We start from the raw sequence: 55,309 nt of genomic DNA, 5'->3' as shown, positions 1-55,309 counted from the left end.
TTTGCCGGAACCCTGGTGCTCGCCGACGACATCAGACCAGAATCCCGAGCGGTCATCGAATGGCTCAGCCAGAACGGCGTGGAGCGCATCGTCATGCTCACCGGCGACGTCACGAGCACGGCGGAGGGGATGGCCGCGCAGGCGGGCATCACCGAAGTGCACGCGGAACTTCTCCCGGCGCAGAAGGTCAGCCTCGCCGCCGGCCTCGCTCCGCGCCCCCTGCTCATGGTCGGTGATGGGGTGAATGATGCTCCCGTGCTCGCGGCAGCCGACATCGGTATCGCGATGGGGGCCCGCGGCGCAACCGCCGCAGGCGAGGCCGCCGACGCTGTCGCCCTCACCGATTCGCTCGTTGGTGTTGCCGACGTTGTAGCAATCGGGCGGCACACACTGCGTGTTGCGTATGCCGCCATCTGGATGGGCATCGCGCTGAGCGTTGGGCTGATGCTCGTTGCCACCACTGGCGTGATCCCCGCGGTCGCGGGGGCGCTGACACAGGAGCTTGTCGACCTGGCGACGATTCTCTATGCGCTCCGGGCGTTGACAGGGCCGCGGGCGGCGCTCGACACAGCGACCACCGCAACAGCCTCACAAGCCCTCAGCGGCGGTGCGCGGGGAACGTAATGAAACCCGGTCGCGACGGACACGGAACGGAAACCTCCGCTGCCTAGCCTCGTGAGTGGCCCGCGGTTCCGGCCGGCAACCACCCCTGCACCCCACGGAGCGTGTCCCATGTCGTATGTGAAACCCGCCGACCTCGTCACCTCGATGATCGACGCCGGCGAAGCCAAAGTCCTCATGTCCACTCGAGACACGCTCGTGCGTGCCACCATGGGCGGGGCACTCCTCGCTCTCGCCGCCGCCTTCGCCATCACCGTTTCGGTTACGACCGGGTCGACCCTGCTGGGGGCCCTCCTCTTCCCGGTCGGCTTCATCATGCTCTATCTCATGGGCTACGACCTCCTCACGGGTGTCTTCGTGCTCGCACCGTTGGCATGGCTCGACAAACGCCCCGGCGTGACGGTGCGGGGTGTGCTGCGCAACTGGGGGCTCGTGTTCGTCGGCAACTTCATCGGGGCTTTCACGGTGGCGGTGCTCATGGCCATCGTCGTCACCTACGGCTTCGACACGGCACCGAACGAGGTCGGTGAGGCCATCGGCCACATCGGCGAAGGTCGCACGGTGGGCTATGCCGACCACGGGGCCGCTGGCATGCTCACCCTCTTCGTGCGCGGGGTGCTCTGCAACTGGATGGTGTCGGTGGGCGTCGCAGGAGCCATGATCGCAAAGGATGTCCCGGGCAAAGCGCTCGCGATGTGGATGCCCATCATGCTCTTCTTCTACATGGGCTTCGAGCACTCGATCGTGAACATGTTCCTCTTCCCTTCTGGCCTGCTGCTCGGCGCCGACTTCACGATCATGGACTACCTCGTGTGGAACGAAATCCCGACCGTGCTCGGCAACCTCGTCGGCGGGCTGCTCTTCACCGCCCTCCCGCTCTACTTCACCCACGCCCGCACCAAGGCGCAGCGCGCCATCGTCGCGAGCACACCGCGCATCCCCGCCTGATCTGACCCCAGGCACCAAAGCTCAGTCTCGCGAAGCTGAGAGCGAAGGCCGCCCGCCCCGATACCGGGGTGGGCGGCCTTGTGCGGTGGCCTTGCGCTGCTTCGAGGCGATGCGTTAGCGTCCGAGACACGCGGACATCGTCCGCCATGGGGGATCCAATGAAACGCTCGGCATACCGGCATGCATTGACGGTGCTGCTTGTCGCGTTCGCCGCGATCCCGAGCGGATGCACCTCGCCTGCAGAGAGCCAAGTCGAGCTCACCCCGCGCGAACCGTGCGCGACTCTGGTACCTATCAAAGTCGAAGACTTAGCCGACGTTGCGAGCGAAGACTGCGACCACCAAGGCCGCATCCTTATCTTTCCCACCGGGCGCGAAATCGAGGCCCCCGCGCTCGGACACATTTACAACTTCACGTCGGGAGCACTCGACGAAACCAGTAGCTACACGATGTTTAACTACGGCGGTGGCGGCATCGTGGCGGTATGGGTCAAGTGCGTCGATGAAGCGCCACTCGAGCCCAAATACTATGGCGACCCAGACGTCATCGAACGTGACAAAGCATTCTTATCCGGACAGCTGCATCCCGAAGACTGCATACTGCCGAAGAAGGTCGACTAGGTGTTGACGCGGGCACATCCTCCAGTTGAAGGAGTGTGATGAATCGCTCGATGCTTCGGCAAGCGTTGGCGCTGCTGCTTGTCGCGTTCGCCGCGATCCCGAGCGGATGCACCTCTTCCCCCGAGAGCCAAGTCGAGATCACCATGCGGGAGCCGTGCGCAAATCTGGACCCTATTAGGGTCGAAGACCTCGCCGACGCTGCGAAAGAAGACTGCGACCACGAAGGGCGCATCCTCATCTTTCCAACCGGGCGCGAAATCGAGGCGCCCGGATCTGGCGAGATCCACAACAAGTCATCGGGCGCATCCGATGAAGATAGTTCGTACACGACGCTGAACTACGGTGGGGCAGGCATTGTGGCGGTGTGGGTCCAGTGCTCCGACGACGCACCGGTCGAGACCACCTTTTATGGCGATTCCGACATCATAAAACTCGACAAAGCGTTCCTGGAAGGGCAGCTGCACGACGACTCCTGTGTGCGACCGACGAAGGTCGACTAGGTGCCGAAGCGGGGTACGTCTCTAGGTGCGAGGGTGGTAATGATTCGTTCGGTGCACCGGCAAGCGTTGGCGGTGCTGCTTGTGGCGTTCGCCGCGATCCCGAGCGGGTGCACCGCTCCAGCTGAGGGCCAGGTCGAGCTCACCAGGCGCGAACCGTGCGCAAATCTGGACCCCATTAGGGTCGAAGACTTAGCCGCCGCGGCGAGCGAAAACTGCGACCACGAAGGCCGCATCCTCATCTTTCCAACCGGGCGCGAGATCGAGGCTCCTCCGCTCGGGAGCAACTACAATCTCGCGTCGGGAGCTCTCGACGAAACCAGCACCTACACGATGCTGAACTACGGCGGAGCCGGCATCGTGGCGGTGTGGGTCAAGTGCGTCGACGGAGCACCCCTCGAGCCCAAATACTACGGCGACCTCGACGTCATCGAACTAGACAAAGAGTTCATATCCCGGCAACTGCATACGGAGCGTTGCGTACCACCGACGAAGGTCGACTAGCCAGCTGCTACCCCTGCAACGGCTGCTGCGTGAACGGCAATACCCGGCGCAGCACATCGGCGACCGTCACCACACCGATGAAGCGGCCGCCGTCGTTCACCGCCGCCAGCTGTTCGCCGGCACCGCGGATGCGCGACAACGCTTCATAGACCGGCATGTCGGCCGGCAGCGTGAAGACGGGGCGTGCAACATCGGTGATGGGGCGATCGGCGTCTTCGAGCAGGGTGTCTCGCACATGGACCACACCCCACATCGAGCCGACGTCGTCGTGGACGAGGATGCGGAGATGGCCGGAGCGCGACGCCGCCCGCTGCACATCACCGATCGTGGCGTCGGCCGCCACGGAGGTCGGCGATGCATCGTCAGGGATGAGCGAGGCGACGGTGAGGCTTTCGAGTTCGAGCACACCGGAAAGCTGGCTGCGAAACGAATCATCGAGCGTGCCCGCCGTCGCAGAGTGCTCGACAAGAAAGCGGATGGTTTCGGCGTCTTGTCCGCGCACCGCCGCCCGTTCGACCGGGGTCACACCGCTCGCGGCGACAAGCCGGTTGGCGAGGTGGTTGACCCACGTCAGGAGGGGGCGAACCAGCCACACGAACCCGCGCGACGGGATGCCGATGAGCTTCGCCGAGACCTCCGGGTGCGCGATCGCCCACGACTTCGGGGCCATCTCGCCCACGACGAGGTGGAGGAAGGTGACGAAGAACAGCGACAGCACGAAGGCGGTGACATCGGAGATTTGCGTCGGGATTCCCCATGAGGCGAAGACGGGGCCGAGCCACGCATCGACGGCAGGTTTGGTGACGGCACCGAGCGCGAAGGTGCACGCCGTGATGCCGAGCTGCGCGCCGGCGAGCATCATGGTGAGTTCGTTGATGCCGCGAAGCGCCGCGCGGGCGGACCGGCTCGTGTGCGCCTCGGCCTCAAGCCGGTGCGAACGCGCGCTCATGAGCGCAAACTCGATGATGACGAAGAAGGCGCTGAGCACGATCAGCAGCGCGGTCACGAGGGTGACGACGAGGGGACTCATTCTTTGCTCCCCTCGGTCGAAGCATCCGCATCGGTGGCGGCATCCTCGTCGCTCGACTCAAGCAGACGCACAACGAGCTCGCTCGGCACGTGGCGCGACACCCGGAGCACGTCGATCTCGAGTTCGCGCCGCACGATGTTGTCGAATGCCATGTCGCGGGGGTTGTCTGGCAGCGCGATTGTCACGCGTTGGCCGACCGTCGGCAGGGCTCCGAGGTGCGCAATCACGAGACCTGCCACGGTCTCGTAGTCGCCCTCGGGCAGCGCATGCCCGAGCTCGCGCTCGACCTCGTCGATGTGCACGTCGCCGATCATGCGCCAGACACCATCCTCGGTCTCTTCGATGATCTCGCCGACGGCGCCGTCGTGCTCGTCGCTGAGCTCACCGACAAGCTCTTCGGCGAGGTCTTCGACCGTCACCACACCGGCGAAGCCGCCGTACTCGTCGACAACGCACGCGAGTTCGTTGCGCGACTCCGAGAGCCGGGCGAGTGCGTCAGGGAGCGACATGAGTGTGGGGATGACAAGCGGTGGCCGCATGATGCTCGAAGCGGGCACATCGTCGCCTGCCGTGTTGAGCAGCAGGTCGGTGAGCTGCACGAAGCCGACCGGTTCGTCGCTCGCGGAGATGACCGGGTAGCGGGTGTGAGCATGCGCCATGAGGGCACGAATCTCGCCGAGGGTTGTGTCGGGCGAGACGGTGCCGACCCGCGACCGCGGGATCATGGCGTGCTCGACGTCGCGATCAGGAAAATCGAGGATGCGGTCGATCAGCATCGAAAGCTCCTCCGGCAGGTCACCGGTTGCGCGTGAGTCGGCGACGATGCGCTCAAGGTCTTCTGGCGTTGCCGTCGTGTCGACGTCATGCACCGGCTCGATGCGGAAAAGTCGCAGCAGCGCGTTGGATGCGACGTCGAAGACCATGATGAGCCACCCGAAGGCGGCAAGGTAGATGGTGGTCGAACGTGCGAGCGCCCGAGCGAGCGGCTCCGGGTTCGCGATCGCCAAGTTCTTCGGGTAGAGCTCACCGAACACCATCTGCACGACCGTCGCGATGACGAGGGCGAGCACGGTGCCGACGGTGATGCTGACGGCCGCCGGAATGCCCGCATCCTCGAAGAGCACACCGAGCGATTCACCGACCAGCGGTTCGGCGACATACCCAACCAGCAGACCGGTGATGGTGATGCCGAGTTGTGCGCCCGAAAGCATGAACGAGGTGCGCTTCGTGACCTTGAGCGCGCGCTGCGCCGCCTTATCCCCAGCCTCCGCGCTGGCGCCGAGACGCACGCGGTCGACCGACATGTAGGCGAACTCTTGGGCGACAAAGTAGCCGTTCGCGACGATGATCGCCCCGATCACCACAAGCCCGAGAAGCAGGGTGAGAATTGCCTCGGTCACAGGGCACCAGCCACAGTATGGCGGCCCTCAAGGGTCAGGCAGCTGGGGTCGGGCGGAGTCGCCGGACTATGGCTGGGGTCGTCAGATGCGGGCACAACGAGTGCTCGGTGCATTGTGAGGCTTCACACACTCCAAAATAGGGACGCCCTCCAATCATGGACGATGAACGCCGCCAGCGCAATTCACCGATCAGCCGGTGTCGCCTGCCGCCCGGTCGAGACCGTCGAGCAGCCCATTCTTGCCCGGAAGGTGGTGGTAGAGCTACATCGCCTCGACCCGAGGGCGGCGCCGACCCGGCGCATGCTGACGGCGGGCAGGCCTTCGGCGTCGGCGATGTCCATCGCCGCGTCGAGCACGCGGTCGCGGCTCAGCGGGGTACGCACCGTCCTTGTCGCAACCCTACCCTCACGTGAGGGTAGGGTTGTCTGCGTGAATCGCACGGCGATCTGCCTTGCCCAAGCCCACGACGCTGGAGTGCCCCGTGACTGATGTTATCGACCGAGAAGAGACCGCTGAGCGCCTCCATCTGGCCGGTGTACTGCGGTCGCTCGAAGCCGCCCGTGAGCGCGTCGAGCGCGCCATCGACACCTCCGCGGCCGAGATTCAGGCGAACAAGGAGCTGATCTGGGCGAATCAGCGCGACATGGATCACGCCGAGAAGGCCAACATCCGCACGGTTGTTGATGTCTCGATCGGCGTCACCGAGCACGCGGCCGAGACAAAGCGACGCATCGAACGAATGGTGAAGTCGCCCTACTTTGGCCGAGTCGACTTCCGCGCCGACGGCACTCCAGCGCCGAAGCCGCACTACGTGGGCCTCCACAGCTTCCGCAACACCGACTCGATGGAGATGCTGGTCCACGACTGGCGCGCCCCGGTATCGAGCCTCTACTACGACTTCGAGTCCGGCGACGCCTTCTTCACCGCACCGGAGGGGACTGTCCACGGGGAGATCACCGGCAAGCGGCAGTACAAAATCGAGGATGGCCGACTCGAGTACATGCTTGAGAGCACGCTGAACATCGGTGACGACATCCTCAAGCAGGAGCTAAGCCGGTCTGCCGACGACAAGATGAAGAACATCGTGGCGACCATCCAGCGGGAGCAGAACGCGGTCATCCGAAACGAGACAGCCGATGTGCTGATCCTCCAGGGGGTGGCAGGCTCGGGCAAGACCTCGATCGCCCTTCACCGCGTCGCATTTCTGCTGTATCGGTTCAAAGACACCATCACCTCCGACGACGTGATGATCCTTTCGCCGAACAAGGTGTTTGGCGACTACATCAGCAGCGTCCTCCCCGAACTTGGCGAGGAGCAAGTCGCTGAGATCGACTTCGACGCGATCGCACACCGTTTCCTTCACAAAATCACTGACTTTGAAACCTTCAGTGAACAGGTCACGAAACTCCTGGAAGGCACTGACCAGGCTGCGTCGCAACGGATGTCCGCAAAGGCAACGCCCGAGTTCGTGCGCGAACTCACGGCATGGATCGACTCCCGCGCCGCCGCGGGCTTCGTGCCGGCACCGATAGTCCAACAGCATGAGCGCCTCTCCGCCGAATGGGTCGACACGACGTTCGACGCGCTCCGGATGCTGCCCATCTTCACAAGACTGGACCGACTCACCGAAACGGCCGTGCACCACCTCAGGCTGGAAGTAACCCGTCGGCGCAAGTGGACCGCCGCAGACACAACCTCGGTGCGTCGACAGGTCGCGGCAATGTTCAGCTACAAGGACGCCATCTCCATTTACCGTGCGTTCTACGACGAAAGCTCCGAACGCCGTGGGCTGTTCATGCCACTCGGCCGTAAACGAATCGAGTACGCCGATGTTTTCCCGCTCATCTATACAATGCTCTCGACGTCACGGCACGAGTCGAGTTTCAACGACATCCGCCATTTGCTCGTCGACGAAATGCAGGACTACACGCCGGTGCAGTATGCGGTGCTCCGGGCCCTCTTCTCGTGCAAGATGACCATCCTTGGCGATGCCAACCAATCGGTGAACCCGTTCAGCTCGTCGTCACTCGCGAGAATCCGCGAAATGTTCCCAGAGGCGGACACCCTCGAACTCACCAAAAGCTACCGATCCACGACGGAGATCACCGAGTTCGCTCAACGCATCTCGCGGAACGACAAGCTAGTGCCGATTGATCGTCATGGACTGCCACCACAGGTGGTGGAGTGCGCAGACACCACAATCGAGCGCGACCATATCGCCGCGCTGATCGACACGTTCACGGCAAGTGAACACCGAACACTCGGAATCATCTGCAAGACAGTGAAGCAGGCCGAATCGCTCTATGTGGGCCTCGCCGCAGCCGACATCGAACTCACCTTCCTCGACTACGGCAGCACGGCGTTCGCCGACGGTGTGGTCATCACCTCAGCCCACATCGCTAAGGGGCTGGAGTTTGACATGGTGGTCGTGCCGGGGGTGGACGAAGACAACTACTCGAACGCGATCGACCGGAGCATGCTCTACATCGCGTGCACCCGCGCAATGCACGAGCTTCACCTGACCTACCGAGGCGCTCTCTCACGGCTGCTGGACGCGTCGACGGCCTGAACAGGCCCGACGCGCTCCGCCCTACCGATGCGGACACCCGCGCGACATGACGAAGGCCCCGTCGTAACGACGGGGCCTTCACTCGGTGGACCCTAGGAGATTCGAACTCCTGACCTCCTCGATGCGAACGAGGCGCGCTACCAACTGCGCCAAGGGCCCGTGAGCGGTGTCTACGTTACCACCTCGCGCGAGGGTGTCAGACGGCGCGACGGCGGCGCAGAGCCTCGTTGATATCGGCCGGCGCCAGCTCCACATCATCGATGACACCCATGCTCGCAAAGCGGCTTGGCTGGGCTTCGACGGCGGGTGCCGACACCGCCGACTCGATGCGTGGGGTGGCCGCTTGGGCCTGCCGCAGGCTCTCTTCTGAACGATCGGATGCCTCGCGCAGTTCGGCGACGACGGTGGCCGCCGGGCGTGCCTGTGCTGCGGCAGGCTGCGCGGTCACGGATTGCGGCGCTGCGGTCGCGCGTGCGAGGCGAGCGGCGGCATCCGCGAAGCTCACATGCGGGGCCGCTGGGGCCTCGGTGCGCGAGAGGTAGAGCGGCTTGGGGATGGCATTCGGCGTCCAGCTGGTGGTCGTGCGGGGCGTAGCCTGCTCGCCCTGCCAGAGATCTTGGACGGGCGACGCGACGGGTGCGGTGTGCTGCACCTCGGCGGCGAGTTGGCGGCGGGCAGTCGAGACGGCAGCGAGCTGGCCGAGCAGCACGACGGCACCGGCCCCGATCACTGCGGAGGCGACGAGCAGCACGACCCCAATGCCGGCGACGGCCTGTGTGATTCCCGTCACGATGCCAACGATCGCAGCGATGAGCACGAGTGTGGTCACCAGTCGCGAGCGACGGAGGCGACGTGACGACGTGGAGCTGCGGGCGACATGGGCGGCAATGGCCGGCTGTGTCTCGGCAAGTTTGCGCACGGCGGCGCGCGCGTCGGCGGCCTGCTGGGCGCGTTCGATGGCGCGGGTCCGCTGCATTTCGCGGTGCATGACTTTCTCCTGTTCGGCAACGCTGCGGGCCGAATTCTCTACCCGGACCTGCTCCGGCATTTCGGCTGTCTCGGCGAGGATGCGGAGCGTCTGCTGCAGTCGCACGGTGTTGCGTTCGGTCGAAAGGTATTCCCGTCGACGAAACCAGGTCGGCACGAGGTAGGCGAGCCAGAGCACCGCGGCGAGCGCGATGACAATGCTCGAACTGAACCCCTCGAATCCCATGTCGTCAACGGTACGAGCGGGCGCTCGCATCGGCCCTCAAGCGGCGGGGTGTGTCTCGCCACGACCCCCGCCACCCCCACCTTGCGGGGGTGCCGCAGCGCAGCGCACAAACCTAGGCTGAAGTCGCCTCTGCGCACGGTGTTTCCCCCTCACCAGGGCGTTCCCCGCGTCACGCGTGGAGGTGAGTGCCGGCCCGTCGCCTCGATGATGGGTCGGCGCTGCGTTGCCTTATTCCGCAGCATCCGTTTCGTGCAGACCGAACTGCTGCAGGGCTAGGGGCGCTGCACTCCAGATGCCCGCCAGTCTGCCTCGGGGATTTCGGCGTTGAGCGCCGGCACACGGTCGTCTCGCCACCGGCGCAGCACACCCTGTCGCACCTCTTCGACCACGAGGGCAAAACAGAAGTGGTCGCGCCAATCACCGTCAATGTGGATGTAGCGGCGCCGGAGCCCCTCATAACGGAACCCGAGCTTTTCAACCACCCGCAGCGATGCGGTGTTCTCCGGCCTGATACAAATCTCCATACGGTGCAAACCGAGGGTGAAGAAGCAGTGGTCGGTGGCGAGCGCCACGGCGGCCGGCGTCACATTGCGACCCGCGAAGCGTTCCGACACCCAGTAGCCGAGCGTCGCCGAGGCGAGCGAGCCGTAGGTAATGCCTGACACGTTGAGCTGGCCCGCGAATTCCCCATCGACCTCGATCGCGAACGGCAGCCCCTGCCCAGTTCGCGCATGACTCAGCAGGTTGCGGATGCTGTACTTGACGTCGAACTCGGTCGGACCGTATGGGCTCGTCGCCTCCCAACGGTGCAGCCACGAACGGTTGTCGAGCAGTTCGCGCTCAAGTTGGCGTGCATCGCGCACCCGGATTGGTCGTATCGTCACCGCGCCCTCACTGAGCGTCGGCAGGGGGGCCGTCATGACTCAGTCCAGCGTCGCCACGAAATCCTTCAGCCAGGGCCGAAGCTCCTCGCCGAGGTCATCACGGTCCATCGCAAGCTGCACGATGGCTTTGATGTAGTCCGCCCGGTCACCCGTGTCGTAGCGGCGACCGCGGAACACCACGCCGTAAACGCCACCGGTGGCTTCCGGGGCTTCGGCCATCGTCTGGAGGGCATCCGTCAACTGAATTTCGCCGCCCTTGCCAGGCTTGGTGCGCTCCAGGATGCGGAACACCTCCGGCATGAGCACGTAGCGGCCGATGATGGCGTAGTTCGATGGTGCCTCGCCCGGCGCTGGCTTCTCCACCATGCCGGTGATGCGCACGACGTCGTCGGTGTCGGTCTTCTCGACCGTGGCGATGCCATACATGTGGGTCTGCGACGGGTCGACCTCGAGGAGGGCGACGACGGATGCTTGGCGCTTGCCCTGCTCCTCGATCATGCGAGTGAGCAGCACGTCACGGTCGTCGATGATGTCGTCACCGAGCAGCACCGCGAAAGGCTCATTGCCCACATGCATTTTGGCGCGGAGCACGGCGTGACCGAGGCCGAGGGGGTTGCCCTGCCGCACGTAGTGCATGTCGGCGAGTTCGGTCGAGAAGTTCACTTTGGCGAGACGCTCGCGGTCGCCCTTCTTCTCGAGTGTCGCTTCGAGCTCACTGTTGTGGTCGAAATGGTTCTCGAGGGCGTTCTTGTTGCGACCCGTGATCATGAGCACGTCAGTGAGGCCGGCACCAACCGCCTCCTCCACGACGTATTGAATCGCCGGCTTGTCCACAACCGGGAGCATCTCCTTCGGCATCGCTTTCGTTGCGGGGAGGAACCTCGTGCCCAGGCCCGCTGCTGGAATGACCGCTTTCGTGATGGTGAACGCCATACGGCATACAGTACCTTTCCCTAGGATGGCTTCTATGTCAGATGAGTTACCGAACCGCAAACGCGCACTTCGCGCCGAGCTTCGGGAACGGCGGCGAAACCTGACGAGCAGCGAGCTAGAGCACGCCACCGAGCAGTTCACGCTCCACCTCACGACGCTGACAGAGGGCCTCGGCGCCCGGTATGTGGCGGCGTATCTGCCGAACCCGGATGAGCCGAACATCCGCCCCTGGCTCAACTGGGCGCACGAGCAGGGCATCCGCGTGCTGCTGCCGATCTCCCGCATCGACGGACTCCTCGACTGGGTTGTCGGCGACGGGGAGAGCGAGCAGCCTGGAGAGTTCGGCGTGCCAGAGGCGATCGGCGAAGTGCTCGGCCCGATCGCGATCAACGAGGTCGACCTCATTGTGGTGCCAGCGGCATCCGTCGACCGCGCAGGTATGCGCATGGGCTGGGGTCGTGGCTATTACGACCGGATGCTCGGGTCAATGGAGCAGTGCCCGCCGGTTTATGCTGTGGTGTTCGACAATGAGCTCGTCGATGAGGTGCCAACCGAAGTGCACGACAAGCCGGTCAACGGTGTCGTCACCCCGACCGGCATCGTCGAGTTCGACTCGAACGCCTGACCATACGGCGCCTGCGCCATCACGACCGGAGCATCCGCATGCCCACCTACGCCTACCGCTGTGCCTCGTGCGAGCACAGCTTCGAGCAGTACCAGTCGTTCACCGACGACTCGCTCACCGAATGCCCGGCATGCGGCAAGGCCGAGCTGCGCAAAGTGTTCAACTCGATTGGCGTGACCTTCAACGGTTCGGGCTTCTACCGCACCGACTCGCGCAGCGCCTCCTCCACGTCTGAGGGCTCAGGCTCGAACCCTTCAGGCTCGAAGCCGGATGCCGCGGCCAAGCCAGCCGCGAAGTCCGAAGCCTCTGGCGCCACGACGTCGAATGCGGCAAGCTCAACCTCGTCAGGCACGGCCAAGTCGTCCCCCGCGGCCTCAGCGACAGCCTGACTGCCCCCGTTTCGTCGAGAGTAGGAGAGCGGCATGCTCACAGGTTTCAAAGAGTTCATCATGCGCGGCAACGTCATCGACCTTGCCGTTGCGGTGGTTATCGGCACGGCGTTCACGGCGATCGTCAACTCGCTCGTCGAGAACCTGTTTAACCCTCTCATCGGTGCGCTCTTCAACGCCGAGAGTCTGTCGACGGTCATGATCGTGACGATTCCCGGAATGAACGGCGATGCGAAGTTGATGTTCGGCGCCGTGCTCGCCGCCCTCATCCAGTTTCTGCTGGTGGCCGCGGTCGTGTACCTGGTGTTCGTGTTCCCGATGAACAAGTTCAGGGAGCGCGCCGAAGCCCGCAAGGCGGCCGGTGCCCCCGAGACGGCAGAGCCACCGACCGAAATCGAGCTGCTGCAGCAGATCCGCGACCTGCTCGCGAAGGATGCGGCGAACTCCACCTCCCCCAAGCCGGAGTAGCTTCCCTTTCCTCGCGAATGAGGGGTTGGCGAATGACGGGTCGGCGAATGAGGTGCTTTCGGCAGAATGACGGCGCCGCGGCACGCTCATCTTGCCGAAAACACGTCATTCGCGCGAGGGCTCGGGCGCGCGAGGGGTCGAGGGCGCGCGAGGGGTCGAGGGCTCGGGCGCGTTAGCCCCAGTGAGGCGGCTTGTCCCGCTTGAGCTGCTCGTCGTTCTCGCCGGAGGCGTGACGCGCTGGTTCCGGCAGCGGGGTCGGGTCAGAACCCGGCACCGGGGCGGTGGTCACCCGACGGCGCACCCGCGGGCGGCGCGGCGGCGTGACATCCGGCTCGACAGTATCCGGCTCGACAGCATCCGGCTCGACCACATCTGGCTGGGGGTCATCGTGCTCCCCCACGGTTACGCCGACTTGATGATGGGGATCGGCTCCGTGATGGGGCCGACACCCGCGCCGAGCAGGGCGATCACGCGGTCGGCGACGGCGTCTGGGTTGTTGAACAACTCGAACGAGTGCACGCGCATGTAGTGCCAGCCGAGGCGGCGCAGCAGTTCGGGGCGCAGGCGCAGCGACTCGCGCAGGCTCGCCCCCTGCAGCACAGCATCCGACTCGATCGTGAGGCACTTGCCCTGGTGCGAGGTCACCAGGCCGAGCTTGCCACGATGTCCGAGCGCCACCCGAAGGCCGCGCTTCTCGAGGCGCTTCGCGAGGTCGACGAGCATGGGGTCACTGTCGTCTGGCACGAACGACGCCGCGGTGCGTGCCGAAGCATCCGCGATGATTTCAGCGAGCGCGACGGCGCCCCGCTCCATGCGGGTGTCGTCGATGTCATCAGGCTTGAAGCAGGTCACGATCACCATGCCGCGACGCGCGCGGGTCATCGCCACCGCGAGCAACCGCTCGCCGCCGGGCCTGCCGAGCGAACCGAAGTCGCTCAACACTCGGCCGTGCGGGGTGCGGCCGTAGCCGATCGAGAAAATCACGCGGTCGCGGCTCTGCGCCACCGCCTGCTCGATCGTCGCCACCGTGAACGCCTCAGCGCGATCGCTCAAGACAAACTCGCTGAGCTCTGGGCGCCCCGGCAGCGCCCCGAGCACCGCCTGCTGCACCCGCACCGCATGCTTTTCGCTGGCCGAGATCACCATGAGTGACTCGTGCGGCCGCGTCTTTGCGTGGTCGATCACAAGCTCAACCACCCGGTCGACCTCGGCATCCACACTCTCGACGGCACCCGAATCTTCGTCTGGCAGCCCGCTGCCGTTCTTCACATGCTCCAGCTTGAGGCTGCCGTGACCGAGGAACGACCCCGCCCACGGGAGGGACTCGATCTTGCCGGCGTAGAAGCGACGGTTGACGAGCTCCGCGAGGTCTTCGCCGCCAGCCCGGTAGCTCCGCGTCAGCGCGAGTGTCGGCAGCAGGGTGCCGAGCCGCGCGAGCGTCGAATCCGCGTGCACCTCATCGAGATCCGTGTCAGTGTCATCGTGGGTCGTGTCGAGCGGCGACTCCCCCGTCAGCCCGATGCGGAACGGTGCCGGGGTCTGCGTGACCGGGTCGCCGAACGCGACCGTCTGCTTTGCCCGTCGGATCGCCCCGACCGTCTCGGCCAACGTGGTCGCGCCAGCATCGACGACGATCACCGTGTCGAATGGCATCGCATCCGTGATCAGGTCAACCTCATACGGCGACGCGATCCACACCGGCGCGATCGTGCGCGACAGGTGGGGCGCCGCCTGATGCAGCTGCTGCGAGGTGACCGAGTCACGTCGAAGGATGCGCTTCAGCTGCGCTGCCTCCTCCGGCCAGTCGACCAAACCGATGCTCCAGTTCTCGGCGAGCTGCCACGCGAGCAGCTGAGCGCTGCCGGCCGCGTGCGCCTCATCGACGAGACGGAAGTCCGCCTCCAGCCGATCGAGCACGCCCGTGTTCGCCCCGAGCAGGGCCCGATCCGCCTCGAGGAGGGATTCGAGCGCCGACTTCCACCACGCGAGTTCCAGCTCGGCGGCGACCTGCGAATCGGGAACATGCCGCTCCGAAAGGTCCACGAGCAGGGGGTCAAGCTGCAGGTCTTGCAGCAGGGTGCGCAACTCGGCGCGCTCCTGCAGGTTGGCGAGCGCATCCGACTCAGCAGCAAGGCCGGCGAGCTTCGCGAGAAGCTCCGCGATGGGCAGGTTCACGAGCTCTTGCGGTCCGCTTGGCGTGGCGAGAGGCCGGTCGAGCGACGCGAGGTCTTGCGAAATCTGCTGATGCAGCACCTGGGCCGAAGCGATGCCGGCCGGCACCTTCGGCGGAATGCCCGCCGGCACGAACCGCTGCCACAGCAGGCGCTGCTGCTGTATGCGCACGAGGCTCTCATGCATGTCGCCAACCGAGACGCCCGGGCGCACATATTCGCGCGCGAGCTTCTTGAGCCGGCGGCGGTTCGCCCCCGACATCTCTGGCGAATCTTTGCGCGACGCCGTCGCCGCGATGAGCTCGCTCAGCGACCGGTCGAAGACCACCGGCTGGAACTTGTCGAGCGTGTCGCGGATGTCGGTGAGGAGCCGCAGATAGGTGCCGAGCTCGGTGATCGACTCGAACGGGCGCATGTGCGTCGCGCTGATCAGGTCGGTCGCACGCTCAAGCAGCCGCGGAACCTCATCCTCCGAAAGCCGCTTCGCCAACATGTGCGCCGCGGTTGCCTGCTCACTCGTCGCAAAGTTCGCGCCATACCAGGGCGAATCGCCAGGGCCGTAGCGGAACTCGCCCAGCTTCGCCGCCTGCACCATCGCCTGTGCAGCCGACTGGCGATTGTCCATGAGGCGCTCGATCGACGCGCGCGACAGGCGCGCCGTCGTCGATGGCGGGGTCGGCAGGAGCGCGAGACGCGAAAGCTCTGTGAGGCAGTCGAGCACCGAAATGCCCACCACCGAGTCACGTCGCGCGATGGCGACGCGGTAGTCGAGCAGCACCTTGCGCAGGCGAACCAGCGCGTCATCCACCTCGCCGAGCATGGGCGAGCGGGCCTTCTCGTTGCGGGAGATCGCGCGAATGAGATCGCGGCGCAGTGTGGCGGGGGCAACGGCGACGCCGCCGAGACCGATCTCAGAGAGGCGCTGCGTGATGCCGGTGAGGCTCGAGCGCCGGGGGCTCACGACGAGCACCCGCTTGTTTTGGTGCACGAGCGCGCCGATCGAATTCACGATCGTCTGTGTGCTGCCGGTGCCCGGCAGGGTCTTGACCACGATCGAGTTGCCGGCCGCGACCTGCGCGATTACCGCCTCCTGCTCGCCGTCTGCGTCGAGGAGGAGCGTGTCGGTTTCTGGGGCGCGATCATCCGGATGCTGCGGCTCAACAGCCACGATGCTTTCGCCGACACTCCACTTGGCGCCGGGGTTGCCGGCAAGCGCGTCGAGGATGGGATGCTCCAGCTGCGCGGCATCCGCCACCAGACGCTCGCCGACCGACGCGAACGCCGACACGACGAGGCGCGGCTGCACGGTGAACTGCACATGCGAGGTGAGTCCGCGCAGGCGGTCGATCACGGTGTTGGGCTTGAAGGCACCGTCGTGTTCGGCGAGCGCGACGAACGCGTCGGCGTCGAGCGTGACACCGTGCTGTTCTTCAAGCGCGCGGGCGAGCTCGGGGTTGAGGAACGGCGCACCGAGCAGCTTCATTTCGAAGTCGCGGCCGTAGCGGCGGATCGCAAGCGGACGCAGCAGCACTGGCGCGCGGAACTCGACCCCCTCGTGGCTCCACTCGGCGATGCCGATGCCGAGGTGCACGGCGTCGATGCCGCGGGATGTCGCGAGCTCAAGCGACTTCGAGGCGATCTCGCCGGCGGCGACCCGGGCCGAACGAAGTGCCAGGTCGTCACGGATGAGGCTGGAGAGCAGCGTCTTCTGGCCCGTAATGAACTGGGCGAGGCCCCCAGGGTGGGTGGTGCTCAGCTCGATGCGGCTGCGCGGGGTGTCAACGAAGTGGAGGAGCGGTGACGGGCCGCCGACGGTGGCGAGCTGTTCGCGCCAGTCTTGCCAGGTCGGCTCAGCGATGTTTGCCGCCGTGTAGCGCGGGTCGCCGAGGCTCAGCGCGTGCGGGGCGGTCACCTGCTTCTGCGCGCGGGCAGCATTGTTGGCGATCTCGTCCACGAGATCGTCGTCTTCTGGTTGTCTGTTGGCGGGCCACACAGCGCCCACCTTAAGCGCGGAACCCCCGATATCCCGGTAAGCAGGGCCGGTTTCTGCGGCTTCGGCATCGGCATCTCCACAGGGTCGAGCATCCTCACCCCTTTACAGTGGAGCCATGAATCTGGCGTGGACAGTCCTCCTCACCCTCGCCGGCATCTTCGCGGTCGGACTGGTGGCGGGGTTCGCCGTGTTGTTCCGACGCGGCAGTGTGGCGGGGCCCGCACTCCACGCCTCACGCTCTGGCGCTCCCATCGCGAGCGCCGACCCGGTCGGGGCGGCGACGCAGCGTGCGAACATCCTTCTGGTGCGTGCCGACGATGCCGTGCGTGATGCGGCCGACGAGTTCGACTTTGCGACAGCCCAGTTCGGCACAGACCGCACCCGCGCGCTCGCCGACGCGATTGAATCGGCACGGCGGGATGTCATGACGGCGTTCGCCCTGCAGCAACGACTCGACGACCACATTGCCGACACCGAGGCGCAGCGCCGCGACTGGACGGCCAAGATCGTGCACCTGTGCGAGACGGCACAGGCGGCGCTCGCAACCCAACTCCGCCACATCGATTCGCTCCGCGAAGTGGAACGCAACGCCCCCGACACGCTCGCCGGCCTGCGCCGGCTCGTCACCGAGACGGCGGCGCGAGAGGCCGCCACCGCCACCCTGTTGACCGAACTGCAGCGCGCCTACAGCGCACCGGCGACCGCGAGCATCGCCGACAGCGTCGACCGCGCCGCCGCTGAGCTCGACGCCGCCCGCGAGGCCATCGACACCGCCGCGCTCGCGGTCGACCACACGGATGCTCCTGCCGGGCCGCGCGCCGCGATCGACGCAATCGACGCCCTCCGCGAGGGCGAAGAGCACGCACGCCGCGCCGGCCATCTGCTCGACGCGGTCGAAACGCTCAGGGACCAGCTCGCCGCCGCCGACACGGCCCTCGCGGCCGGCATCGAGTCGACCGAGGCCGGCCTGCGCGAGGCCCGCGCGGTGCGCGACGATGCGACGGATGCCGCAGCCAGCGTCGGCGTGCTCGACGCGATCGTCGCCGTGGAGTCCACCCTCACCTCGCTCGACCGCCGCCACCCGGTCGAGGCCCTCGACCGCCTGCGGGAGGCGAACCAACAACTCGACGCGGCAATGTCGAGCGTGCGAAATCAGGAACGACGTCTCGCGCAAGCGCGCGAAGCGCTTGTCGGTGCCCTTGTCGCCGCGCAAAGCCAGGTGTCATCGACCCGTGACTTTATCGACGGTCGCCGAGGCGGCATCGGTCGCGAAGCGCGCACCAGGCTCGCCGAAGCCGAGCGGCTGCTCACGGTGGCCGAGGCAGAAGCCGACCCTGTACTTGCGCTCGACACGGCACGCAGCGCAGCCACCTATGCGCGCGACGCCGACGCGCTCGCCCGGTACGACATCCAGCACTGAAGTACCCCTCCAATCGGGTATGGCTAAACCGGCCAGTATGGGCTTGGATTGGGTGGGGGAACGCGGGGCGGGCAGTCAACGGCGACAATCGATGTCCCCCAAAGCGGGGACTCGGTGCGCTAGGCTTTGGCGACCCGACACCTCCCTCACGAGGACTGCACACGCTGCATCGCCTCGGCAGGATGGATCGCAACGCGGGAGCTCATTACATGACGGATTCGCTGAACAACGCTGCACCCGCAGGGTGGTACGTCGACCCGATGACGCGCCAGCACCTGCGCTGGTGGAACGGCCAGGCGTGGACGGAGAGCGTCGCACCCCTGCCCGGAGCGCCAACGCCGCCCGTCGCCCCCGCACCGGCACCCCGCGTGCAGCAGCGCTTCGCCCTCGGTGCCGTCGACGAGCAGACGCAGGCGGCCGCAACACAGACGCAGGCCGCCGCTGAGCGTTTCGCCCCCGCGCAGGCTGCGCAGACGACGGCGAACCAGCACGCTGCGGCTGAAGCATCCGCCCAGCCGCAGGCGTTTGTCACCCAGGTGCCCGCCTACGCCGCCCGCACCGAACCCGCTCCACAACCTGCCGGCCACTACATGCCCCAATATGGCGACGCGCTCGACCTGCTCAAGGGCACGGACCTCGTCAGCGGTTCTGGCGGGCCCGACGCCGCCCCCGCCTACCGTCGCAGCGCGACGACAGGGCCGACCGCCACCGGGGCCGATGCTTACGCGGCAATGGGGGCCGACCCCTACGCTGCGACGGATGCCACGGCCGCCCACCAGCAGCGACAGAACCCTCCGCGCGGTGAGGTGCACGCCGATCTGGCATTCGCGAGCCCCCAGCAGCAGGAGGAGGCAGCGCGTGCGGCCGAAGAGTCGCACCGCGCAGAGCTCGCCCGCCAGGAGGCGGCACGGCTCGAGTGGGATCGCCAGTTCCAGGCGCAGCAGGCGATGGCGGAGGAGCTGCGGTTGCAACAGCTTGCCCAGGCTCAGGCCGCGCAGGGCGCCCAGGGTGTGGGAGCGTCGCGGTCCGAGTTCCACGGTGACGCCGCCGCGACGGCATCCGCCGCTGACGAGCTCGAGTCAACCCTCATGTCGCGGCGTCAGCGTCGCGCGCAGGCCGAGACGCACGCAAGCCCGAGCCCCGCACCGGCCGCCGCAGCGTTCGCCCCGCAGGACGACGACAAAGACATCTGGGCCGGATCCGACGACCGTCGCAGCGGAGGCGCCAATCCCGCCTGGTCGACGGTCGGGAGCGCTCGGGCGGCCGAACGTGAACGCTTCAGCCCACGCCGCTGGGGCACCATCTCGGTGTGGCTGCTCACCATCACCCCGTGGCTTGGGGGCCTCGCCGCCTTCGTCGCCCTCGCTCTGTTTTCCGCCTGGTCGCTTCCCGCCCTCGGCGTGCTCGCGCTCCCCTGGCTCATCGGAGTGCTGTGGGCGCAGCAGGATGCCACCAAACTCAGCGACTCCGGCCACCAGCGTCCGGCTCGGGCCGCATGGGCCATGCTCACCGCGCCCGTATACCTCATCGTTCGCACCGTGCGCGTTCGCCGGGAGGTCGGCGCCGGTTGGCCCCCGCTGTTCGTGTGGTGCATCAATGCGGCCGTAGTCGCCGGGGTGATTGCTGCCGTCGGGCTGATGCCGGGAGCGCTTCCGGCCTATGTGGTGGAGGCGCTCGACCCTCTCCGCGAGACCGCCGCAGCGTGGCTGGGTCGCTGACCTTCGGGCTGAAGCTTCGCTGAGTATTCAGGCACCGCCGAGGACTTCGTGCCTATCGTGGGCGGCATGAGCAACACAGAGCAATATCGCCGCAATCGGGCAGACGACGCGCACGGCGCCCTCTCGCCGGGCTCGACTGCGACCGGCGACCCGAGCGGCAGTGAGCATCAACATCTCGCCGAATACGGCAAGGTGCGACCGCCGAAAGTGCCCCGCTCGCCCGCCCACCCTGACGCGCTCATCAACGGCCAGCGCGTCACAACGGCGCGCGACATGGAGCCCGGCCCACTCGACCACGGCAGTGTAGGAGGAGGAGACATGATGGATCGCACGGAGCACCCAGAAGAGCCCGCCGAGGGCACCGATTCGCCGGAGTTCACTGAAGAGTCGGATGCCGACGGGTCGGATGCTGACGAGTCGGTCGCCGATGACCTCCTCGCCGCGGCGCCCGGTCGCCTGAACCAAGACCTCGACGACCCGTCGAAGTCCGATCAGGATCTCAGCCCCGACGCCCCCGTCGGATCTGCCTGAGGCGCACGGATATGGCGAGGGAATACGAACCTAACCTCGACGACGAGCGTGAGGAACAGCTCACCGACGAACCCGAGCTGGCGCCGCCGCCGACACTCGACCCCGATGAGCGTATCGAGGTTGAGGACGATGAGAGCCCGCTCGACGAGGATCGCCCGGCCTGAGCGGCTGGCGCGAGTCGGGGTGCGCTGATCAGGCGGCCGCGCGACGCGCCCGCTTGCGCTGGGCGGCGACGAACATCGCGAGGAAGAGCGCTGCCGCAGTCCCGGTCGCGGCAAAGAACACGAGCGCGACCGTATCGCTCGGGGGCTGGACACCGGAGGCGAGTACGAGCGCGATCGCAGTGATCGCGTGCACTGGGATCGTCACCGCAAGCCGCTGCCCCACCGAACCGTTGCCGAGATAGCCGAGGAGCAGTGCCAGTGCGATCGTGGCGCACACCATCGCGCCTATTGCGACCGGCGAATCATCGATAGGGAACAGCTGCACAACCCACAACCCCCACACCACCCCGACGATGAGCGACGCGAGCAGCCGACTTCCGCTGAGTTCGAGGATGGGCTGCGCCAGGCCGCGGATGCCGACCTCCTGCAGCACGACGGCAACAACGATGCCGGCCAAGGTGATTGCGACAGGCACCCCGGAGGCGTCAGACGGGAGCGGTGACAGCGCGCCGGCGAGCCCGAGCACGCCGAACAACACGGATGCAACGGCCACCCCGGCGGCGAGGCCGAGAATGAGATGCGCGGTCGCCTGTCGACGGGAGACCGGAGCGGGAAGGATCTCGCGCAATGTCGGACGAAAGAACACCCACGCTGCCACAGCGCCCACGAACGGGCCAAGCGCGCCCAGCGGGAACACACCGACCCCAAAGCCGCTGAGATCCTGCATGATGTCGAATCCGATGCCGACGACCCCGGCAACAATCGCGAACACGATGAGTGGCATGAAGCCGCGCTCGAGTGGCGACGGCGGACCGAGCGGGATCACGACCCGATGCTCGTCAGAATGCACGCTCGTCATGGCGCATCACCCGAGGTCTTCGAGCATCCGGCGACAGCTTGTCTCGCACTTTCGACACGCTTCGGCGCACGCACGACAGTGCTCATGCATCTCGGCGTGCGAGTCGCACTCGCTCGCGCACGCACCGCACGCGACAACGCAGGCGGAGAGCACGGCGGCGAGGAGGGTCGTGTCGGTGCTGCCCTGGCGGCTCAGCACGCGCAGGGCAGCGGTGCAGACATCCGCACAGTCCTGATTGGTGCGGATGCAGCGGCGCAGGTGGTCGACACCCTCCTCGTGCAGGCAGGCGTCGGCGCAGCTGGTGCAGGCCTGCACGCAGGCGGCGAGCGCGTCGAGCACGGCGGCCAGGTTGGCGGTGTCGAACCCCGCCCTCGGGTGGCTCTTCAAGAGTGTTTCGGTGGTCATGTGTACTCCGTTCCGGCCTGACGACAGTGGCTTGCCCTGATCGGTGTCTCGGTATTTACCGTATCCCGGGGCGCTCCTCCCCAACACCGGTGTGAGGGCATTTGCCAGCAAGCCCACGCGCTGAAGGGAGTCGAGTTCTGCTCCCGATTCGGCCTCAGCCCCTTGAATCTCCAGCGAGAAGGGCGTAAACCCTGAATCAACCGAGCACAACAACGGGAACCCGAGGAGGGCGAACAATGACCACGCCGGAAGAACGAAACGATGCCGCAGCCCGAGAGGCTGCCGCCCGCGATGCCGCAGCCCGCGATTCTGCAGCCCATGACACTGCAGCCCATGACACTGCAGCCCGTGACGCTCACGCCCAGAACGCTCCCACCGCTTCGCACGCGGGCGCCCCAGCTGCGGTGCCCGTCGAGAGCCGCGGCACACTCCGTCAAGAGGTTTTCTCTCGCGAAGAAGAAGAATTCGGCGGAATCAAAGTCGGTTCAGCCTTCTTTGGCTGGCTCGCTGCCGTTGGTCTCGGTGTGCTCCTCACCGGCCTCGCCGCAGGCATCCTCACCCTCATCGGCCTTGAGGTCGGATTCGGCGAAGTGGCCGACACCGCCGCCGAGAACGCCGACACGGTCGCGCTTGTGAGCGCGATCGTGCTTGTCGTCGTGATGTTCATCGCCTACTACGCTGGCGGCTACGTTGCCGGGCGCATGGCCCGCTTCGACGGCGCCAAGCAGGGGTTCATGGTGTGGCTCTGGGGCATCATCATCGCGATCGTGGTTGCCATCATCGCCGCCATCACCGGGGATGCATTCAACCTGCTTTCGAGCGTGCAGTCGCTGCCAACAATTCCGCTCGGCGTTGAGGATGTCACGGTCGCCAGCATTGTCAGCGCCATTGTGATGGTGCTCGCCATGCTCGCCGGCGCGGTGCTCGGAGGTCTGGGCGGCATGCGCTTCCATCGCCGTGTCGACCGGGCGGGGCTCGGCCGATGATCGAAAACATCAGCCTCGGCAGCATCATGGGCGCGCCAGCGGTGGGCCCGGATGAGGAGAAGATCGGCACCGTCGGTCAAGTCTTTGTCGACCCGGCGACGGGTGCCCCCAACTGGGCAACCGTGCACACCGGCCTCTTTGGGCGTCACGAGAACTTCGTGCCGCTCGACGCGGCGACGTGGGATCGCGAAAAGCTGCACCTTCCCTACGACAAAGAGAGGGTGAAAGACGCCCCGCGCATTGCCGCCGACGAAGCCCTCACGCCAGAATCTGAGGCCGAGCTGTACCGGTACTACGGCATCGGCTCGGCTTCCGATTCCGCTGGTGATGCTGAGTGGCTGCACGCGGAGACGCAGGCGAGCCCTGAAGGGGAGCGCCACCACGATGCTGAGGCAGAAGAGGCCGGCGCCGAATATTCTCAGCAGTCACGCATGCAGCGGTATGCGGCATCCGACGGCGACGCCAACCCTGATGCTGCGCCCCCCGTTTCGGCGGCGGCCGCGAGCACTGCGGAGCACCCCGCTGCGCACGATGCATCACACGACGCATCCTCCGACGGGGTGATGACCGCCGACCCGTCGTTCACGGAGCCTGCCCACACCGACTCGGCACCACACGAAGGCCAGCCGAAGGGCCCGCGTCACCGCGCCTGAGCTGGGTCGGGCCGGTTGAGTAGGCGCGGATCGCTCGTTGGCAATCGCGCCAGCGATTGCGCGAGCCGCGCTGACCGAGCCTGCGAGGGAAGATTAGGGCCGTATCGAAACCCCCGCCGCGCCTACTCTCCGTCCGCGTCGACCGCCCAGTCGCTCGCGCTCGGTGTCGGCTCCACCGTCTCAGCCACGAACTCGGCCGCTGAACCGCCGAGCGACCCTCCCTCGGGCATCCGCCGATACAGCTCACCCGCGGCCACCTCCCCCGCAACGTCGCCGCCGGCGGCAGGCTGCGTTTCGCGGGTCATCCGCTGATCCCGAACAGCCCGATGATGAGCGCCATCACGATGAATGTGACGAGCTCGTGGGCGATGTTCAGCAGGGTGAGCGCTTTGGGTCGATTCTCAAAGGCGTCATGGGTGATGAAGCGCGCCGCAGTGAACCCGCCCCACAGGATGATCGCCGTGACGAGAGTGTTGACGAGAAAGCTACCGCCGTAAAAGTCTTGGGCGATAGCGGATGCCCCGGCCAACACCCAGGCGCTGATGAAACTCACCACGATCGTGATGCCGATCGCGTAGACGCTGTTCGCCGGGTTGTCGACGCGGGCGGCCTTCAACCACCAGTTGCCGAACACCTTCGGGGTGTACCAAATCGTGCCGATCACCAGGGTGGACAGGGTGGCGATGATGACGGCCAGCCAGTTGATTTCGGGGACCATATCGGGCTCCACTTCGTTGAGGGTGCCCGAATTCTATGCCTGCGGCGGCAGCCGCGAATAGAAGATCTCGGTCGGTGAGACGACTGCGGCGCATCCACCCTCTGATGCAAGCCCCGCTCGACACGGCGGACGCGTACTCGGCGTGGGTTCCCGGGCACACCGGTGGCGAGTCGGAGACGATCATCGCCAGCTGGATGGCACAGCGTGGCAACCGTGACAGTGTGACGATCGCGACGAAAGTCGATGCCCTCGTGGCGGGAGCGCGACTCGAGCTCAGCGGCGAGCAAGTGGCGCGACTGGACGGCGTTTCTGCCGCCTGAATCGCCCGCGCTGACCACTTCTCGCGTCGCCGCGAAATCTTGGATTGGCAAGAACGGCGATTTCGTCGTTTACTTGTGGCATGTCAACCCAGATTTTTGTGAACCTGCCGGTCGCCAGTCTGGAGCGCGCCCGGGAGTTTTTCAACAACCTCGGGTACCTGTTCAACCCCCAGCTCAGCGACGATCACGCCGCCTGCCTCATCATCGACGAAGACCACATCTACGTCATGCTGGTCGAGCACGAGTACTACGGGGTCATCACTGGTCGAGAGATCGCCGACACTGCCACTGCTTCCGAAGTGATGATCACCCTCACGGTCGAAAGTCGCGACGAAGTCGAAACGCTCATCCAGCGTGCAATCGATGCGGGCGGTGCCAGGGCACAGGAAGCCGAAGACTTCGGGTACCTCTACCGTCGCGGCTTCTACGACACCGACGGTCACCACTGGGAAGTCATGTGGATGGACCCGAAAGAGGAGCCCATCGACCAGCTCATCGCGGTTGCCGACGAAGCGAGCGCCATCGCCGATGCTGAAGAGGCCACGGCCGACGCCGCGCACAGCGGCAAGCACGACGCCGTGCGCACCGGCGAACACGACGCCGTCCACAGCTGACCGGACCGCGCCGCCTCAGCGCCCCGCGAAAAACTCCCGCACCGTGCGGGCGAGGGCCCACAGGTCATCCACGTGGGCAAGCTCGCGTGCCGAATGCATCGACAGCAACGGGACCCCCACATCGACCGTGCGGATGCCGAGCCGCGTCGCCGTGAGCGGCCCGATCGTCGACCCACACGGCACCGTGTTGTTCGACACGAACGGCTGCACGGTTGCGCCAGCAGCATCCGACAGCCGTGACCACAGGGCGGCGCCGTGGGCGTCAGAGGCGTAGCGCTGATTGGCATTGAGCTTGAGTAGGGTGCCGCCACCGGCGACGGGGCGGGTCACGGGGTCGTGCCGCTCCGGATAGTTCGGATGCACCGAATGGCCAGCGTCTGCCGAAACACACCACGACTCGGCGAGCGCGCGGCGGCGCTCATCCTCGCCACCCTTCAGGCTGACACCGATGCGGGTGAGGATGTCGCTCAGCAGGGGCCCGGCCGCGCCCGAGCGCGACTCCGAACCCAACTCCTCATGGTCGAACGCGGCGAGCACGCTGATGTGGCCGCGCGCCGGTTTCGCCGCGAGCAGCGCGTGCAGGCCGGCAAACACCGAGCTGAGATTGTCGAGCCTGCCCGCCGCAAACAGCCGCTCCCCCGCACCGAAGCGTGCCGGGGCTTGCGTGTCGGCGGTGAGGATGTCGAACCCCGCCACATCGCGGAACTTCACGCCCGCGGCATCCGCCAGCGTCTGCACGATGTCGCCGCCGCCCGACTCCACCCCAAACACCGGCTGCACATGCTGCTGCTTGTCGAGCTTGAGCCCATCGTTGACGGCGCGGTCGAGGTGGATCGCGAGCTGCGGGATGCGCGCGAACGGGCCGGTGCGGGCGAGATACTCGCGGCCATCCCTCGTGACGAGGCGACCGGCGAACTCGAGCTCGCGGTCGAGCCACGAATTCAGCAGCGGGCCGCCATACACCTCGACGGATGCCTGCAACCAGCCGTGCGCAGACGTGCCGCCGTTCGGCTTCAGCTTGAACCCCGGCGAATCAGTGTGCGCCCCCAGGATGCGGAACGGTGTCGTCGCCGTCGCACCCGCCGACTGCACCCACGCCACAATGGCACCGTCGCGGATGACGAAACGCTTGCCCGCCTTCGCCGGCCACGCCGCCGACTCGTCGAGCCGGGTGAACCCGGCCGCCTCAAGCTGCCGCCCCACCTCCGCCGCCGCGTGATAGCTCGACGGCGACGCCCGGATGAACTGTGCGAAGTCGTCGATGTAGGTGTCGATGGCGGTCATCCGTCTATCCAAGCAGGTCGCGCCGGGTGGGGGCCCGCCGTCGCTCGTTCCGGGTTTCGATACACTCGCTGGCGCTCGCTACTCAACCGGCGTCGAAGGGGGCACTACAGTTTCTTGCCCGGGTTGAGCAGCCCCGCCGGATCGAATGCCCGCTTCACCTCGAGTTGCAGCGCCCGCAGGGTCGGCCCAAGCTCCGCATCGAGGTGCGCCCGCTTCAGCGTGCCGATGCCGTGCTCGCCAGAACTGGTGCCGCCGAGCGACACTGCGAGGGCGATGACCTGCTGATACGTCACGTTGGCGAGGGCGACGGATGCAGCATCCGCCGGGTCGAACGCGACGATGGGGTGCAGGTTGCCGTCGCCGATGTGCCCGGCAGTCGCGATGGGCATACCCATGCGGTCTGCGATTTCGTCGATACCGTCGAGCAGTTCACCGAGCCGGGAGCGCGGCACCGAGACGTCTTCGTTGAGGCTCGCGCCGGCAACCGCGCGCATCGCCCCGTGGAGTGCACGCCGCGCCGCCATGAGGGCATCAACCGCGGCCTTGTCGCGGCCAATCTCGACCGTCGTCGCACCGCAGAATGTGGCGATCGCGGCATACTCGTTCGCGTCCCCGTCGGTGCGGCCCGGCTCGTCGGACTGGATGAGCAGCACCGCCTCGGCAGCACCAGGCAGCGTGGAGAGGGGTTCGAAGGCGGCGATCGCGGCGATGCTGCCGCGGTCGAGCAGTTCGAGGATGCTGGGGCGCCGCTCCGAGGCCATGATCACGTCGGCCGCGTCGAGGGCTGCCCGCCGCGAGCCGAACGCCGCGAGCACGCCGACCGGATCTGCCGGGCGAGGGCGGAGTGCCACCGTCACTTCGGTGACGATCGCAAGGGTGCCCTCCGAGCCGACGATGAGCGAGGTGAGGTCGAGGCCGGTCACGCCCTTCACTGTGCGTCGGCCCGTGCGCACCACGTCGCCGCTCGCGAGCACAACCGTGAGCCCGCGCACGAAGTCGCCGGTCACGCCGTACTTGACGCAGCGCATGCCGCCAGCATTCGTCGCCACGTTGCCCCCGATAGTCGACGTCAACCACGAGCCGGGATCTGGCGGGTAGAACAACCCGGCACCCTCCACCGCGGTCGCAAGATCGAACGTGAGCACGCCAGCCTGCGCCGTCGCAACCTGATCGGCGACATCGATTGCGAGGATCTGGTTCATGCGCTCGAGGCTGAGGATGAGGCATCCGTCGACCGCGTTCGCCCCGCCCGCGAGGCCGGTGCGGGCACCCTGCGGCACGATTGGCACGCCGTGGCGGGCGGCCGCGCGGACAACGGCGGAGGTCTGCTCGGTCGATACGGGAAACACCGCCGCGAGTGGCACCCCCTGGCCTGTTCCATCGGAGAGGTCGCGATCGAAGGCCCGGGCATCCTCGCCGACGAACACCTGCTCAGTCTCAAGGAGCGCGGCAAGGTCATTGAGAATCGGATGCACGGCCATGAGTCCATCCTTGCGCACTCGGTCGCCCGTCCCGCACGAGCGGCTCGGGCCTCAGCCCACGAGGCTCGGCTCGGTAGGGTCGGCAACGGCGACGACGTAACGGTTGCGCCCCGCCGCCTTAGCCTCATACATGGCTGCATCGGCGCGCGCGATCATCGACTCGGCCCCTTCGCCTGCTGTGCGCACCGCAAGGCCGACGCTGGTGCCAACCTGCACCCAGGTGCCGTCGAGGTCGAGGGGCTCAGAGAGCGCACTGACGATGCGCTGCGCGATAGCTTCGGCCTCGGAGAGTTGGTCAATCTCCGGCAGCAACACGACGAACTCGTCACCCCCCTGACGGGCAACCGTGTCGCCCTTGCGCACGGAGGCGTTCAAGCGCGCGGCGACGGCGCGCAGCAATTGGTCGCCAGCGTCGTGGCCATTCTTGTCGTTGACCTGCTTGAAACGATCAAGGTCGAGGAACAGCACGGCAACGGGCCCCTGATGACGTGCGGAGACATCGATGGCGTGCGCGAGTCGATCGAAGAATACCCGGCGGTTGGGCAGCCCGGTGAGGCTATCGACATCAGCCAGCTCGCGCACCCTTCGCTGCAGCATCCGTCGCACCGCCGTCGCATGCGCCACAGTCGCAGCGATGACCGCCAAGACGAGGAGACCGCCAATATAGATTGCGCCGTCGCGAACTGGGTACTCGGTCGGCAGGCCAGTTGGCTCGAATTTGGAGACGATCTTCCACTGGCTCGAAGAGACTTCAAGCGACTCTTCTCCGAACGTTCCGGTCTCGAGCCGCTCACTCACCGCCTCGGTTTCGACGGTTGCGTAGGTGATATTTGCGTTGCTCACGCTGACCTGACCCTGTGTCTCCGCCGCGATTGCGGCCCATGCCGTCGGGTCGTCGTCGGCGAACGAACGTCCTTCGTCGAAGAACGCCCCCCACCGCTCGTCTCCCGAGGCACCGACCAGCACGTTCCCTTCGCCGTCGAGCAACAGTGATTCGAATGCTGGGTTCAGGCTGCGCAAAAAGCCCTCAGCGAGGCCGACTGCTTCGAGATCGATGACCATGTATGACCGGGCGTCGCCTGCCTCGCCGGTGACGGGTGTGGCGAGGCGCACCACGGGTTGTGCCGCTGTGTCTGACGAGGTGTAGTCCGCAAGATCGAGCACCGAAACCGAAATCTCCCCGAACACGAGCTCGTTCGTCTGCTCGAAGCTCTCCCCCACCCAGTCGACGCGGTCGGAGCCAGTGACGGGGGCGGTGGCCTCGGCCGCCACCACCAGGTCACGGCCCGCATCGTCGACAAGACTGATGCGCTGAATGCCCGGCTTGTTCTCCACTGCCGATTCGAACTGTGCCGCCAAGGCTGAGCGCTCCGGCCCAGCGCTCGCATCGGCCGCCAACGTTGCCAGCGCGGGGTCGACCGCAAACACGAGGAGGTCAGACGCAGCGAAGTCGATGAGCGACTCGACGGAGCGCTGTGCCTGCTCGGTGGCAAAGGTCTGGCTCGCGTCGAGTTCCACCGCAGCCCGAGATCCGGAGATGACGAGCGCGCCACCAAAGACGATCGTGAAACCGAGGACGAGGCCGAGCCACACCATGAAGAACGGCCGCACATGCTCCCGCAGAGCCGGATGGTTGGAATCCGCGATCGCTGCGTCTGATGTGATGGCCATGGGTACAGGTTAGTCCTCCAAAAGGAGGACAGACTCATTTGTCTCCCCTATTGGGGGTGTGGCCTGAGCCCTACACGCTGCCGCTGGTCACGGCGGGCTCGGCAGTCTTCGCATCCGAGACGATGTATTGGTTGCGGCCCTTCGCCTTCGCCTCATACATGGCAGCGTCGGCACGCGTGATGATCGACTCGGCGCCCTCGTCGGCGGCGCGTACCGCGAGCCCAACACTTGCACTCACCTCAACCCGGGCACCCTCAAGGTCGAGCGGCGCGGCAAGCGCTGCGACGATGCGCTGCGCGATGGCTTCGGCCTCGGCGAGCTGGTCAACCTCAGGCAGGAGCACGATGAACTCATCACCACCCTGACGGGCGACCGTGTCGCCCTTGCGCACCGAGGCGGTCAAGCGCGCGGCGACGGCGCACAGCAGCTTGTCACCAACATCGTGCCCATAGCTGTCGTTGACTTCCTTGAACCGATCGAGATCGAGAAAGAGCACGGCAACGAGTCCCGTGTGCCGTGCAGCACCAACGACGGCTTGTTCGAGCCGATCTGAAAACACGCGGCGGTTGGGCAGCCCCGTGAGGCTGTCGTTGTCCGCCAGCTCGCGGATAGTTCGCTGCAGGAGCCTGCGCACCGCCGTCGCGTGCGCCACCATCGCCGCGATCAGGGCCAGCGCGAGAACGCCCCCGATATAGATCGCCACGTCGCGCACAACGAAGGTTGCGACTTCCTCCGGCGAAACGATGGCGACGGATTTCCAGCCCTCCGACGCATTCTCGGATTCGTGCGTGCCGAACAGCTCTCCCGACGCGGAGGGAACGACCGTCGTGTAGGTGAAGAACGCGCCTCCCCTCTCTTCACGACCCTCGACAGTCGCAGAGATCACGTCCCACACTTGTGAATTCTCATCAGCAAACGACTGTTCATCGCTGAAGAACACGCCCCAGCGCTGCTCGCCGACTGCGCCGACCAGCACTCTGCCGTTGACATCGAGCAGGAGTGCCTCGCGGTCCTGGTTCATGCTGCGCAAGAAGTCTTCAGCAATCTTCGCCGACTCCAAGTCGATCACGACGTAGGCCAGGCTTTCTCCAGTCGCGCTCACGACGGGCGTCGCGAGCCGGAGGACCGGTTGCGACGCGGTGCCGCTCGGAGCGAACTGTGCAAGATCGAGCACCGAAATCGAAACCCCGTCGGGGACAAGTCCCTCCACATCTCGGAATGACTCATCTTGCGCCCAGTCGATTCGATCGGACCCCGTCACAGGCGCCGCCTCTGCCGACGCAGCCAGCAGTTCACCACCAGCGAGATCGACGAGGCTTATGCGCTGCACCCCTGGCTTCGCAGCGGCGAGGAGGGCGAAGTTGGCCTCGAGAGATGAGCGAACGGACTCCGTGTCATCGACCGCAACCGCGCCCAGCAGAGGATCCCGGGCAAGCCCCACGAGATCGGTGGCCGCGGCACCGAGAGCCAATTCGATCGAGTACGCCGACTGCTCAACTGCGGTCTTCAGGCTCGCATTGAGTTCCGTAGTGGAGCGGTTCGCACCGACACTGAGTGCCCCGACATAGACAATCGTGAACCCCACAACAAGCCCGAGCCACATGCCAAGGAATGGCCGGATATGCTCGCGCAGGCTCGGACGAGTTGAACCCGCGATATCGGTGCGAGAGATACGGAACATAGCCACAGGGTAGTCCTCCAAAATGGGGACAGACGCTCTTGTCCTCGCTATTGGGGGTCTACGGCGTTGTCGGGCGCACCTGGCAGGCTGGGGACATGACCGACGACACCAGAGCATCCGCCATCACCGTGCTAAGAACGCTTGTCGGTCGGCCCGACGCCGAGTTCCACGACGGCCAGTTCGCGGCGATCGAAACGCTCGTCGATGGGCGACGTCGGGCGCTCGTCGTGCAGCGAACCGGGTGGGGCAAATCGGCCGTCTACTTTGTCGCAACCCTGCTGTTGCGCCAGCGCGGAACTGGGCCAACGGTGCTCGTGTCGCCCCTCCTCGCCCTCATGCGCGACCAGATTGCCGCCGCCGAACGCGCCGGGGTGCGGGCGGTCGCCATCAACTCGACCAACGCCCATGAGTGGGGCGACGTGGTGCAGCGCCTCGAGCGCGACGAGGTCGATGTGCTGCTCGTCTCGCCCGAGCGCCTCAACAATCCGGCGTTCCGCGAACAGCAACTCCCGGCGCTCGTGCAGCGACTCGGCATGCTCGTCGTTGACGAAGCGCATTGCATCAGCGACTGGGGCCACGACTTCAGGCCCGACTACCGGCGTCTGCGCGACCTCATCGCTGCCATGCCCACGGGTGTTCCGGTGCTCGCGACGACCGCGACCGCAAACAGCCGAGTGGTGGCGGATGTCGCGGAGCAACTCTCATCGAACGCCGACGTCGTCACGATCCGCGGGCCGCTCGCCCGAGCCTCCCTTCGCCTCGGCGTGCTGCGGCTGCCAGACTCACGCGCCCGGCTCGGCTGGCTGCTGAGCCACCTCGCGGAGCTGCCGGGTTCTGGCATCATCTACTCGCTCACCGTGTCCGCCGCCGAAGACACCGCACGGCTGCTGCGCGAGGCTGGCCACGACGTGCGCGCATACACCGGGCAGACCGACCCGAGCGAACGCGAAGAGCTTGAGCGACGACTCAAGAGCAACGACGTGAAGGCGCTCGTTGCTACGAGCGCCCTCGGCATGGGTTTCGACAAGCCCGACCTCGGCTTCGTGCTGCACCTCGGCGCGCCCTCCTCCCCCGTCGCCTACTACCAGCAGGTGGGCCGCGCCGGTCGCGCGACCGACAACGCCGACGTGCTGCTGCTGCCGGGCCGCGAAGACCCCGACATTTGGCGCTACTTTGCCACCGCATCGATGCCCTCGCAGGAGCGTGCGGAGACCGTCATCGCCGCCCTTGCCCAGGATGCGCCCACCTCGACGCCGGCGCTCGAAGCGCGCGTCAACATCCGTCGCACGCCCCTCGAACTGCTGCTCAAGGTGCTCGACGTCGACGGTGCCGTGCGGCGCGTGCAGGGCGGATGGGTTGCGACGGGCACCCCGTGGACCTACGACGCGGAACGCTACGAGCACATCGCCGCCGAACGCATCGCCGAACAACAACACATGATCGAATATGAACAGACTGACGGATGCCGCATGGAATACCTGCAGCGCTCCCTCGACGACGACACGGCCACCCCGTGCGGACGCTGCGACAACTGTGCCGGCGCCTGGTACCCCACCGACGTTGCCGCGTCTGCCGCGGCGACCGCCGCGACCTCGCTTGATCGCGTCGGGGTTCCGCTCGAACCGCGTGCCCAGTGGCCGACCGGCGCCGACCGCCTCGGGCTGCCGGTAAAGGGCAAAATCGCACAAGACGAACGGATGCTCGAAGGCCGCGCCCTCGCGAGGCTCACCGACCTCGGCTGGGGCAACACCCTCCGCGAGCTCTTCGCCGCCGGCGCCCCCGACGCACCCGCCACCCCCGCGCTCATCCAGGCGTGCGTGCGGGTGCTCGCCGACTGGGGGTGGGAGGAGCGGCCAGCCGCCGTCATCGCGATGCCGTCACGGTCGCGACCGCAGCTGGTGGCATCCGTCGCCGCCGGCATCTCTGAGGTGGGCCGCCTGCCACACCTCGGCACGCTGGCGCTCGCGAATGGCGGGCCGAGCGGCGAGCCCGGCGGCAACAGTGCCTACCGGCTCTCCGGGGTGTGGGACCGCTTCGAGGTGCCGCCGGCACTGGCCGAAGATCTTGTCGGCCTCGCGCAGCTGAAGCCGGGTGCTCCCGTGCTGCTCATCGACGATCTCGTCGACAGTCGCTGGACGCTCACGGTCGCCGCGCGCGCACTGCGGCGAGCCGGAGCATCCGGGGTGCTGCCGTTCGTGCTGGCGCTGCGAGGGTAGCGAGCGCTGCACGAATGGCCGCGCGGGACGGGCTGGCGCGCACGAATGACGCATTTTCGGCGAGATGCTGCCGCCGCGGCGCGGTCATTGCGCCGAAACCCCGTCATTCGTCGAGCAGGGCGGATGCTGCGCGCTACGCCTTTTCGATGATGAGCGAGGTTCCCTGGCCAACGCCGACGCACATGGTTGCGAGCCCGTTCGTGACGCCCTCGCGCTCCATGCGGCCGAGGAGGGTGACGACGAGGCGCGAGCCACTCGAGCCGAGCGGGTGGCCGAGGGCGATCGCGCCGCCGTCAGCGTTGACGATCGACTGGTCGAGGCCGAGGCCGCGCACGACCGCGAGCGACTGGGTGGCGAACGCCTCGTTGAGCTCGACGGCGCCGATCTGGTCGATGCTCATGCCGGCCCGGTCGAGCACCTTCTGGGTCGACGGGATCGGCCCGATGCCCATCACGGACGGCTCGACGCCCGCGGAACCGCCCTGGATGATGCGGGCACGCGGCGTGAGGCCGTACTTCTTCACGGCCGCTTCGGATGCGACGATGATCGCCGAGGCGCCGTCATTGAGCGAGCTGGAATTGCCTGCGGTGACCACGCCGCCCGGCTTCACGACGGGCCGTAGGCCTGCGAGCACCTCGGCGGTGGTTCCGGCGCGCGGACCCTCGTCGGTGTCGACGACCGTGTCACCCTTGCGACCCTTGACGGTGACGGGCACGATCTCGTCGGCAAACTTGCCAGCCTCAATCGCGGCGAGCGCATTCGCGTGCGAGCGCACGGCGAACGCGTCAGCATCCTCGCGGCTGATGCCGTAGACCTCGGCGACCTCTTCACCCGTCTCCGGCATCGAGTAGGTCATTTTGCCGCCACGCGACAGGTCGCCCGTCGCGAAGCGGTCGTTGACGAAACGCCAGCCGATCGACGTGTCGAACGCATCACCGGGCTTCGCGAAGGCGGTAGTCGGCTTTGCCATGACCCAGGGTGCACGACTCATCGATTCCACGCCCCCGGCGACGACAATGTCGGCCGAGCCGGACTTGATCATCTGCGAGGCGATAATGATGGCGCTGAGCCCGGAGGCGCACAGGCGGTTGACCGTGAGGCCGGGCACATGGTCGGGGAACCCCGCGAGCAACCACGCCATGCGCGCCACGTTGCGGTTCTCCTCGCCGGCGCCGTTGGCGTTGCCGAGCACGATCTCATCGACATCCGCCGGGTCGAGGCCCGCCCGCAGCACCGCCTCTTTCACAACAATCGCGGCCAGGTCGTCCGGGCGCACCGCCGAGAGGGCTCCGCCGTAGCGGCCAACAGGGGTACGCGCTCCACCGATGAGAAAGGCTTCAGTCATGCCCCTATGGTATTCCTGTCGGCTGCATGACCGTTTTGAGTTCTCATTGAACGAAGAAGCCGGATGCCGCGGTCTGGCGCCTGCGATTCGGCATTCTCGCGGCATCCGCCTCTAGGCTCAGCGCATGACCGCCACACGTACCCTCGCCGAGATTCCCCTCACCCGCATCGATGGCACCACCGAGACGTTCGGCGACTATGCCGACAAGGTTGTGCTGGTCGTCAACGTGGCATCCCGCTGCGGGCTCGCGCCCCAGTATGAGCAGCTCGAGCTGCTGCAGAAGACCTATGGTGCGAGCGGGTTCACGGTGCTGGGGTTCCCAAGCAACCAGTTCGCGCAGGAGCTGAAGAAGAGCGAAGACATTGAGGAGTACTGCTCGACGACGTGGGGCGTGACGTTCCCGATGTTCGAGAAGACGAAGGTGAATGGCAAGAACAAGCACCCGCTCTATGCCCAGTTGCACGAGGCAAAAGACTCGGCGGGACTTGCCGGGCCCATCGTGTGGAACTTCGAGAAGTTTCTGGTGCTGCCGAACGGTGAGATGCACCGCTTCCGCCCGACAACGAAGCCGGACGACCCCGCGATCATTGCGATGATCGAGGCGAACCTTCCCGCCGAGGAGACCGTATGAGCGACCCGAACGAGGAGTTCGTGCACGAGCCGGAATCGAACCGCTACGTGCTCCGCATCGACGGCGAAATCGTGAGCGTGCTCGACTACGCGACCAACGGAGACCGAGTCTCGTTCACGCGCACGTACACGAACCCGGCTCGGCGCGGCCAGGGTTTCGCTGCGCGGGTCACCGAATTCGCGGTCGATGATGTCGAGGCAAGCGGCGGCCGTCGCATCGTGCCGATGTGCTGGTTTGTCGCGCAATGGTTTGACGAGCATCCGGAGCGCGCAGGGCTGCTCGCCTCCTGAACGGTTGAGTTGCGCGGCACTGCTAGCGCAGCTTTAGTTGAAGCGTCAACCATTCGCTAGAATGGTCCGTGTGAACACCACCCCGTGGCTCGATGAACGCCAGCTCCATGCCTGGCGAAACTTCGTCGCCGTCGTCGAGCTTCTCCCCGGTGTGCTCGATTCGCAGCTCCAGCGCGACGCCGACCTCAGCCACTTCGAGTACTACGTGCTCGCGGCCCTCTCCGAGACACCGTCACGCACCCTCCGGATGTCACAGCTCGCCGACTCGTCGAATGCGACCCCGCCGCGGCTCTCCCATGTCGTGGCACGGCTTGAGAGGCGCGGTTTCGTCGAACGAACCCCGTGTCCAGGCGACCGGCGCGCCACGAACGCAACGCTGACGGATGCCGGCTGGCAGAAGGTTGTCGCCACGGCACCCGGCCACGTGCAGAACGTGCACGACAATGTCATCGCGAAACTCACGCCGGAACAGCTCGACCAGCTCGGCGAAATCTCGGCCGCGCTGCTCCGCCGAGACTGAGCCGAGGTTTGCCGTTACTCAACCAGCCTTTTGTATGGTGGTGGAATGACCGAGGGCTCCGAGCGACACCCGCACCCGGAGCGTGCACGCCCAGAACGGATGCCACGCGGTCGCGCCAGCCTCGAGGTGCTCCGCACGGAAGCCCACCAGGAGCTCGACACCGTGATCGAGGAGCGACTTCTCGCCGGTGAAGACCCGTGGGAGTTCATGCAGGAGCTGCCGACGATCGACGAACTCGTCGTGTATCTGCTCCGCGCCGACGCCATCAACGCAAACGACGGCCACATGCCCTCAGCAACCCGCGAATATCGGGTCATGCGACAGATCGCGCTCGAGCATCCGGCGCTCACCGGCACGGTGTGGCGCATGCTCGACGCCGACGGCACCCTGAAGGCGCGCGGGGCGGCCTGACATGCGCCTGCATCTCATTCGGCACGGCCAGACCCCCTCGAACGTGCTCGGTCTCCTCGACACGGCACACCCGGGGCCGGGGCTCACCGAGCTGGGGCACGAGCAGGCGGAGGGGGTTCCTGCGGCGCTTGGTGCAGCATCCGTTGATGCGGTCTTCGCCTCCACACTCGTGCGCACGCAGCTCACGGCGGCACCGCTCGCACGGACGCACGGGCTTGAGATTGGCATTCTCGACGGCGTGCACGAGATCGAGGCCGGCTCACTTGAGGGCCGCAGCGACCGGGCCGCCGTCATCAGCTATCTCGAAACGACCTTCGCGTGGGGCCTCGGCGAGCTCGACGCGCGCATGCCGGGCGGGCCGAGCGGCCACGACTTCTTCGGCCGGTTCGACAGTGACATCGAGTCGATCCTGGCGACGGATGCCACGGCCGCCGCCCTCGTGAGCCACGGCGCCGCCATCCGCGTGTGGGTGGCCCGGCATGCCCGCGATGTGGGCCCGCGATTCGCGGCGGAACACGTGCTTGGGAACGCGGGTGTTGTGGTGCTGGAGGGGTCGTTCCGCGACGGGTGGACACTGCAGACGTGGGCCGGCAGGGAAGTGCCCAAGCCCACAGGGCTACCCTTGAGGAATGACCACCACGCCTGACACCGCCTCATCCAGTTACGTGCCCGCCGAGGGCGTCACCATGTTCAGCACCACCTGGTGCGGCTACTGCCGCAACCTCAAAGGGCAGCTGGACCGCGAAGGCATCCCCTACACCGAGGTGAACATTGAAGAGGTTGCGGGCACGGCTGAGCTCGTGGCATCCGTCAATGGGGGCAACCAGACGGTGCCGACACTGATCTTTCCGGACGGCAGCACCGCGACGAACCCGTCGCTCGCCGACGTCAAAGCGCGCCTGGGCTAAGCGCACAGGCCGCCGCAGGCCGCGCGGGGTAGCGTCGAAGCATGAGCGATGACCTCTCCCCCAGCTATGTGATGCCCGGCCAGGACTTCGACCGCGACACCAACTACATCGAGGACCGCATCACGCGCGACGGCCGTGACGGGTGGCCGGTCGAGGCGGGGCGCTACCGGCTCGTTGCCGCGCGCGCCTGCCCGTGGGCGAACCGCACCACCATTGTGCGTCGACTGCTCGGGCTCGAGGACGCCATCTCGCTCGGGCTGCCCGGCCCGACGCACGACAAGAATTCGTGGACGTTCGACCTCGACCCCGACGGGCGCGACCCGGTGCTCGGCATCGAGCGGTTGCAGGAGGCCTACTTCACCCGGTTCACCGACTACCCACGCGGCATCACGGTGCCCGCGATCGTGGATGTGCCGAGCGGCATGGTCGTCACCAACAACTACCCGCAGATCACGCTCGACTTCTCGCTCGAGTGGGCCGAATTCCACCGGCCCGGCGCTCCCGAGCTCTACCCGTCGGCGCTGCGCGCGGAGATCGACGAGGTCGCCGAGCTGATCTTCCACGACGTGAACAACGGCGTGTACAAGTGCGGGTTCGCCGGAAGCCAGAAGTCGTATGAGCGCGCCTACGACGCCCTGTTCTCCCGGCTCGACTGGCTTGAGGATCGCCTCTCCCGGCAGCGCTACCTTGTGGGCGACACGATCACGGAGGCAGACATCCGCCTGTTCACGACCCTCGCCAGGTTCGACGCCGTCTACCACGGGCACTTCAAGTGCAACCGCAACAAGCTCAGCGAGATGCCGGTGCTGTGGGGGTATGCGCGCGACCTCTTCCAGACGTCTGGCTTCGGCGACACGATCGACTTCAACCAGATCAAAGCGCACTACTACGTGACGCACGTCGACATCAATCCGACCCAGATCATTCCAACGGGGCCGGATGCTTCGGGCTGGCGCACCCCGCACGGTCGCGAGTCACTCGGGGGTCGCCCCTTCGGCGACGGCACCCCGCCGGGCCCGCCCCACCCGAACGAGCGCGTGCCGGGCTTCTAGCCTCGCGCCGGATCGCTGAGTGGACTCAAATACGTCTTCGCACGCCCGGAATCGCTGCCGGGAAGGTGTATTTGCGTCCACTCAGCGATGGGTGGGAACCCAGCACGGAGGCGCAGTGGTGCGATAGTTGTCGGGTGACTTTTGCAGAGACCAGCCCCGCAGCATCCGTTTCGCCCGCTCCGCCTGTTGCCGCCAAGCGGCCGACCGAGCGCACCCACCACGGTGACACCGTCATCGACCACTACGAGTGGTTGCGCGAGAAGGAGAACCCCGAGGTCGTCGCGCACCTCGAGGCCGAGAACGCCCACACGGATGCCGCGACCGACCACCTCGCTGGCCTGCGCCAGACGCTCTTTGAGGAGATCAAGGGTCGTGTGAAGGAGACGGATCTCGGGGTACCGGTGCGCGAGGGCTCGTTCTGGTATTACAGCCGCACGATCGAGGGGCAGCAGTACGCCCTGCACTGCCGCGCCCCCATCGCGTCGACCGACGAATGGACCACCCCCGCCCTGCCTGACGACGGTTCCGGGTTGCCGGGCGAGCAGATCCTGCTCGATGACAACGCCGAGGCCGAAGGGCACGACTTCTACTCGCTCGGCAGCTTCGACGTCTCCGCTGACGGCACGCTCCTGCTCTGGGCGGTCGACACGGTCGGCGACGAGCGCTACACCGTGCGCGTCCGCCGGGTCGACGCCCCGCAAGAGGTCGAGAATGGCGCCAACGAGGGTGCGGGAAGCGCCGAAAGCGACCACTCGGGCGATGCCGAGGCGGTCGACGAGATCCCCGGTACCGCGCCCGGCGCCTTCTTCGACGTCACCGGCCGCTACCTCTTCTACACGACGGTCGATGACGCGTGGCGGCCAGACACCGTGTGGCGGCACGAGGTCGGCACTCCGGCGAGCGCCGACGTGAAGGTGTTCCACGAGGCCGACGACCGCTACTGGGTGGGCGCGGGCCTCACCCGCAGCCGCAAGTACCTCATGATCGAGCTCGGCTCGAAGATCACGAGCGAGGTGCTCCTGCTCGACGCCGCCAACCCGACCGGCGCGTTCTCGGTCGTGTGGCCTCGCCGCGAGGGCGTTGAGTACTCGGTCGAGCACGCGGAGTTCCAGGGCGAGGACCGCCTGCTCATCATTCACAACGACGACGCCCTCGATTTCGAGCTGGTGGATGTCGCGGCATCCGACCCGCTCGGTGAACGCCGCGTGCTCGTGCCGCACCGCTCGGGCACGCGCCTCGAAGACGTCGATGCCTTCGCGACGCACCTTGTGCTCGAGTATCGGCGCGACGCCCTGCCGCGCCTCGCGATCGCGACGCTCGGCGGCGAGAGCGGCGACGCTCCCGAGTTCATGGAGCTCACCTTCGACGAGGCACTCGTCGCGGCGGGCGCCCGCGGCAACCCCGAGTGGGCGCAGCCGACCGTGCGCTTCGGCTACACGAGCTTCATCACCCCCAGCACGGTCGCCGAGTACACGGTCGCGACGGGCGAACGGCGCGTGCTCAAGCAGCAGCCGGTGCTCGGCGGCTACAACCCCGCCGACTACGTGCAGCGCCGCGTGTGGGCGACCGCCGACGACGGCACCCGCATCCCGATCTCGCTCGTGCACCGTAACGACGTGCCGAACGACATGCCGGCCCCGACGTTGCTCTACGGCTACGGCTCCTACGAGCACAGCATCGACCCCGGCTTCTCGATCGCCAGGGTGAGCCTGCTCGACCGCGGCGTCGTCTTCGCCGTCGCGCACGTGCGCGGCGGCGGCGAGATGGGCCGCGCCTGGTATGAGCAGGGCAAGACGCTCACGAAGCGCAACACCTTCACCGACTTCGTGGCGTGCGCGCGATTCCTCGCCAAGTCGGGTGTCACCACCCCCGCGCAGCTCATCGCCGAGGGTGGCAGCGCGGGCGGGCTGCTCATGGGGGCCGTCGCAAACCTCGCACCCGAACTCTTCACCGGCATCGTCGCGGCGGTTCCGTTCGTCGACCCGCTCACGAGCATCCTCGACCCCGACCTGCCACTCACCGTCGTCGAATGGGACGAGTGGGGCAACCCGCTCGCCGACCCCGAGGTCTACGCCTACATGAAGTCGTACTCGCCGTACGAGAACGTGGCGGATGTCGAATACCCGCGCATCCTCGCCGTGACAAGTTTCAATGACACCCGAGTGCTCTATGTCGAGCCTGCGAAGTGGGTCGCGCGCCTCCGTGAGGCCGGCGCACCCGTGCTGCTGAAGACGGAGATGGGTGCGGGCCATGGTGGTGTGAGCGGCCGCTACAAGGCCTGGGAGGAGCGCGCGTGGGAGCTCGCGTGGATGCTCGACACGTGGGGCCTGAGTGACTGAAGACTGGCGGTCGCGGGAGGCTGCGCACGCGGAGCGCGCCGACGCGCTCACGGCAGGCTGGCGTGCCCGGCAGACGGCCGGCACGAAGCATCCGATCGATGACTTCTTGTTCACCTACTACCCGGTGCGGCCGTCCGCCCTGCGGCGCTGGCACCCTGGCGCCGGGGTCACGCTTGAGGGCGCAGCCGGCGACGAGCGTGCCGCCTGGAGGTGGTACCGCTCCGACGGCGCCGACCTGCGCGTCGATGCCGAGGCGATGCTCGAGGCGCGCGGGGCGGGCATCCGCTCCATCGTGTCGCTGCTGTCGCGCACGGTGGCGCGGGCCGCGAACTTCGGATGCTTCGGCCTGCACGAGTGGGCGATGGTCTATCGCGCGGGCACGGAGGAGCAGGGCGGCGAGACCCGGCACGAGGTGCCGCTGCGGCTCGGAAGCGCCGGCACCGATGCGGTCGTCGAGGGGCACAGCATCGCGTGCAGCCACTTCGATGCGTTCCGGTTTTTCACTCCGCCCGCCGTGAGCCGGAATCGTCTCGCCCCGACGCGCGAGAACCAGCCGGCGCTCGAACAGCCCGGCTGCCTGCACGCCGGCATGGACGTCTACAAGTGGGCGATCAAGCTGGGCCCGCTCGTGCCGGGCGAACTGCTGCTCGACGCGTTCGAGTTGGCGCGCGACATCCGCCAGCTCGACATGCGAGCGTCACCGTATGACCTGCGCGAGTGGGGTGCCGAGCCGATCACGATCGAAACGCCCGACGGCAAAGCCGAGTACGTGCGCCGTCAGCGCGACTTCACGGAGCGTTCGAACGCGCTCCGGCACCGCGTGGTCGACGTCGTCGAACCGGTGCTGTCGGCCGTGATGCCGCTCACTCCCGCGTGAACCAGGGCGGGTAGACGGCCACCCGAATGCCGAGCCCGGCGTCGTGCAGAATCTCTTTCACTTCGTCGCGCGCCTTCGAGTTGGCGACCCCGATGAGGGTGATCGCCTCGACCGGCACTGGGCCGACCGCGAGCAGTTCGATGTGCCGGAGCGGGTGATCGTCACCCTCCGGAACATCGACCGCGACGAGGCGGCGCAGTTCGCGGCGCATCGCATCCCGGTCGCCCGTCATGGGCGCGGCGGGGGCGGATGCCTCGTCGAGGGCGAGCACGATGGCGGCGCTCCGCTCGACCTCGCCGACCGTTGTGGCGAGGATCACGTAGTCGGCGGCGGCACTCGCGCGAGCGGCGGCGCTGAGCCGCGGGTCGGGGGTGCCGGTGCGCACGTCAGCCCACAGGCGTGACTCCGGGGTGGCGAAGAATGGAACGCAGTGCGCGACCGTGCGGGGCTCGGTGGCGTCGTCGGCCGTGTCGGCGTCGGCGGGTTCTGCGGCGTCGGCCGTGGCATCCGGAGTGATCTCGGGCAGGGCAGCTGCCCGTCGTTCGTCGCGGTGCCCTGGCGCGCTGAGGTCGAACACTGGGTTCGCTCCGGCGGCGTCAGGCAGCAGGGCCCCACGCTCGGCGATGCCCGCGAGGTTCTTCAGGTGAGTGAGGTGAAAGATGCGGTGCACGTCGACGTTGATCGGCTTGTCGACTGATGCGCCTGCCGCACGGACGGGCGTTGCCGGTCGCGAGGATCGCGGCACCTTGGTGGCCCGAGGCGCGCGAGCCTTGATCTCCTTCGGCGGGATGATGGGTGCCGGTTTCGGTGAGCAGACGTCGCAGAGTACTTCGTCGAGTCCGTGGATGCATTCGCTCACGTGTGGAGCCTTTCGTCGCGGTGCCGCAGAAACGTCGGCACCACCCTCAAGGCTATGCCCGTTCGACACCCTCGCCGCACGAAAGCACCGTGCTCAGGCGCGCGCGAGCGGATGTCAGAGCTCCTCAAGCACGTAGTGCGGGTGCTCCCGGTGCAGCGCGCGCATGCGCCAGTCGTTGGAGAACAGGGCAACGAGCACCCCGTCGGAGCGGGTCATGACCTCGGCGGAACGCTCCTTGCCGAGTTCGAGCGCGGTCGCCTCATCCGTTGACCGCACGAGGGTGTGCGGCAGCGCCTCGAGATTGATGGGGGCGCCGAAGTCGTTCGCCATGCGGTCGGCGGCGACCTCGAACTGCATCGGCCCGACGGCCGCAAGCACCGGCGCCTGGTCGCCGCGAAGCTCGGACGTGTAGACCTGCACGATGCCCTCATGGTCGAGCTGTTCGATGCCCCGACGGAACTGTTTGTGCTTGCTCGAATCGGCAGACCTGGCGACCCGGAAGTGCTCGGGCACAAAGCGCGGCATGCGCGGAAACTGGACTGGGGTGTCGACGTAGAGGGTGTCGCCCGGGCGGAGCGCCGTCGCGTTGACGAGGCCGACGATGTCGCCGGGCCACGCGACATCCACCGTCTCACGATCGCGACCGAAGACCTGCTGGGCGTACTTGGTGGCGAACGGGCGCCCGCTGGGTTCGTGAATGAGGTGCATGCCACGCTCGAACACGCCCGAGCACACCCGAATGAAGGCGAGCCGGTCGCGATGCGACTTGTCCATGCCCGACTGCACCTTGAAGACGAAGCCCGAGAAGCTGCTGTCGACCGCGCGGTGGCCACCGCCCGTGTCGACGCGGGCCTCGACGGGCGGAGCGAAATCGACGATCGCATCGAGCAGCTGCTGCACACCGATGTTCGCGACGGCTGCACCGAAGAGTACGGGGCTCGTGATGCCATCGCGGAACGTGGCGCTCTCGTGCACCTGCCCCTCGGCCTGCAACAGTTCAGCCTCTTCGCGAGCGACGGCCCATGGAGCACCACCAGCTTCATCGGCGTCTGGCCCCGCGCTATAGCGCGTCGTCGTAGCGATCGTGGCTCCGCCCGGCGTGCGCTCAAACTGCAGCAGGTCGCCCGTCGCGCACTCCAGCAACCCGGCGAACTCGCCGGACAACCCGACAGGCCACGTGATGGGGGTCGGCACAAGGCCAGTCTTTTCGGTGATCTCGTCCATGAGATCGAGCGCGTCTCGTCCGGGTCGATCCCACTTGTTGATCATCGTGATGACCGGGATGCCACGGCGGCGACACACATCGAAGAGCTTCATGGTCTGCGCCTCGAGCCCTTTGGCGGCATCGACAAGCATGATAGCGGCGTCGACGGCGGAGAGCACACGGTAGGTGTCTTCAGAGAAGTCGGCGTGGCCGGGAGTATCGACGAGATTGATGACGACCCCCCGGTGCTCGAACTGCAGCGCCGCCGAGCTGATCGAAATCCCTCGCGCCTGCTCCATCGCCATCCAGTCGGAAACGGTCGCTTTGCGAGAGGACTTGCCATGCACGGCGCCAGCGACGGCGATCGTGTGCGAGTGCAGCAGGAGTGCTTCGGTGAGGGTCGACTTGCCGGCATCCGGATGCGAGATGACGGCGATCGATCGGCGGCGAAGTGCCTCGCGGAGCACGGTGGACTCGCCGGTGGTGACGGCGGTGGCGGTCGCAGAAGTGATTCCCATACAACGGCCCATCGTACCCTCCCCTCGCGGGAGATTTGCTGAGTTCACGATTTGCGAGTGGTGAATTACCATCAGCCAGTGACCGCACATTCCCGCGCAGCCGACCGTCCGCCCCGGAGGGCTCAACGGCGCTGGCGTTGGCTTCTCGTGGTGGTCGCCGCAGGGTTCGCCTCAATCATGACGGCACCGGGCCAGACGGCGGGTCTTTCGGTCTTCACCGATCCACTCATCGCAGAGCTTCACCTCTCACGAACAGATGTGTCGGTCAGTTATCTCATCGGCACACTCATCGGGGCGTCTCTCCAGCCCGCGATCGGCAGAGCGCTCGACCGCTGGGGCGTGCGCCGCGCTCTCGTGCTCATCGCGATCGGCTTCGCGCTCGCGCTGCTGGGTTTGAGCCTCGTGCACGAGGTCGTCGGCCTCACCGCCGGTTATACAGGCGTGCGAATGGCTGGTCAGGGCGCACTGACCCTCGCGGCAACCACCGCGGTGGCCCGCGCAATCACGCATCGCCGGGGACTCGCGCTCGGCATCACTTCGGCGATCGGCTCGGCAGGGATCTCACTCACCCCTGTGTTCATCGAGATGCTCATCGCCGAGGTGGGCATCCGCGACGCCTGGCGCTGGGAGGCTCTCGCGGTGATATTGGTGGTAATTCCGCTGGCCTTCGTGCTGCCGGCGGGGCGTCCAACCCGCTCGGAGGCGCCATCGCTCGCGACGGGCGAGATCGCGCTTCACGGGGCATCCTGGACGATGCCGGAGGCTGTGCGCTCCGGTATGTTCTGGGTGCTCGCGGCCAGCCTCGCGACGTCTGGTGCCTTGAGCACGGCTCTCGCGTTTCACCAGATCGCCATTCTCGGCGAGCAGGGACTGAGCTCGGTCGAGGCGGCAGCGAACTTTTTGCCCCAGACCGTCACCGGGATTCTCGCCACGCTGCTCGTCGGCAGCCTGATCGACCGCGCGAGCCCCAAGATCTTCGTCGTCTTCTCGATGGGAACCCTCGCCGCGTCGCTGCTCATGCTGCCGCTCGTCGGCCCGGATTGGACGGCCGTCATTTACGGATTCGTGCTTGGTGCTGCGACGGGAAGCTTGCGAGGGATGGAGGCGGCATCATACGTTCGCTACTACGGCACCGCACACATCGGCAGTATCCGTGGCGTCGCCACCTCGATCAGCCTCGCCTCAACCGCCTTCGGACCGCTCGCCCTCTCCGTCGGATTCGAGATGTCGGGAAGCTTCGAAAGGCCGGCCGCGATACTCGCGATCATTCCGGTTGCGGTTGCGATCCTCGCGCTATTTGCCCGGCCGCCACAGCAGTCGCGCGCGGCAGCCCGCCTCAGGCGGTCTTCGGGGAGGCCGTGAACGGGTCGGGAATGAAGTCTGCGATGTTCGACGAGAGCGGTTCGTCTCCACTCGTCGCGACTCCGCTGAGGTATTCGGAGGAGAGTCGGCGAAGCTGCGGGCCAGCGATATAGATTTCGAGGCTAAAGGGCGAAGCCAACCAGAGACGCAACGCCTGCGATGCCTCTCCCGCGGCCACAGCAGCGGTGAACTCTGTCATGAAGTCCGTTCCGGCTTCGCGATCGGTGTTGACTTCAGGCTCACCGCGAGAGCGACGCACCGCGATTGCATACCGAGCGGCAGTGTAGATAAACAGGAACGGATGTCCGCTCCTTGTCTCCGGCACGGAGTGGTCATCCATAGCCTGCAGTTCGAAAAGCCACTCTCCTTCGTCGGCATGCCGAGCGAGCAGGAGCATGATCTTGGTAAGCATGAAATCCTGCACGAGATGCTGATCGTCTCGAGCGAGTGGATGTATGAACACTGGCTTGCCTCTTCTCCGCACTGATACCACGCTGAAGTTTGCCACTCTACTCTCACGTAACGTGAGAGTTTGCCGCACTACCGTCGGCGAAGCTGCTCGAGGAACTCGTCGGCCATGCCTAGCTGTAAGACGAGCGCCTCCCGCCGTCGTTCAGCGTCTGCGATGAACACTTCGAGCCGACGTCGCTGTGCGGCGTCGCCTGATCCGTCGACGTGGAGCGAATCGATGACGCGGAGGAGCTCGATCATCTCCTCAAGTGAGAAGCCGAGAGGCTTCATGCGTCGAATGAGGAGGAGCCGTTCCAGGTCGCTCTCGGTGTAGAGCCGAAATCCTCCCTCCGTGCGCCCAGAAGCATGCAGCAGCCCGATCTCGTCGTAGTGGCGCAGCGTGCGAAGAGAGAGTCCGGTCCTCTCTGCGACCTCGCCGATGTGCATAGTTGTTTCCGCGGCATCCTGGCTCAGGATTCTCACCTCGTCTCGCTCGAAGTTGACACTCTACCCTGACGTCACGGTAGAGTTGCCGACAGTGGCGTTCCACACGCCCTGCCTCCGCCTATTGTCGTCGCTTCAGCGGACGAAATCGGTCTTCGCGCACCGTGGCGCACCTCTTGCCCATGCGGCACCGTCTGCCGCCTTCGTCCCTGGAGTACCTCTATGCCTGTATCAGAGAAGCGCGCTGCCCGCGCCGCCATGAAGGCCGCCGAACGCGCACGCTATAAGCCCGACCCAAGCGTGTGGACCGCCCTCCGGTCGCCGCGCCTTTTCACCCGCGAGGCGCTCGCCGGCCTCGTCGTCGCCATGGCCCTCATTCCCGAGGCGATCGCCTTTTCGATCATCGCCGGTGTCGACCCGAGGGTAGGACTCTTCTCGTCCTTCGTCATGGCGGTCACGATTGCGTTCGTCGGCGGGCGACCCGCCATGATTACCGCTGCGACGGGCGCGATCGCGCTCGTCATCGCGCCTGTGGCCCAGCAATACGGTCTTGACTACTTCATCGCCACCGTGATTCTTGCCGGCATCTTCCAAATCGTGCTCTCGGTCATCGGCGTCGCCAAGCTCATGCGCTTCATTCCCCGCAGCGTCATGGTCGGCTTCGTCAATGCCCTGGCCATCCTTATCTTCACGTCACAGCTGCCGCAGTTGCTCGGTGTGCCGTGGCTGGTGTACCCGCTCGTAGCGGTCGGCATCATCATCATGGTCGTCATGCCGCGCCTCACGAAGGTCGTCCCGGCCGCGCTCGTCGCCATCGTGGTGCTCACCGTCGCCACCGTGGTGCTCGCGCTCAATGTTCCGACCATCGGCGACCAGGGAGACCTGCCCGAGAGCCTGCCCGAACTGTTCTTCCCCGACGTGCCGCTCACCTGGGAGACCTTCACGATCATCGCGCCATACGCCCTCGGCATGGCGATGGTCGGCATTCTCGAATCGCTCATGGCTGCGAAGATCGTCGACGACGTCACCGACACCCATTCCAACAAGACCCGCGAGGGCTGGGGCCAGGGCGTCGCCAACATCGCCTCCGGCTTCTTCGGCGGCATGGGCGGCTGCGCCATGATCGGCCAGACCATGATCAACGTGAAGGCCTCGGGTGCACGCACCCGCATCTCGACCTTCCTCGCTGGCGTGTTCCTCTTGATCCTCGTGGTCGGATTCAGCGACATCCTCGTCGTCGTGCCGATGGCAGCCCTCGTGGCCGTCATGATCATCGTCGCGGTGCTCACCTTCGACTGGCACAGCATCCGCCTAGGCACCCTCAAGCGGATGCCGAAGAGCGAAACGGCCGTCATGATCTCGACGGTGATCGTGATCGTGTGGACCCACAACCTGGCAGTCGGCGTGATCGTCGGCGTGCTGGTCGCGATGGTCGCCTTCGCCCGCCGCGTGGCGCACTTTGCCTCGGTCACCCGCACGCTGCCGGAGGGCGAAGCGGTGCCGACCGCGCACTACAAGGTCGTGGGCGAACTGTTCTTTGCCTCGAGCAACGACCTCACAACCCAGTTCGAATACGCGGACGATCCCGACCGCATCATCATCGACATGTCAGAGTCACACATTTGGGATGCCTCGACGGTCGCCGCGCTCGACGCCATTGTCACGAAGTACCGTGACCGCGACAAACGAGTGATTATCGAGGGACTCAACGTGCCGAGCCTGCGCATTCACGAGCGTCTCGCCGGCAATCTCGGGGCAGGGCACTGATTCGCGCCGGCAGGTGAGCTATGCGATCTTCGCGCGGGACTCGGCGCGATAGGTGGCGGTGACGAGAATGGGCATGTGATCTGAGGTGCCCCGCGGGAGCGTCTCGACACTGTCGATGTCGAGCCCGATCGAGGTCGCGAGGTCGAAATGGCCCCGAAAGAACTTGTACCGCGTGTAGGTGCTGCTGTCGCTCAAGGTGAGGTCGTAGCCGGATTCGACGACGCGTCGGCTGAGGTGGTTTTTGAAGACGGGGTAGTTGTAGTCGCCCACCATGAGGGTCGGCAGACCGGGGCCCATCTCGCGGAGCTGTTCGTGCGCGGTGCGGATCTGCTGGCGACGCAACGAGTTCAATGCCGTGAGGGGCGCGGCGTGAAACGACGCAACCATGAGCTCGCGGTCATGCTTGAGGTCGACGAGCCGCGTGCCAAGCAGGCGCTCATGCGCGGGGCTCAGCACGTAGTCGTGGAGCGACTTCTTCAGCTCGAAGGCTTTGGTGTTGAGCGCCGTGAAACGGTCGCGGCGGTAGTAGACGGCGAGACCAAGCCGGTTGCGGCGCGTAGCGTCGGCAAGGTGGAGCCCTCCCGCTTCGGCGGGAAGCACAGTCGTATCGGCCTCCTGCAGGCAGAGAAGGTCAAGATCGTGGCCCTCGGCGAGGGCATGAATCTCTCCCACGGCGCGATGTTTGCGCAGGTTATAACTAATGACTTTCACTACAAACCTCGTTCGGCGGACGGTGGCACTAGCCTACGGCGCTGGCGGGGATGCTTCGTCCCACCCAGTCCGGGGTGTGCGGCACGTGCCACTGAAAACGTATTGCGATGGGAGTTTGCGCTCATGACTCGACCAGTCGATGGCCGGGCGCCGCTGCTCCGCAGGCAGGTATCCGAGACGGTAGACGGCCATGAGCTCAAGATCGTCTGGCACCTCGAGCAGGCCTTCGACTTCGGCCCAGCGCCTCGGCACCTCCATCGGGAACGAGACGAACTGGATGCCCATCCCGAGCGCCGCCGTCGAGAGCCAGATGTTCTCCATCGCCGCACCCATGCTGAAGATCGAGTAGAACGATGAAAGCTCGCCCGGCCGGTACTCACTGCGGTCGAGCAGCACGGCGATGAGCAGCGGCGAGCCCGCCACCAGTTTGCGGTTCTCGGCGCCGAGCGTCTGCGGCACCCGAAGTGCGTTCATGAGTTTCTGCCCCCGTGGCGTGAACGCCTGCGAGGTGAACGGCCGCAACGGTGCCGGCAGCTTGTCAAAGAGCATGCCGCTGCGATGCTCCGCCATCTCCTGTTTGCTGAACCTGAAGTACGGCTTGTAGCGCTCAAAGAAGGTGCCGTTCGACATCGCCTCCGTCATGCTCTCGCCGCTAATGTCGGCGATGGTCTCGATCATGGTGCGGTCTTCGATGAGCACGAACCGCCACGGCTGGCTGTTGAGCTGTGAGGGTGCACGGCCGGCGAGCTCCATGAGCATCCGCTGGTGCTCTTCAGAGACAGGGTCTGGCAAGAATGGGCCGTTGGTGGTTTTGCGGCGCCGAATCGCGTCGAACAGCTCCATCAGCGCCTGCGACCTTTCGAGCCTCGCCCTGCTTTCGAGCCTCGCTGGGCCTTCTTCGCATCCTTGCGCCGGCGGACCCCGGAGACGCCGGCCGCGATGCCGGCGGCGAGGTAGAAGGGGGCGGCGGTGAGGGCGATGAGCGGATGCGCGGGGCTCCGCGCATCGACTTTGGAGATGATCGCGAGCGGCACCAGGGTGGGCAGCAGCAACCAGCCGGCCAGGCCGCCGGAACTCTTCTTGCGCGCCTGCTTCGACGGAATGCGCACGGGCGGCAGGCTCGCCGCAGACTCGCGCCCCGCGATGACACCCCGAGGCTTCTTCGTGAGCGCACTCCGCGCCGACAACACAATCGGGCCGAGGGAGGTCCACACGACGGCGCCGGTCAGCGCGAACGTCGAGATGTAGAGCCCGTGATGCAGCCATTTCGCCCTGCTCGTGTCGACGATCTTCGTCGCAACGGCAAACCCGAGGGTCGCGTTGGCGGCATAGCTGGCGCAGGCGGCGGTGGTGAGTTTTGCAGTGTCCATGTGCACCCCATGATCGACTCGTTTTGCCTCCACTGAGCAAACTCTCGGCGCACATTCAGACGAGCGTGGCTCTTAGACGCGCGCGGCTCTTAGACGAGCGCGGCGAGCTGCCCTACGCGTAGCGGATGGTGGACTGCAGGCGGGTCCGCACCTCGAAGAGGTCGGTGCCGCCGATGAGGGGGGCATCGGCAAGGTCGCCACGCAGCACCCCCGGCAGCCTCGAACGCTGCACGACCGCGCTCGTGAGCCCGCGCATCCGGCCGATGGTGATGGCATCGTCGATCGCGTCATCGGGCACGACGACGACGAGGGTCGTGAACTTGACGCGTGCGGCCCGAGCAACGGATTTCGCCCGCAGTGCGAGGGAGTTCAGCGGGCGCTCACCCGGCGCGATGGGCTCGCCGATGATCTCGTTGCGCTTGACGCGCACCGGTGCACCCCAGTCTTCTGACTGCACCGCGAAGAGCCCGCTCGGCCCGAGCACCACGTGATCGAGCTTCGACGACCAGGGGTCGCCGCCCGTGTCGGTCGCAACGTCGTGCCACACCGTGTAGGCGATGCCGAGCGATGCCGCCTGCGTGGCCGTCGCCTCCTCGGCGAGCGCATTCGCAAGCAGGTGGCGGATGTCACGGGGCGCCGATCGCACGAGTGCGGGGTCGTACGGGTCTGGCAGGGCGGCGCCGCGCCCCACCCACTCGCGCATCAGGTCGAGGTAGTGCTCGCGGCTGAGCCCGCCGGGGTGGCCGTAGGCGCGGGCCTGCGGGCGGTTTTCGGCCGTGGAGCGCGGGGCTGCCGGAGCCCAGGTCGCGCGCGACTCGGTGCCGCCGGTGCGCCCGCGGTCGTATGCCGCGCGATCTTCTGGCGTACCGAGCAGCTCCCAGGCGTGCTGCACGGCGTGGAACCGCCGCGCATCGCCGCCAGTATCGGGGTGGGTTTCGCGCGCCATCTTGCGGTAGGCCCGCCGCAGCTCCTCATCGCTCGCGGATGCCGCGACACCGAGCACCTCATAGGGCGACGGGTTCAGGGGGCTGCGAGACACCGCTCAAGCGTACCGGCGGGCTGCCGGATGTCGGCTTCGCGGCTTCTGTGAGCGCGGCCCGTGCTGGCCGATCTATGGTGTTCTTGCACGAGCTCGCAGGCATTTCTCGAACGATTGGAACGGTGCGCAGATGGCGATGGAAATCGAGTACGACGACGCCGTTGACGCTGCCTACATTCGATTCGTGCCGCACGGCCCGGGCATTGTTGAGCGTACCGTCGAGGTAGAGCTCCGCCCTGACGCGCTGCCAATGGCGGTCGATCTCGCCAGCGACGGAACGATTGTCGGCATCGAGATTCTCAGCGCTTCGATGCTGCTCGACGTGGCTGGTCTCACCGCAGCAGGGGGATGATCAGCGGCCTCCGCCACCACCTCCACCACCTCCACCACCAGCGGAGGCGCCGCCTCCCGAGCCGCCGGATGACGCGGTGAAGGTCGACGCGCTGCTCGTGCTGATCGAGTTGACACTGTTGGCGAACATGAGCGCGTTGAAAGTGCCAGAGCCGTAGTACCAGTCGGGGCTCGTGCCGAGGTTCTCGTAGTGACGACCGAGCTCCTCCGCCCATTCCTTCTCGTGACCGAACAGCATCGCGTAGGGCAGCAGCCGTTCGTTGAGCTTCACCAGCTGCGCCTCATCGTCGGCGGCGATCGGCGCGCGTTGGGCGCCTTCGGGCGACTGGAGGAACCGGATGCGGTCCGCCTCTGCCAGCGTGATGTACACGTCGAGGCCCTTCATGTGGTCTCGCACCTCTGCGCCGCGGGCGGTGAGGGGCTGCCGCGCGAGCGCGATGATCGCGGCGACGAGGGCGAGGAGGGAGACGATGATCTGCACTAGCGGCCACGGCCATCCGTAGTCCTGATCGAGCGAGACGATCGCAAAGATGACCCCGACAAGGCCGCCCACGAGGGCGACGAAGAAGACGGGGAGGGCGGCCCCGGTCGGATACGGACGCTGATACCCCTCCGCCTTGACTTCCTTGGTGACGCGTTGGGCGAGCGTGCCCAGCTTCGCGGCCGCCTTGGTGTCGGGCTTGTCGAGCCGACGCCGTTCACCCGGTGTGAGGTTCGAACCGAACAACGCGTGGAGGAACTCCTGCTCCTGTGAGTCGGTTCCCGTGGCGTCGAGGTACTCGAGGGAGAACTCCTCTTTGTCCTTGCCGAAGAACCCTTCTGTGCGCTCCTCGACGATGCGCACCCTGCCCCTCACCGCGAAGTCGATGATCTGCGCCGGCACCGACTTCGCCGAGGTTCCCGAGATGACGGCGGCGGTGAGCAGGTTCGCATCCTTCGACGGCGCGTACTCGGCGATGATCGTGGGGCGCCCGGGCTCATCGCGGAGGCGGCTGCGGCGCACCGCGAGCGCCCACACGAATGCCGCGAGCGCGCCAATCGTGCCGATGAGCGAGACCACAGGCCACGGTGCCGCGAAATAGCTGCTGTCACGCGGCACGAAGGTGCCGGGCTCGAAGCCGACCGCGAAGGAGAGAGTCTCGTTCGGCCCGAGGTTGCTCGCCACGAACGTGAGACCGTCGATGGTCGCCGGATTCGTCGCGCCCTCGCGACCGAAGACCGCGTCCACGCCACCCGCGAGCTGCTGCTCGAGGCCGTCCCCGAGGTGCACTGTGGCGCTGACCTCAGCGAACGGCTGCCCCCAGTCGGTGCCGTTGACGTCCCAATAAAACTCGTCGGCATCCGTGTCGTCGTAGTAGCGCGTCACGTTGACCTGCGTGTACTCGATCACATACGTCTGCTCGCCCTGCACAAAGTCGTCACCGCCGAGCGCAAGGGCGAGACCATCGTCGCTTTCAGTCTCATACTCGACGGGGTCACCGTTTTCGTCGGTCACCGAAACGATTTCAAGCTCGGTCGGATGCCCCTCATAGCGATCGGGCAGAGTGCGCACGATGCCGCGGTTCTGATCAAAGTCGGGGAAGACCGCGACGATCGTCTCCACCGTGCGGAGCGTCGAGCGCCCCTCGTCATCCCGGTCGAGGTAGTAGTCGGCGTGGAAGCTCGCGAACTCGAAATCATCGACATCGGCGTGGGCGGCGGTGACCGGCGACACCACACCGAGGAGGGCAATCACGGCGACGGCGAGACATGCGGCGGCTCTATTCATGCGGCCACGATAACGCGGGCGTGTGCTGTGCGCCTCCCCCGCCGGGGTGACCCCGAGCGACGGATGCCGCCCCAACTGGACCCCGAACTGGGGTGCGAATCGCCGGGATTTGTTAAGGCGCCGTTCGGATTGAGGTGATGGACTACCCCTATGGCCGGTTACACGGCCGCGTATGCGCGGCCAGACCACTTCATATTGCACCTCAGCGATACACACTTTCTCGCTGGGGGCCGAATGCTGTACGACAGCGTCGACAGCGAGGCGCGCCTCGCCGAGCTCTTCGTGCGACTCGAAGCGTCGGGGGCGCGGCCAGAAGCGATCGTCTTCACGGGCGATCTCGCCGATCACGGCGAGCCGGAGGCATACGCCAAACTCCGCGCAATCGTCGACCCCGCCGCAGCACGGCTCGGCGCCCAAGTCATCTGGGTGATGGGCAACCACGATGACCGCGGTGCGTTCCGCGAAGAACTGCTCGGCCAGCTTCCGTCGTCGAACCCTGTCGACCGGGTGTACGACGTGAACGGCCTCCGCATCATCACGCTTGACTCCACCGTGCCCGGCCACCACCACGGTGAGGTTGCCGATGCTCAACTCGACTGGCTCGCCGAAGAACTCGCCGAACCGGCGCCCCACGGCACCATCCTCGCGATGCACCACCCGCCGATCCCCAGCGTGCAAGACCTTGCGGTGCTCGCTGAGTTGCGCGACCAGGGTCCGCTTGCCGAGGTGCTGCGCGGCTCCGACATCCGCAGCATCATCGCCGGCCACCTGCACTACTCGACAACTGCGACGTTCGCCGGCATCCCCGTCTCGGTCGCCTCAGCCACCTGCTACACGCAAGACCTCGCAGGGCAGACCGGCGCGACCATCCCGCGCGACAGCGCGCAGTCATACAACCTCATTCACGTCTACGACGAGACGGTGCTCCACACGGTGGTGCCGGTGAGCTCCACCCCGGCCCTCGCCTTCGTGTCGGCAGACGAAACGGCACAAATCTTGGCGCGCCACGGTGTGACCATCGACGACGCCGTCAACAGCAAGGTGTCGGCCGAGAAGCCGCTCCTCGCCAGCGACTTCGCGCTCGCCGCCGCGCTCTAGGCAAGCGCGGCGTACCGGGTTTCGATACGGCCCTGGCGGGCCTACTCAACCAGCGAAAACCCGCCGGTTGAGTAGCGAGCGCCAGCGAGCGTATCGAAACCCCCACGAACTACGGTTTTCGAGGCTTGCGGCTCAGCGCCGGCAGGTCACGGAGCCGTCCATCGATCAGCGCCTGCCGTTTGCGTCGCGACCACCCCTGCACTCGCTTCTCCATGGCATACGCCTCGTCAACGCGCTCGAACTCCTGCGCGAAGACAAGTGTCACCGGCTGTCGGATGCTGGTGTACTGACTCCCAACGCCAGACGCGTGCTGCTGCATCCGTGCCTCAAGATTGCGGGTGCTGCCGACATAGAACGACCCATCACCGCAGAGAAGGATGTACATGTGAGGCATCCGATCATTCTGGGT

At 66.5% G+C, this 55,309-nt stretch carries 58 protein-coding genes and 1 tRNA gene (1 of these 59 running past the window's edge); 31 read left to right on the top strand and 28 right to left on the bottom strand.

The genetic code is table 11. From position 1 onward, the window contains the following. The 5 genes from ACY48M_RS06065 to ACY48M_RS06045 all read left to right on the top strand — a co-directional run. A protein-coding gene (locus tag ACY48M_RS06065; protein ID WP_462819377.1) for a heavy metal translocating P-type ATPase crosses the window boundary here: on the top strand, positions 1-624 show its 3' portion. Its footprint begins 1,281 nt before the window's first position; the window shows 624 of its 1,905 coding nt (coding positions 1,282-1,905); its start codon lies beyond the left edge, outside the window; it ends in the stop codon at positions 622-624. A gap of 108 nt (positions 625-732) precedes the next feature. Beyond that, positions 733-1,569, top strand: a complete 837-nt coding sequence (locus tag ACY48M_RS06060) for a formate/nitrite transporter family protein (RefSeq protein ID WP_462819376.1) — start codon at positions 733-735, stop codon at positions 1,567-1,569. Between the two features lie 158 nt (positions 1,570-1,727). Then, positions 1,728-2,189, top strand: a complete 462-nt coding sequence (locus ACY48M_RS06055) for a hypothetical protein (protein ID WP_462819375.1) — start codon at positions 1,728-1,730, stop codon at positions 2,187-2,189. A gap of 50 nt (positions 2,190-2,239) precedes the next feature. Next, positions 2,240-2,689 (top strand): hypothetical protein, encoded by a 450-nt coding sequence (locus ACY48M_RS06050; RefSeq protein WP_462819374.1) that lies wholly within the window; start codon positions 2,240-2,242, stop codon positions 2,687-2,689. Positions 2,690-2,740: 51 nt separating this feature from the next. Next, positions 2,741-3,190: a hypothetical protein gene (locus ACY48M_RS06045; protein ID WP_462819373.1), complete on the top strand. Its 450-nt coding sequence runs from the start codon at positions 2,741-2,743 to the stop codon at positions 3,188-3,190. A 7-nt stretch (positions 3,191-3,197) separates the two neighbouring features. Here ACY48M_RS06045 and ACY48M_RS06040 read toward each other — a convergent pair whose 3' ends face one another. The 3 genes from ACY48M_RS06040 to ACY48M_RS06030 all read right to left on the bottom strand — a co-directional run bounded on the left by ACY48M_RS06040 (position 3,198) and on the right by ACY48M_RS06030 (position 6,003). Further along, entirely contained in the window at positions 3,198-4,220 is a 1,023-nt protein-coding gene (locus ACY48M_RS06040; RefSeq protein WP_462819372.1) for a hemolysin family protein, read from the bottom strand. Beyond that, a complete protein-coding gene (locus tag ACY48M_RS06035; RefSeq protein ID WP_462819371.1) occupies positions 4,217-5,620 on the bottom strand; it encodes a hemolysin family protein in 1,404 nt (467 codons plus the stop codon). The genes ACY48M_RS06040 and ACY48M_RS06035 overlap by 4 nt, the downstream gene beginning before the upstream one ends. A gap of 182 nt (positions 5,621-5,802) precedes the next feature. Further along, positions 5,803-6,003, bottom strand: a complete 201-nt coding sequence (locus ACY48M_RS06030; protein ID WP_462819370.1) for a hypothetical protein — start codon at positions 6,001-6,003, stop codon at positions 5,803-5,805. Positions 6,004-6,101: 98 nt separating this feature from the next. Between ACY48M_RS06030 and ACY48M_RS06025 the strand changes: the two genes are divergently transcribed. Further along, complete coding sequence (locus tag ACY48M_RS06025) at positions 6,102-8,189, top strand: HelD family protein (RefSeq protein WP_462819369.1); 2,088 nt, start codon at positions 6,102-6,104, stop codon at positions 8,187-8,189. Positions 8,190-8,275: 86 nt separating this feature from the next. On the opposite strand, the gene ACY48M_RS06020 is transcribed toward ACY48M_RS06025, so the two are convergent. The 4 genes from ACY48M_RS06020 to galU all read right to left on the bottom strand — a co-directional run bounded on the left by ACY48M_RS06020 (position 8,276) and on the right by galU (position 11,219). Further along, positions 8,276-8,348, bottom strand: a tRNA-Ala gene (locus ACY48M_RS06020). 37 nt (positions 8,349-8,385) lie between these two features. Further along, positions 8,386-9,402: a hypothetical protein gene (locus tag ACY48M_RS06015; protein WP_462819368.1), complete on the bottom strand. Its 1,017-nt coding sequence runs from the start codon at positions 9,400-9,402 to the stop codon at positions 8,386-8,388. A 272-nt stretch (positions 9,403-9,674) separates the two neighbouring features. Further along, positions 9,675-10,322 carry a GNAT family N-acetyltransferase gene (locus ACY48M_RS06010; protein ID WP_462819367.1) on the bottom strand — a complete coding sequence of 216 codons (648 nt, stop codon included), beginning with the start codon at positions 10,320-10,322 and terminating at the stop codon, positions 9,675-9,677. Positions 10,323-10,325: 3 nt separating this feature from the next. Beyond that, a complete protein-coding gene (galU, locus tag ACY48M_RS06005; RefSeq protein ID WP_462819366.1) occupies positions 10,326-11,219 on the bottom strand; it encodes a UTP--glucose-1-phosphate uridylyltransferase GalU in 894 nt (297 codons plus the stop codon). Positions 11,220-11,253: 34 nt separating this feature from the next. Here galU and ACY48M_RS06000 point away from each other — a divergent pair, with 34 nt between their 5' ends. From ACY48M_RS06000 to mscL, 3 genes are read left to right on the top strand one after another with little or no spacing between them, the layout of a single operon-like run. Beyond that, entirely contained in the window at positions 11,254-11,844 is a 591-nt protein-coding gene (locus ACY48M_RS06000; RefSeq protein ID WP_462819365.1) for a 5-formyltetrahydrofolate cyclo-ligase, read from the top strand. Positions 11,845-11,882: 38 nt separating this feature from the next. Next, on the top strand, positions 11,883-12,233 hold the full coding sequence (locus tag ACY48M_RS05995; RefSeq protein WP_462819364.1) for an FmdB family zinc ribbon protein: 351 nt from the start codon (positions 11,883-11,885) through the stop codon (positions 12,231-12,233). A 33-nt stretch (positions 12,234-12,266) separates the two neighbouring features. Further along, positions 12,267-12,701, top strand: coding sequence for a large conductance mechanosensitive channel protein MscL (gene mscL, locus ACY48M_RS05990; protein WP_462819363.1), 435 nt, complete (start codon positions 12,267-12,269; stop codon positions 12,699-12,701). Between the two features lie 172 nt (positions 12,702-12,873). Here the strand turns inward: mscL and ACY48M_RS05985 are convergent, their stop codons facing one another. Next, positions 12,874-13,101 (bottom strand): hypothetical protein, encoded by a 228-nt coding sequence (locus tag ACY48M_RS05985; RefSeq protein ID WP_462819362.1) that lies wholly within the window; start codon positions 13,099-13,101, stop codon positions 12,874-12,876. A 2-nt stretch (positions 13,102-13,103) separates the two neighbouring features. Beyond that, positions 13,104-16,826, bottom strand: coding sequence for an AAA family ATPase (locus ACY48M_RS05980; protein ID WP_462819361.1), 3,723 nt, complete (start codon positions 16,824-16,826; stop codon positions 13,104-13,106). 154 nt (positions 16,827-16,980) lie between these two features. Between ACY48M_RS05980 and ACY48M_RS05975 the strand changes: the two genes are divergently transcribed. The 4 genes from ACY48M_RS05975 to ACY48M_RS05960 all read left to right on the top strand — a co-directional run bounded on the left by ACY48M_RS05975 (position 16,981) and on the right by ACY48M_RS05960 (position 20,698). Further along, entirely contained in the window at positions 16,981-18,285 is a 1,305-nt protein-coding gene (locus ACY48M_RS05975; protein WP_462819360.1) for a hypothetical protein, read from the top strand. Between the two features lie 209 nt (positions 18,286-18,494). Further along, a complete protein-coding gene (locus tag ACY48M_RS05970; RefSeq protein WP_462819359.1) occupies positions 18,495-20,003 on the top strand; it encodes a DUF2510 domain-containing protein in 1,509 nt (502 codons plus the stop codon). Between the two features lie 66 nt (positions 20,004-20,069). Continuing rightward, positions 20,070-20,534 carry a hypothetical protein gene (locus ACY48M_RS05965; protein ID WP_462819358.1) on the top strand — a complete coding sequence of 155 codons (465 nt, stop codon included), beginning with the start codon at positions 20,070-20,072 and terminating at the stop codon, positions 20,532-20,534. Positions 20,535-20,545: 11 nt separating this feature from the next. Then, positions 20,546-20,698 carry a hypothetical protein gene (locus tag ACY48M_RS05960; RefSeq protein ID WP_462819357.1) on the top strand — a complete coding sequence of 51 codons (153 nt, stop codon included), beginning with the start codon at positions 20,546-20,548 and terminating at the stop codon, positions 20,696-20,698. Between the two features lie 28 nt (positions 20,699-20,726). Here the strand turns inward: ACY48M_RS05960 and ACY48M_RS05955 are convergent, their stop codons facing one another. Both ACY48M_RS05955 and ACY48M_RS05950 read right to left on the bottom strand, forming a co-directional pair. After that, positions 20,727-21,557, bottom strand: coding sequence for a CPBP family glutamic-type intramembrane protease (locus tag ACY48M_RS05955; RefSeq protein WP_462819356.1), 831 nt, complete (start codon positions 21,555-21,557; stop codon positions 20,727-20,729). Positions 21,558-21,563: 6 nt separating this feature from the next. Then, positions 21,564-21,962, bottom strand: a complete 399-nt coding sequence (locus tag ACY48M_RS05950) for a four-helix bundle copper-binding protein (protein ID WP_462819355.1) — start codon at positions 21,960-21,962, stop codon at positions 21,564-21,566. 236 nt (positions 21,963-22,198) lie between these two features. Between ACY48M_RS05950 and ACY48M_RS05945 the strand changes: the two genes are divergently transcribed. Both ACY48M_RS05945 and ACY48M_RS05940 read left to right on the top strand, forming a co-directional pair. Then, positions 22,199-22,948: a hypothetical protein gene (locus ACY48M_RS05945; RefSeq protein WP_462819354.1), complete on the top strand. Its 750-nt coding sequence runs from the start codon at positions 22,199-22,201 to the stop codon at positions 22,946-22,948. Then, the gene (locus tag ACY48M_RS05940) at positions 22,945-23,601 is read left to right on the top strand and encodes a PRC-barrel domain-containing protein (RefSeq protein ID WP_462819353.1); all 657 of its coding nucleotides are present in this window, start codon (positions 22,945-22,947) and stop codon (positions 23,599-23,601) included. Before ACY48M_RS05945 ends, ACY48M_RS05940 begins: the two co-directional genes overlap by 4 nt. 122 nt (positions 23,602-23,723) lie before the next feature. Here ACY48M_RS05940 and ACY48M_RS05935 read toward each other — a convergent pair whose 3' ends face one another. Continuing rightward, positions 23,724-23,906 carry a hypothetical protein gene (locus tag ACY48M_RS05935; RefSeq protein ID WP_462819352.1) on the bottom strand — a complete coding sequence of 61 codons (183 nt, stop codon included), beginning with the start codon at positions 23,904-23,906 and terminating at the stop codon, positions 23,724-23,726. Next, the gene (locus ACY48M_RS05930; RefSeq protein ID WP_462819351.1) at positions 23,903-24,319 is read right to left on the bottom strand and encodes a DUF1761 domain-containing protein; all 417 of its coding nucleotides are present in this window, start codon (positions 24,317-24,319) and stop codon (positions 23,903-23,905) included. Before ACY48M_RS05930 ends, ACY48M_RS05935 begins: the two co-directional genes overlap by 4 nt. Before the next feature lie 104 nt (positions 24,320-24,423). On the opposite strand from ACY48M_RS05930, the gene ACY48M_RS05925 reads away from it, so the two are divergent. Both ACY48M_RS05925 and ACY48M_RS05920 read left to right on the top strand, forming a co-directional pair. Then, on the top strand, positions 24,424-24,639 hold the full coding sequence (locus tag ACY48M_RS05925; protein WP_462819350.1) for an aldo/keto reductase: 216 nt from the start codon (positions 24,424-24,426) through the stop codon (positions 24,637-24,639). Positions 24,640-24,719: 80 nt separating this feature from the next. Then, a complete protein-coding gene (locus ACY48M_RS05920) occupies positions 24,720-25,253 on the top strand; it encodes a VOC family protein (RefSeq protein ID WP_462819349.1) in 534 nt (177 codons plus the stop codon). 15 nt (positions 25,254-25,268) lie between these two features. Here the strand turns inward: ACY48M_RS05920 and ACY48M_RS05915 are convergent, their stop codons facing one another. The 4 genes from ACY48M_RS05915 to ACY48M_RS05900 all read right to left on the bottom strand — a co-directional run bounded on the left by ACY48M_RS05915 (position 25,269) and on the right by ACY48M_RS05900 (position 31,370). Then, entirely contained in the window at positions 25,269-26,537 is a 1,269-nt protein-coding gene (locus ACY48M_RS05915) for a M18 family aminopeptidase (protein WP_462819348.1), read from the bottom strand. A gap of 104 nt (positions 26,538-26,641) precedes the next feature. Next, entirely contained in the window at positions 26,642-28,018 is a 1,377-nt protein-coding gene (locus ACY48M_RS05910; RefSeq protein ID WP_462819347.1) for an FAD-binding oxidoreductase, read from the bottom strand. Positions 28,019-28,069: 51 nt separating this feature from the next. Then, a complete protein-coding gene (locus tag ACY48M_RS05905; RefSeq protein WP_462819346.1) occupies positions 28,070-29,689 on the bottom strand; it encodes a diguanylate cyclase domain-containing protein in 1,620 nt (539 codons plus the stop codon). 70 nt (positions 29,690-29,759) lie between these two features. Continuing rightward, complete coding sequence (locus tag ACY48M_RS05900) at positions 29,760-31,370, bottom strand: diguanylate cyclase domain-containing protein (RefSeq protein ID WP_462819345.1); 1,611 nt, start codon at positions 31,368-31,370, stop codon at positions 29,760-29,762. A 95-nt stretch (positions 31,371-31,465) separates the two neighbouring features. On the opposite strand from ACY48M_RS05900, the gene ACY48M_RS05895 reads away from it, so the two are divergent. Further along, positions 31,466-33,586, top strand: coding sequence for a RecQ family ATP-dependent DNA helicase (locus ACY48M_RS05895; RefSeq protein ID WP_462819344.1), 2,121 nt, complete (start codon positions 31,466-31,468; stop codon positions 33,584-33,586). Positions 33,587-33,719: 133 nt separating this feature from the next. Here the strand turns inward: ACY48M_RS05895 and ACY48M_RS05890 are convergent, their stop codons facing one another. After that, complete coding sequence (locus tag ACY48M_RS05890; protein ID WP_462819343.1) at positions 33,720-34,931, bottom strand: thiolase family protein; 1,212 nt, start codon at positions 34,929-34,931, stop codon at positions 33,720-33,722. 124 nt (positions 34,932-35,055) lie between these two features. On the opposite strand from ACY48M_RS05890, the gene ACY48M_RS05885 reads away from it, so the two are divergent. The 9 genes from ACY48M_RS05885 to ACY48M_RS05845 all read left to right on the top strand — a co-directional run bounded on the left by ACY48M_RS05885 (position 35,056) and on the right by ACY48M_RS05845 (position 41,959). Further along, positions 35,056-35,562 carry a glutathione peroxidase gene (locus ACY48M_RS05885; protein ID WP_462819342.1) on the top strand — a complete coding sequence of 169 codons (507 nt, stop codon included), beginning with the start codon at positions 35,056-35,058 and terminating at the stop codon, positions 35,560-35,562. Next, a complete protein-coding gene (locus ACY48M_RS05880) occupies positions 35,559-35,852 on the top strand; it encodes a GNAT family N-acetyltransferase (RefSeq protein ID WP_462819341.1) in 294 nt (97 codons plus the stop codon). Before ACY48M_RS05885 ends, ACY48M_RS05880 begins: the two co-directional genes overlap by 4 nt. 70 nt (positions 35,853-35,922) lie before the next feature. Continuing rightward, positions 35,923-36,372: a MarR family winged helix-turn-helix transcriptional regulator gene (locus tag ACY48M_RS05875; RefSeq protein ID WP_462819340.1), complete on the top strand. Its 450-nt coding sequence runs from the start codon at positions 35,923-35,925 to the stop codon at positions 36,370-36,372. Between the two features lie 45 nt (positions 36,373-36,417). Then, a complete protein-coding gene (locus tag ACY48M_RS05870) occupies positions 36,418-36,783 on the top strand; it encodes a tryptophan synthase subunit alpha (protein WP_462819339.1) in 366 nt (121 codons plus the stop codon). A 1-nt stretch (position 36,784) separates the two neighbouring features. Continuing rightward, positions 36,785-37,429 carry a histidine phosphatase family protein gene (locus ACY48M_RS05865; RefSeq protein WP_462819338.1) on the top strand — a complete coding sequence of 215 codons (645 nt, stop codon included), beginning with the start codon at positions 36,785-36,787 and terminating at the stop codon, positions 37,427-37,429. Continuing rightward, entirely contained in the window at positions 37,413-37,691 is a 279-nt protein-coding gene (locus ACY48M_RS05860) for a mycoredoxin (RefSeq protein WP_462819337.1), read from the top strand. The genes ACY48M_RS05865 and ACY48M_RS05860 overlap by 17 nt, the downstream gene beginning before the upstream one ends. A 41-nt stretch (positions 37,692-37,732) precedes the next feature. After that, positions 37,733-38,743 carry a glutathione S-transferase family protein gene (locus ACY48M_RS05855; RefSeq protein ID WP_462819336.1) on the top strand — a complete coding sequence of 337 codons (1,011 nt, stop codon included), beginning with the start codon at positions 37,733-37,735 and terminating at the stop codon, positions 38,741-38,743. Positions 38,744-38,877: 134 nt separating this feature from the next. Next, entirely contained in the window at positions 38,878-41,082 is a 2,205-nt protein-coding gene (locus tag ACY48M_RS05850) for a S9 family peptidase (protein ID WP_462819335.1), read from the top strand. Next, positions 41,075-41,959 (top strand): 3-methyladenine DNA glycosylase, encoded by an 885-nt coding sequence (locus ACY48M_RS05845; RefSeq protein WP_462819334.1) that lies wholly within the window; start codon positions 41,075-41,077, stop codon positions 41,957-41,959. Before ACY48M_RS05850 ends, ACY48M_RS05845 begins: the two co-directional genes overlap by 8 nt. On the opposite strand, the gene ACY48M_RS05840 is transcribed toward ACY48M_RS05845, so the two are convergent. Continuing rightward, complete coding sequence (locus ACY48M_RS05840; RefSeq protein ID WP_462819333.1) at positions 41,946-42,818, bottom strand: DarT ssDNA thymidine ADP-ribosyltransferase family protein; 873 nt, start codon at positions 42,816-42,818, stop codon at positions 41,946-41,948. The genes ACY48M_RS05845 and ACY48M_RS05840 overlap by 14 nt on opposite strands. Before the next feature lie 114 nt (positions 42,819-42,932). Further along, positions 42,933-44,540 (bottom strand): peptide chain release factor 3, encoded by a 1,608-nt coding sequence (locus tag ACY48M_RS05835; RefSeq protein ID WP_462819332.1) that lies wholly within the window; start codon positions 44,538-44,540, stop codon positions 42,933-42,935. 78 nt (positions 44,541-44,618) lie between these two features. Between ACY48M_RS05835 and ACY48M_RS05830 the strand changes: the two genes are divergently transcribed. Then, complete coding sequence (locus ACY48M_RS05830) at positions 44,619-45,902, top strand: MFS transporter (protein ID WP_462819331.1); 1,284 nt, start codon at positions 44,619-44,621, stop codon at positions 45,900-45,902. Here ACY48M_RS05830 and ACY48M_RS05825 read toward each other — a convergent pair. Further along, positions 45,877-46,314, bottom strand: coding sequence for a hypothetical protein (locus tag ACY48M_RS05825; protein ID WP_462819330.1), 438 nt, complete (start codon positions 46,312-46,314; stop codon positions 45,877-45,879). The genes ACY48M_RS05830 and ACY48M_RS05825 overlap by 26 nt on opposite strands. 128 nt (positions 46,315-46,442) lie before the next feature. Beyond that, complete coding sequence (locus ACY48M_RS05820; protein WP_462819329.1) at positions 46,443-46,799, bottom strand: MerR family transcriptional regulator; 357 nt, start codon at positions 46,797-46,799, stop codon at positions 46,443-46,445. Between the two features lie 255 nt (positions 46,800-47,054). On the opposite strand from ACY48M_RS05820, the gene ACY48M_RS05815 reads away from it, so the two are divergent. Then, positions 47,055-48,563 carry a SulP family inorganic anion transporter gene (locus ACY48M_RS05815; protein ID WP_462819876.1) on the top strand — a complete coding sequence of 503 codons (1,509 nt, stop codon included), beginning with the start codon at positions 47,055-47,057 and terminating at the stop codon, positions 48,561-48,563. An 18-nt stretch (positions 48,564-48,581) separates the two neighbouring features. Here the strand turns inward: ACY48M_RS05815 and ACY48M_RS05810 are convergent, their stop codons facing one another. From ACY48M_RS05810 to ACY48M_RS05795, 4 genes are all read right to left on the bottom strand, one after another. Beyond that, positions 48,582-49,274, bottom strand: a complete 693-nt coding sequence (locus ACY48M_RS05810; protein WP_462819328.1) for an endonuclease/exonuclease/phosphatase family protein — start codon at positions 49,272-49,274, stop codon at positions 48,582-48,584. Positions 49,275-49,307: 33 nt separating this feature from the next. Beyond that, positions 49,308-50,117: a nitroreductase family protein gene (locus ACY48M_RS05805; RefSeq protein ID WP_462819327.1), complete on the bottom strand. Its 810-nt coding sequence runs from the start codon at positions 50,115-50,117 to the stop codon at positions 49,308-49,310. After that, complete coding sequence (locus ACY48M_RS05800) at positions 50,117-50,644, bottom strand: hypothetical protein (protein WP_462819326.1); 528 nt, start codon at positions 50,642-50,644, stop codon at positions 50,117-50,119. Before ACY48M_RS05800 ends, ACY48M_RS05805 begins: the two co-directional genes overlap by 1 nt. 112 nt (positions 50,645-50,756) lie before the next feature. Then, positions 50,757-51,683 (bottom strand): J domain-containing protein, encoded by a 927-nt coding sequence (locus ACY48M_RS05795; protein WP_462819325.1) that lies wholly within the window; start codon positions 51,681-51,683, stop codon positions 50,757-50,759. A gap of 130 nt (positions 51,684-51,813) precedes the next feature. On the opposite strand from ACY48M_RS05795, the gene ACY48M_RS05790 reads away from it, so the two are divergent. Next, positions 51,814-52,035 carry a DUF2283 domain-containing protein gene (locus ACY48M_RS05790; RefSeq protein WP_462819324.1) on the top strand — a complete coding sequence of 74 codons (222 nt, stop codon included), beginning with the start codon at positions 51,814-51,816 and terminating at the stop codon, positions 52,033-52,035. Here ACY48M_RS05790 and ACY48M_RS05785 read toward each other — a convergent pair whose 3' ends face one another. Further along, positions 52,036-53,802: a DUF2207 domain-containing protein gene (locus tag ACY48M_RS05785; RefSeq protein ID WP_462819323.1), complete on the bottom strand. Its 1,767-nt coding sequence runs from the start codon at positions 53,800-53,802 to the stop codon at positions 52,036-52,038. A 150-nt stretch (positions 53,803-53,952) separates the two neighbouring features. On the opposite strand from ACY48M_RS05785, the gene ACY48M_RS05780 reads away from it, so the two are divergent. Beyond that, positions 53,953-54,900 (top strand): phosphodiesterase, encoded by a 948-nt coding sequence (locus ACY48M_RS05780; RefSeq protein ID WP_462819322.1) that lies wholly within the window; start codon positions 53,953-53,955, stop codon positions 54,898-54,900. Between the two features lie 109 nt (positions 54,901-55,009). On the opposite strand, the gene ACY48M_RS05775 is transcribed toward ACY48M_RS05780, so the two are convergent. Beyond that, the gene (locus tag ACY48M_RS05775; protein ID WP_462819321.1) at positions 55,010-55,294 is read right to left on the bottom strand and encodes a GIY-YIG nuclease family protein; all 285 of its coding nucleotides are present in this window, start codon (positions 55,292-55,294) and stop codon (positions 55,010-55,012) included. Between the last annotated feature and the right edge of the window lie 15 nt (positions 55,295-55,309).

The organism is Homoserinimonas flava, from assembly GCF_054969005.1.
This window is presented reverse-complemented; position numbering and strand designations above follow the sequence as displayed.

Bases quoted from the DNA above. Each gene is read 5' to 3' on its own strand.
- ACY48M_RS05905 (WP_462819346.1), bottom strand. From the start codon at position 29,689: ATGGCCATCACATCAGACGCAGCGATCGCGGATTCCAACCATCCGGCT.
- ACY48M_RS05870 (WP_462819339.1), top strand. From the start codon at position 36,418: ATGACCGAGGGCTCCGAGCGACACCCGCACCCGGAGCGTGCACGCCCA.
- ACY48M_RS05800 (WP_462819326.1), bottom strand. From the start codon at position 50,644: ATGGACACTGCAAAACTCACCACCGCCGCCTGCGCCAGCTATGCCGCC.
- ACY48M_RS06055 (WP_462819375.1), top strand. From the start codon at position 1,728: ATGAAACGCTCGGCATACCGGCATGCATTGACGGTGCTGCTTGTCGCG.
- mscL (WP_462819363.1), top strand. From the start codon at position 12,267: ATGCTCACAGGTTTCAAAGAGTTCATCATGCGCGGCAACGTCATCGAC.
- ACY48M_RS05935 (WP_462819352.1), bottom strand. From the start codon at position 23,906: ATGACCCGCGAAACGCAGCCTGCCGCCGGCGGCGACGTTGCGGGGGAG.
- ACY48M_RS05860 (WP_462819337.1), top strand. From the start codon at position 37,413: ATGACCACCACGCCTGACACCGCCTCATCCAGTTACGTGCCCGCCGAG.
- ACY48M_RS05790 (WP_462819324.1), top strand. From the start codon at position 51,814: ATGGCGATGGAAATCGAGTACGACGACGCCGTTGACGCTGCCTACATT.
- ACY48M_RS05950 (WP_462819355.1), bottom strand. From the start codon at position 21,962: ATGACCACCGAAACACTCTTGAAGAGCCACCCGAGGGCGGGGTTCGAC.
- ACY48M_RS05970 (WP_462819359.1), top strand. From the start codon at position 18,495: ATGACGGATTCGCTGAACAACGCTGCACCCGCAGGGTGGTACGTCGAC.
- ACY48M_RS06010 (WP_462819367.1), bottom strand. From the start codon at position 10,322: ATGACGGCCCCCCTGCCGACGCTCAGTGAGGGCGCGGTGACGATACGA.
- ACY48M_RS05890 (WP_462819343.1), bottom strand. From the start codon at position 34,931: ATGACTGAAGCCTTTCTCATCGGTGGAGCGCGTACCCCTGTTGGCCGC.
- ACY48M_RS05885 (WP_462819342.1), top strand. From the start codon at position 35,056: ATGACCGCCACACGTACCCTCGCCGAGATTCCCCTCACCCGCATCGAT.
- ACY48M_RS05925 (WP_462819350.1), top strand. From the start codon at position 24,424: ATGCAAGCCCCGCTCGACACGGCGGACGCGTACTCGGCGTGGGTTCCC.
- ACY48M_RS05975 (WP_462819360.1), top strand. From the start codon at position 16,981: ATGAATCTGGCGTGGACAGTCCTCCTCACCCTCGCCGGCATCTTCGCG.
- ACY48M_RS05775 (WP_462819321.1), bottom strand. From the start codon at position 55,294: ATGCCTCACATGTACATCCTTCTCTGCGGTGATGGGTCGTTCTATGTC.
- ACY48M_RS05915 (WP_462819348.1), bottom strand. From the start codon at position 26,537: ATGACCGCCATCGACACCTACATCGACGACTTCGCACAGTTCATCCGG.
- ACY48M_RS06060 (WP_462819376.1), top strand. From the start codon at position 733: ATGTCGTATGTGAAACCCGCCGACCTCGTCACCTCGATGATCGACGCC.
- ACY48M_RS05815 (WP_462819876.1), top strand. From the start codon at position 47,055: ATGAAGGCCGCCGAACGCGCACGCTATAAGCCCGACCCAAGCGTGTGG.
- ACY48M_RS05780 (WP_462819322.1), top strand. From the start codon at position 53,953: ATGGCCGGTTACACGGCCGCGTATGCGCGGCCAGACCACTTCATATTG.
- ACY48M_RS05995 (WP_462819364.1), top strand. From the start codon at position 11,883: ATGCCCACCTACGCCTACCGCTGTGCCTCGTGCGAGCACAGCTTCGAG.
- ACY48M_RS05825 (WP_462819330.1), bottom strand. From the start codon at position 46,314: ATGCTTACCAAGATCATGCTCCTGCTCGCTCGGCATGCCGACGAAGGA.
- ACY48M_RS05895 (WP_462819344.1), top strand. From the start codon at position 31,466: ATGACCGACGACACCAGAGCATCCGCCATCACCGTGCTAAGAACGCTT.
- ACY48M_RS05940 (WP_462819353.1), top strand. From the start codon at position 22,945: ATGATCGAAAACATCAGCCTCGGCAGCATCATGGGCGCGCCAGCGGTG.
- ACY48M_RS06050 (WP_462819374.1), top strand. From the start codon at position 2,240: ATGCTTCGGCAAGCGTTGGCGCTGCTGCTTGTCGCGTTCGCCGCGATC.
- ACY48M_RS05910 (WP_462819347.1), bottom strand. From the start codon at position 28,018: ATGGCCGTGCATCCGATTCTCAATGACCTTGCCGCGCTCCTTGAGACT.
- ACY48M_RS05955 (WP_462819356.1), bottom strand. From the start codon at position 21,557: ATGACGAGCGTGCATTCTGACGAGCATCGGGTCGTGATCCCGCTCGGT.
- ACY48M_RS05785 (WP_462819323.1), bottom strand. From the start codon at position 53,802: ATGAATAGAGCCGCCGCATGTCTCGCCGTCGCCGTGATTGCCCTCCTC.
- ACY48M_RS05900 (WP_462819345.1), bottom strand. From the start codon at position 31,370: ATGTTCCGTATCTCTCGCACCGATATCGCGGGTTCAACTCGTCCGAGC.
- ACY48M_RS05920 (WP_462819349.1), top strand. From the start codon at position 24,720: ATGTCAACCCAGATTTTTGTGAACCTGCCGGTCGCCAGTCTGGAGCGC.
- ACY48M_RS05820 (WP_462819329.1), bottom strand. From the start codon at position 46,799: ATGCACATCGGCGAGGTCGCAGAGAGGACCGGACTCTCTCTTCGCACG.
- ACY48M_RS05965 (WP_462819358.1), top strand. From the start codon at position 20,070: ATGAGCAACACAGAGCAATATCGCCGCAATCGGGCAGACGACGCGCAC.
- ACY48M_RS05855 (WP_462819336.1), top strand. From the start codon at position 37,733: ATGAGCGATGACCTCTCCCCCAGCTATGTGATGCCCGGCCAGGACTTC.
- ACY48M_RS05960 (WP_462819357.1), top strand. From the start codon at position 20,546: ATGGCGAGGGAATACGAACCTAACCTCGACGACGAGCGTGAGGAACAG.
- ACY48M_RS05805 (WP_462819327.1), bottom strand. From the start codon at position 50,117: ATGGAGCTGTTCGACGCGATTCGGCGCCGCAAAACCACCAACGGCCCA.
- ACY48M_RS06015 (WP_462819368.1), bottom strand. From the start codon at position 9,402: ATGGGATTCGAGGGGTTCAGTTCGAGCATTGTCATCGCGCTCGCCGCG.
- ACY48M_RS05945 (WP_462819354.1), top strand. From the start codon at position 22,199: ATGACCACGCCGGAAGAACGAAACGATGCCGCAGCCCGAGAGGCTGCC.
- ACY48M_RS05835 (WP_462819332.1), bottom strand. From the start codon at position 44,540: ATGGGAATCACTTCTGCGACCGCCACCGCCGTCACCACCGGCGAGTCC.
- ACY48M_RS06040 (WP_462819372.1), bottom strand. From the start codon at position 4,220: ATGAGTCCCCTCGTCGTCACCCTCGTGACCGCGCTGCTGATCGTGCTC.
- ACY48M_RS05930 (WP_462819351.1), bottom strand. From the start codon at position 24,319: ATGGTCCCCGAAATCAACTGGCTGGCCGTCATCATCGCCACCCTGTCC.
- ACY48M_RS06000 (WP_462819365.1), top strand. From the start codon at position 11,254: ATGTCAGATGAGTTACCGAACCGCAAACGCGCACTTCGCGCCGAGCTT.
- ACY48M_RS05880 (WP_462819341.1), top strand. From the start codon at position 35,559: ATGAGCGACCCGAACGAGGAGTTCGTGCACGAGCCGGAATCGAACCGC.
- ACY48M_RS05865 (WP_462819338.1), top strand. From the start codon at position 36,785: ATGCGCCTGCATCTCATTCGGCACGGCCAGACCCCCTCGAACGTGCTC.
- galU (WP_462819366.1), bottom strand. From the start codon at position 11,219: ATGGCGTTCACCATCACGAAAGCGGTCATTCCAGCAGCGGGCCTGGGC.